The sequence below is a fragment of the Amycolatopsis sp. NPDC114503 genome, assembly GCF_055633655.1.
On record NZ_JBVKDT010000011.1, the window covers coordinates 111,605 to 166,068 of the forward strand.

A 54,464-nucleotide genomic window follows, 5' to 3' on the forward strand; every position below is an offset into this window, starting at 1 on the left:
GAATTCGGCTTCGTGGCCTTTGACGATCCCGTCGAGGTGGCGTTGCAGGCTGTCCTGGCCGAGGCCGTGGCCGGCCAGTTCGGTGAGGTACGCGAGCACGGTGTCGCGCGAGGCCGGCACTTTCTCGCGCTGGTTGCGGTCGCACCACTCCCCGAACACATGCCAGCCCTGGCGCATCTGCCGACGTTCCTTGAACCGGTTGATCGGCCCGAATTCCGCGGTGTAGGCGTCGTAGACGGTGTTGAGCTGCTCGCGCAGCCCCTTGATCTGCGGGGTGTCGTCGACCGAGTCCTGTTCCGCGCGGATCAAGGCCATCGCCGCGTCGCGCACGCCGAGCAGGGCGCGCAGTTCGGCGGCTTCTTCCTTCTTCTTCGGAGGGGCGAAGGGGCTGTCCTCGGATCCGACGCGGCGGGTGAAGGTGCCGTCCGGGTGTGCGGTGAGGAATCCTTGGAATGCGGCGGCTTCGGGGTCGACGACGCTGACCGCGGCCGCCGGCCGAGGGGAGGTGTCGCTGCGCGGGGTCATCGCGAGGCCGCGTCCGACGGCGTCCTCGGCGATGCGGGCGACCGCGGCCGCGAACGCTTCCGGCAGGGCGTCGAGATCGCCGCGGACTTTCAGGTCTTCGGCGTCGTACATGCCGTGGGACAGGGAGAACTCGCCGAGCACGTTCTCCGGATGGTCCAGGAAGTACCGGTTGATCTCGACTTGTTCGCCGTTGTCGCCGAGGACGGCGGGCAGGGCTTTTTCCCAGGCCGAGAACGGCATGGCCGGGTCGGAAGCGGCGTCGTCGGCGCGGCGGCGCAGGATCAGCAGGTCGGTGACCGCTTCGGTCCCGGCGGCGCGGCGGTGCGCGCCGGTGGGCAGCCGGACCGCGCCGACCAGGTCGGCCAGCAGAGCCATTTCCGCGCGTGCGGCGGGGTTGCGCGCGTCCATGGTGTAGCGGGAGGTCAGCACCGCCACGATGCCGCCGGGCCGGGTCAGTCGCAGGGATTTGAGAATGAAGTGGTTGTGGATGGAGTGCTGGCGGCCGGGATTGTGCTTGTCGTCGCGCAGTTTCACCTTGGCGAAAGGCACGTTCCCGACCGTCAGGTCGAACGCGCCCTCGTCGGCGTCGATGTCGGCGAACGACCCGACGGTGATGTCGGCCTGCGGGTACAGGCGGGCCGCGATGGCGGCGCTGACCGGTTCCCGTTCGACGCCGTGCATGTGCGCGGAATCCGGTGCCAGGCCGATGAAATGCCCGGCGCCGCAGCCGGGTTCGAGGACCTCTCCCCCGGCGAAGCCCAGGCGCGCCAAGCCGTCCCAGATCGCCGAGACCAGCGCGGCGTCGGTGTAGTGGGCGTTCTGGGTGCTGCGCCTCGCGGCCGCGTATTCCTCGTCGGTGAGCAGCCGCTGCAGTTCGGCGCGCTGCGCGGCGAAGTCGTCGCTGTCGAACAGCTGCGGGACCGCGCCCCACCCGGACCAGCGTGCCAGAGTCGCGCGGACCTCGTCGGGCGACTGGCCCGCGGGCTCGTCGTCGGCGACGAGGTCCGAGTCCTCCGGGCGCAGGACGCGCAGCGCGGCGAGGTTCGCCGCGATCCGCGCTTTCTGCCCCGAGGGCGCGAAGTCCTGCTGCCCCCGGGGCCGGAACGGTTCTAGATCAGGCTGCCCGGCTCGGTGAACGCCATCTCGCGCATCACCTCGTCCTCCACCGTCATCGAGACGTTGTTCAGACTCGCCAGATTCGCCATGAAGTCCAGGCTCTGGCCCGCCTGCTGCTGTTGTTCCGCTTCGTTCGTCCGGCGCTCGATCTCCGCGGCGATCCTCTCGCCCTTGTCCGTGAAGAACGCCGTCGGGTCCTCGATCCGGGCGTACTCCGCCGCCCGGTGCTTCCTCCAGTGCTCCCGGGTCTGTGCCCCGTAGTGATTCATCGTCACGATCTCCAGTATGGCCTAGGTTTTCGGTTTCCTTCACGTCGTCCCCCCGGACTTTTCGTTCTGGCTGCGCGGTGGGCGCGGGTCAGCAGCGCGCCGGCGCGGTGGTCATCGGGTCCTTCTGGAGCCGGGATGGTCGGCACTGCCGTGGCGGGACGCGGCGGTGCCGGGCCGGGCACGGCGCGACCGCGCGGCCTGTTCTTCCCGGACCGGAGGCGGTTCGGCGTCGTCGCGGGGCGCATCGGCCTGCTCGCCGGGCCGGGCTGGCGCTGCGTTCTCGTCGTGTCCGAAGACCGGTTGCGGATCCTTGTCGCCGGACAGTCCGGCGAGAAACGCGTCGGCCTGGGCTGTGGTCTCCGGATCCGGTGCGCGGAGCTCGAAACGCGCGGGGGCGTCCAGGCCGACCGTGCGCGGGCCGAGCGCGGCCGGCTGCCCGTCGTGGGCGATCACCAGGTCGTTGTCGTTCCTCTTCTGCAGGTCGCTGTCGCGGCGTTGCCACCTCCACGAGGTGTCGTCCCCGGTCAGCACCGGGTGCGGGATCGCGCGGGCGAGGTCCAGCGCTTCGTCCCGGTCGAGGAGGTAGCTGCCCGTGTCGTCGGCGTGCCGGTAGCCCCAGTCGGAGTCGAACTGTCCGGTGTCGACGTTGTAGACGTCCCCGCCGGAGCCGATCTGCTGGACGAACCAGCGGTCGTCGCGTGCGCGCGAGACGTGCAGCACGAGGTCGCCGCGGCGACCTCGGTCGTCGGTCGCGGGTTCGTTGCGGTCCACGGTGAACCGGCTCGCCAGCGCCAGCAGGTCCTCGGCGCTGCGGTCGTTCCCGGGCGGGGGAAGCGGCGCGGGCCCCTCGGGGCGGTGTTCGCGGGCGGCCGACTCCGGCAGCAGGGCGTGCACTAATCGCGCGTGCTTGGCGGAGAGGCTGGCGAGCAGGTGGGGATTCCGGGCGTGGAGGGCGGCGACCCGGGCTGCGCTGCGAGCGTTGTCGGCGTAGCTGGTGGACGGAGGAGGGAAGGGCCTGTCTTCCTGCGCGATGAACTGGTCGATCGCGGCGGCCAGCTCTGCCAGGCGAGCGCGATCCTGTGTTTCCTGTTGCAGGATGCTGTCTTTCTCTGCCAGCGCCGGCGGCAACTGCACGCCGGTCTTGTCCGACAGAGCACGGGCGAGGCCTTCGAATTCGTCGGCGGCGGCCAGCATGTCGGCGGCGGAAAACTCGGCGGCGGGGTCGCCGAACCGGCGGTCGCCCTCTTCCTCCGGCCCGGCGAACCTGGCCTCTTCGAACGCGCGTGCGAGGTCGTCGTCCCGCAGGATCTCCGCTTTCTGGGCGAGGCGGTCGAGGAAGGCGAAGGTGTAGACGCCGATGCCGTTGCTGGGACCGGATCCGGCGAGATCGTTGCGGTAGACGAACGTGGGATCGGGGTCGTACCGCGCAACCTCCTCGTCCAGGTCGAACGACCGGAGCCCCGGCAGCCTCCGCGCCCTGACCATCTGGTCCGCAGCTCTGTCGGCGTGAGCGATGCCGACGTTGAGGAAGAAGGCGTCGGGATCGTCGACGGTGTGCTCGAACGGGTCGATGTCGTTGCCCCAGCCGTTGGGCACGGGAACGGGCCAGCCGGCGAATCCGAGGAACGCGGGTTTCTCAGCGGGCTCTGTCACGGGTTTCTCCCCTCGTGCGGTCGGCGTGGTCGTCATCGGGCCCGGCCGGGATCGGCCGATTGCGCGGGTCCGCCGTGGCGGCGTGCGGCGGTGCCCGCCCGCGCGGCGCGCGCTCGCTTGGCAGGTTCCTGCCGGGCTTGCGCCTGTTCGGCGGCGGCGGGCGGACCGGCCTCCCGCGCGTCGGTGTGGGCGGGATCCGTGCGCGGGCGCCCGAGTTCGCGGTGCCTTTCGTCGACCAGGTGCCAGGGGAAATCAGGGAATTCGGGGAACTGGCGCGGCACGGGCGGCGGCCAGTCGCAGCGGTGCTCCCGGGAGGCCGCCTCCGGCACCAGGCTGTGCACGATTCCCGCGTCGTCGGGCAGGAGGCCGGCCAGCAGGTGGGGGTGGCGGGCGTCGAGGGAGGCGATGCGTGCTGCCCGGCGGCCGGATTCTGCGAGTTGCTCGGCATGGTCGGGCGAGTGGAGGAAGGGAGAGGCCAGGTGCAGCCTGTAGCGGCCGATCGCGGCGGACAGTTCGCGCAGCCTGGCGCGATCGGCCAATTGCGGCGGCAACCGCACACCGGTCTTGTGCGACAAGGCGCGGGCGAGGTCGTCGAGTTCGTCGGCGACGGCGTGCACGTCTGCGGCCGGAAGCCCGGCGGCGCTGTCGCGGGTCTGCCGCGCTCTGGCCGGCGCCAGGTTCTCGGCGAGGTCGAACGCCGGCGCTGGCCGGCCGAGGTGCAGGTCGCGCAGCAGGTCCGCGTTGCGGGCGAGGCGATCGAGGAAGGCGGAGGTGTAGGCGCCGACGTTGTCCTCGCCTTCGATGTCCGCCACGTACTTGGGTTCGGGGTGGTATCGCGCGATCTCGGCGTCCGGATCGAACGGCCGGAATCCCGCCCCGTCCCGCGTCGTGACCAGCTGCTCGGTCGCCATGTCGGCGTGCTGGGCGCCGATGAGGCGGAAGTAGTCGTCGATGTCGGAGGTCCAGCTCGCAAACGGCGGGTCGTCGAGCACCCAGAGCGGGGGCGCGGGAACGGGCCAGCCGGCGAATCCCCGGAACAGCACAGGATCTTCGGCGGGTTGGGTCATGGACGTCCCTTCCGGGATGGCGGGCGTGGTCGTCATCGCGCCCTGCCCGGGCCGGGCGGTTGCGCGGATCCGCCGTGGCGGCTCGCGGCGGTGCCCGGACGCACGGCTTGGGCGGGGCGCGGGCGCTGGTCCGGGGTCTGTTCTTGTTGTGCTGCGCGCATTTCGGCGGTGCGCGGGGCGCGGTCTTCCTGCTTCCGGACTGTGCGGATGCCGCGGACGAGACCGGCCTGCATCGGGGGCAGTGCGTGCACCAGTTCCGGATGTTCCCGGTGCAGCGCGGCGATCCGGTCGGCGAGCATTTCGACGCGCTCCCGGCTGCGGTCGGCGTCCTGAATCGAGAGGGCGAGCTGCTGGTTACGCGGGAGCGTGGCGGCCGCTTCGCTGCGCAGGAACATCTCGACCACCTCGTCGGCCAGGAGGTGGACGGCCAGCTCGTCGGCGTCATCGCTCAGCGCGCGCACCAGCGCCTCGTCCGCGGCCGGGGCTGCTCGCAGGGGTTGCGTGCCGTCGCGGCGATCGTCCCGGACGGCCCTCTCCGGGACGATCGCGCGCACGACCAGGGCGCGGGCGAGGGTGAGGCCTGCCCGCAGGTGCGGGTTCCCGGCGTCGAGGACCGCGATCCGGACCGCGAGGCGGTCACGTTCGGCGGCCCGCTCGGCGTCGTCGGCCGAATGCAGGAACGGCATGGCCCTGTGCAGGCTGTATTCGTCGATCGCGGCGGCCAGGTCGTCCGTCCCGGCGCGGTCCTGGGCTTCCTGCTCCCGGCGGAGGTCTTCGCCGGTCGGCGGGGACGGCTGCGCGAGGCCGGTCTTCGCCGCCAGCGCCTGTGCGAGGCTGCCGAGTTTGTCGGCGACGGCCAGCAGGTCGGAGGCCGGAAGCTCGCTGACGGAGTAGCGGAACCGTCGGGCCATCCCCGGGTCCATGTCCGCGAGGTCGTCGGGTGCGGGCACGCCGCCGTCTCGCTGCATGTCGCGCAGCAGTTCTGCCTTGTGCACCAGGCGATCGAGGAACGCGCGGGTGTAGGCCCCGGCGTTGTCGGCGGACCCGGCGTCGTACGCGCGCCCCGGATCGGGGTCGTAGCGCTCGACCCCGGCGACCAGGTCGAGCGCCCGGGCGTTCGGAAAGCGCCGCTCTCTGAGCAGCGCCTCCACCACGCCGTCGGCGTGGCGGACGCCGGTGCCACGAAAGTGCCCCGCGACCTCGCTGGGCTCGTGCTGTGCCGCGGACGCGCCGGGGCCGAGAGTCCATCGCCAGGGCGGGGGAACATACCATCCTGCGAATCCGAGGAACGCGGGTTCTGCGGCGGGCTGGGTCACCTGGTCCTCCCCCGTGCGGTCGTCGTGGTCGTCATCGCGCCCTGCTCGAGCCCGGCGGTTGCGCGGATCCGCCGTGGCGGCTCGCGGCGGTGCCCGGACGCGCGACGCGCGAATGGCCGACCGGTCCTTGCTCACGGCGGGTCTGGGGCGCGGCTCCGGCTTCTGGAACGGGCAGGTGCTGCTCCCCGGTTCGGCCGGGCCCAACACCGCCCAACCGCATGAGTTGTTGCGGCGGCAGCCGCTTGTTGTTCTCCTGCCCCTCGCCCCGGGCATCGCGGGCGGACGGGGGCAGAGGGCGGTTCTTCCACTGCACCGTGCCGTCCGGCAGCATCTCCGGATAGGACCCTGGCGTGGCGTAGGTCCGAGTCCACCGATCGAAGCGGGTCTCTTCCTGGTGCGGCCGCGAGGACTGTTCTTGCTGCGCCGCGCGTGGTTCGGTGACGGACTCGCCGTCGACGATCTGGTCGAGGGTCGGGATTCCCCGTTCGCGCGGCCCCTGGCGAATCGTGTCGAGGAGGGCGTCGATTCGGGCCATCTGGTCGCGATGCTCGTCAAGCCGGGGGTCGTGCACGACCCGGGCGGCCGACGGTCCGCCTTCTGGTGCGCTGCTGGGCTCCGGGCGCTCGGTCGGGATTCCCCGTTCTCGCAGCCCCTGCCGAATCGTGTCGAGGAGGGCCTTTATTCGGGCCGAACTGGCGGGATCCAGCGGGCGGGCGGCACCCTCGCGAGGGGCGATCGCGGCGGCCGGCTCGCCCAGCCTGGCACGCTCCGATGTCTCCTGCCTGCGGCGGTGGATTCGCTCGGCCAGCCGCGTCGGCAACGGTGCGCCGGTCTTGAGCGACACCATGCGGGCGAGGAGCTCTAATTCCTCGGCTGCAACCGAGACAGCGGTGGCAGGGAGGTCGCCGACGAGGTCGCTCAGCCGGGCCATGTCGGCCCGCAGATCCACGTCGTCGGTCAGGGACGGGTTGTCCTCGCCCGGTCGCAGTGCCCGCAGCATCTGCGCGGTCTGCATCAAGCGGTCGAGGAAACCGAGGGTGTAGGAACCGGCGTTGTCGGCCAATTCGTTGCCGTAGAGGGCTTTCGGCTGGGGGTCGTACCGGCGGGCTTCGGCGTCCAGGTCGAACTCCCGGACGTTCGGATCGCGCCACGAGCGGATCTGCTGCTCTGCCACGAGGTCCGCGTGGTCGATGCCGACGTCGCGGAAAAAGTCGTCGGTCTCGGCGAACTCGCCTGCCGCCGGGTCGTACACGAGCATGTCTCGCGGAGGCACGGGAACGGGCTGGCCGGCGAACCCCAGGAACGCCGGTTCCTCGTCGGGCTGGGTCATGCGGTTCTCCCCCTTCAGGGCGGTCGGTGCGGTCGTCATCGCGCCCGTCCTGGCGGTTGCGCGGGTCCGCCGTGGCGGCTCGCGGGGGTCCCCGGCCGCGCCGGTCCCGGTCGCTCGGCCTGGTGCGGCTGCGTGTCGGCCTTCTCTCCCGGCGGGGCGGGTGCCGTGCTCGCGTCCCGCCCGAAGACCTGACGGGGGTCCTTGGCGGCGGCAGGGGCGGCGAGAAACGCCTCGGCCCGGGCCTTGCTCTCCAGGAGCGGCGCGTCGATCACCCACCGCTCCGGGGCGCCGCCGGGCCGATCGACGCGCGACTGCACCCGGCTCCATTCCATCCGGGTCCGGCCGGTGCCGACTTCGACGCGGTAAGGCCCGCTGCGAAGGCCGTGCATGGCTATCTCGAATTCGTTCGGCCGGCGCGATTGCGGAAGGGGCGGAGGCCAGTCGGGACGGTGCCACCGGGACGACGACTCCGGCACCAGCGCGTGCAGGACCCGGGCGCGGCCGGGATCGAGGCTGGCCAGCAGGTGCGGGTTCTGCGTGTCGAGGACGGCGACGCGGGCCGCGAGGCGGCCGAGCCCGGCGCGTTGCTCGGCGCCGCTCGCCGTGCTCGGCGACGGCATGGCCTGTTGCTCGCTGTACCGGTCGATCGCCGTGGACAGCTCGATCAGCCGGGCGCGGTCCGCATATTCCTGGTTCGTGCGGCGGTCTTTCTCGGCCAGCAGCGGCGGCAACTGGGCGCCGGTCTTGCGCGTCAGGGCTCGGGCGAGGGACTCGAGTCCGTCGGCGACGGCGTGCACGTCTGCGGCGGGGAACTCGGCGACGAACTCGCGAAGGCGGCGGGCCTTCTCCGGCCCGTGCATCTCTCCGTCTTCGGCCGCGAGCGCGGTGTCGTCGCCTCGGGTGCAGGTCCCGCAGAACCTCCGCTCTCCAGGCCAGGCGGCCGACGAAGGCTCCGGTGTAGATGCCGATGCTGTCCCCGGGTTCGTCGCCGTAGAGGTTCTCGGTCTCGGGGTTGTACCGCTGGACCTCGGCGTCCGGGTTGAACGGCCGGAATCCCGGTATCCGCCGCGCCCTCATCAGCTGGTCCGCCGCGGCGTCGGCGTGGTCGACGCCGACGCCGCGGAAGAAATCGTCGGGATCGGCCGGGGACTCGAACGGGTCGTAGTCGCGTCCCCAGCCCGGGGGCTCGGGAACGGGCCAGCCGGCGAACCCCTGGAACGCCGGTTCCTTGTCTGGCTGGGTCATGCGGTCCTCCCCTGGATCGCGGTCGGCGTGGTCGTCATCGCGGCCGGCCCGCGTTCGGCGGGTGCGCGGGTCCGGTGTGGCGGCTGGCGGCGGTGCCGGGCCGCGCGACGCGCGCGGGTTTGGCCGGTTCCTGCGGGACCTGGGCCGGTCCGGCGGCATCCGCAGCGGCGGCGTCCTGGGCGCCGGCTCGGTCGGGAGGGAGGCTGCGCAGGAGCGCTTTGAGCAGGCGGTCGTTGCCGAGCGCGTCCTCGCGCAGAGCAGCGCGGGCGCGCTCGGCAAGGGGCTGCCTCGTCCACCGCAACGTTCCGTCCGGGCGCGTCTCCGCGACGCGGCCGGAAACGGCGTCGAGGGCGGCATCGACCCGGCGTTCCGTATCGGCGCCGGGCGTCACCGGGGCGGGCTGGTCGTTCTCGCCCTTCGCGCGATCCTGCGTCTCCTGCTCCCGGCCGCGGTCCTTCTCGGACAGGGCCCGCGGCAGCCGCACGCCGGTCTTGTGCGAGAGGGCGCGGGCGAGGACGTCGAGTTCGTCGGCGACGGCCTGCACGTCCGCGGCCGGGAGCACGGCGGCGTGCTCGCGGATCCGCTCGGCCCGGTCGGGAGCCTCCAGCTCCTCGGCGACGTCGAGTGCGGGGCTGGGGCGGCCCTGTTGCACGTCGCGCAGCAGCTCGGCCTTCTGGGCAAGGCGGTCGATAAAGGCCGAGGTGTAGTGGGCGAGGTCGTACTCGGCTTCTGTGCCCTGCGCGTGTCTGGGTTCGGGGTTGTACCGCTGGACCTCGGCCTGCGGGTCGAACGGCCGCCAATCCGGGAACTCTCGCATCCTCAGCATTTGCTCGGTCGCGAAGTCGGCGTGCCAGGTCCCGTTGAGACGGAAGTAGTAGTCGTCGATGCCGGAGTCGGCAAACTCCGCGTGGCTGCGCAGCCAGGCCGTGTACTCAAAAACAGGCCAGCCGGCGAATCCCTCGAACGCCACCTCGTAGGCGGGCTGGGTCATGTGGTCCTCCCCTTCAGGGCCGTCGGTGCGGTCGTCATCGCGCCCGCGTCGTGCCGGGCGGTTGCGCGGGTCCGCCGTGGCGGCTCGCGGCGGTGCCCGGCCGCGCGCCGCGCGCGGGCTTGACCGGTGCTCGCGGGGCGTGCGTCGGGTCGGCGGCGTCGCGCGAACCGCCGTGCGGCCCGACGAAGCGGACGGGGTCAGCGCCGTCGCCGCGCAGGAATTCCTGTGCCCCAGTGCTTTCCGCCGCTGCCTCGCGCTGGTCGGGAGGCAGGGGCGGCAGCGTCTCCGGGAAGGTTCCGAAGAAGGCATCGAGGGCGGCATCGCCGCGGCGCGGCTGCTCGTCGGGCCGCGCGGCCTGGTCGCGTTCGGGCGCGGGTTGGGGAACGGGGGCGGCGGACTGGTCGTTCTCGCTCCGCGCGCGGGCCTGGACGATGTGGACGTTGCGGACCAGGCCCGCCTGCAGCGGCGGCAGTTCGCGCACCAGCGCGGGTTCGTACCGGATCAGTTCGGCGAGCCGGTCGGCCAGCGGCCCGACGGTCGCGGCGTTGGCGCGCGCGGCTGGGTGCAGGAGCGCGGTGAGCAGTTCGTCGGCGGCGGCTCGCAGCTGCCGGAACACGAGGTTGTCGGGAGCCGGCGGGTCCGGGAGCGACGTTACGGCGTAGAGGTTCCAGCGGGTCGAGGAGTCCGGCACCAGCTGTTGCACGACCTGTGCGCGGTCGGCGGTGAGGTATTCCACCAACACGTGGTTCTGGGCGTCGAGGGCGGCGACGCGGGCGGTGCGGCGGTCGCGTTCGGCGCTCTGCTCGGCGGGGTTGTCCGAATGCAGGAAGGGCAGCGCGCGGTGCAGGCTGTACTCGTCGATCGCGGCGGTCAGGTTTTCCATCGCCGTGTGGTCGCGCATGGCCCACTCCCGGCGCCGGTCGTCCTCTGCCAGCCGCCACGGCAGTGGCCGTCCGGTGTTCTCCGCGATTTTTCGGACGACGTCGTCGAAGGTGTCGGCGAGCTCCATCGGGGCGGAGAGGTCGCGGGTCTGCTCGCGCAGCCGGGCCAGTTCCGGCGCGTGCTGGGCGGGGTCGAGGAACGGGGACTGTTCGCTGTCGTCCCGGTGCAGTTCGCGCAGCAGGTCCGCGCGGTGCGCGAGGCGGCCCATCAGCGCGGAGGTGTAGAGCCAGGTGTGGTCTTCGGGCTCGATGCCGGTGGACCAGGTCTGCTGGGGGTCGTACCTCTTGGTCTCGGCGTCCAGGTCGAACGGCCGGTAGCTCAGGTCGCCGTGCATTCGGATCATCTGGTCGGCCAGGAAGTCGCCGTCGGTGTTCCCGATGTCGCGGAAGTGTGTCTTGACAGCGTCGGGCTTGCCCGGTGCCGGGTCGTAGTCGTGGGCGTAGGTCTCCGGCGGAGGCGGGGGGACGGGCCGTCCGGCGAATCCCAGGAACGCCGTCGGCTGTTCGGGTTCGGTCATGCTGTCCTCCCGGTGGCGGGATCGGCGCCCGGTTGCGGTGCCGGGTCGTGGCCGAGTTCGGCGACGGTGGCGGAGTGCCGGTTCGGGGTGCAGGCGTGGAAGGGCCCGTAGGGGCTGGTGAGCGTGGCCAGGTGCGGGTCCAGGTGGTCGCGCAGGTAGACCGAGAGCCAGGACGGTTCGTCGGCCTCGCTCAGTTCGCCGAAGGCCAGGTACAGGGCGGTGAACCGTTCGACGGCGTCGTGGTGCAGCCACCACTGGCGGCACCAGCGGATGCCGCCGCCCTCGCCGGTCGTGGTGGTCTTGCGGACCATCGGTGCGATGTGGACGGTCACCCAGGCGTGCAGGACGCCGGGCGTGGGCCGCGCGACGGCGGCGGGGCCCGCGCCGTCCGTGCCTCCGCCGCCGGTTTCCGGTGCGGGCGCGGCGGGTCCGGCGTCGGCCGCGGCGGGGGCGGCCGGCGACGCGGTCGCCACGGCCTGCATCTGCGCGTAGAGGTTGGAGAACTGGTAGCTCATGTCGGCCAGGCCGTCTTCGAGGTTGTCCAGGCCGTTGTTGGCCATCTCGACGGCGTTGCGCATCAGGACGACTTCGCCGCTGACCTGGAACTGCTCGGTCTCCAGCGAGCGCAGCCACCGCCGGACGCGCTCTTCCAGCTCGGCCAGGTCCGCGAGGGTCGCCGGTTCGGTGTCGTCGGCGGGCCAGGCGGGTTCGTCCGGGGAGTCCGGGCCCGGACCGTCGGGCGGGGCGGTCACGGCCGTGTCCCCGTCGGTGCGGCGGCGTCCGGGGGCCGCAGCGACTTCGCGACCGGGTTGTCCGGGCCGAGGTAGTCGATGGCCGACTGCTGGATCTGCGCGGTGGCCTCTTTGGACAGTTCGACGAGCTGGCGTTTCTCCTCGCCGTCGGGTTCGGCGTACCAGGGCCGCAGCCGCAGCATGCCGGGGCGGCGCCCGGAGGTGATGAGCAGGGCGTTGGTGCGCGGCATCGCGGCGATGTCGGCGGCGGTGAGGATCCGTTCGGTGTGCAGGCTGCGCGAGGTCGACGGGCCGCCGCTGGAGTAGCTGTTGGAGGTCTCCTCGACCTTGTGGTCGCCGACCAGGCGGCTGAGGTCCTCCGCGAAATCCGGGTCCGCGATCCCGGCCCCGATCGTCTTGATCGTGGCCGCAGACCACAGCGCGTCGAAGCCCTCTTTGCCCCACACCGATCGCCCTTGCTCGCGGGACTGCAGGACGGTGGTGACCATGATCGATTGCGACCCGAACCACGAATACCAGCCGGGCAATTCTGGGATCCTGACGATGTTCGCGGCTTCATCGAGCTGCAAAGTCATCGGAGGGTCCAGGCGGCCGCCGTTGGCGGCCGCCGCGCGGAATGCGACGTTGCACAATTCCCCGACCATGGCCGCGACGATCGGCCGGCCCGAGCCCTGTCCTTCGCGGGTGAGCAGGTACAGCGTCGGGTGCGCGTCGCCGGGCTGGGTGATCAGGTCCCAGAGGTTCAATTCCCTGATCAGGCCAGGGTCTTTGGGTATTTCCTGCCAGGACAGCGGCGGCGTGACCCAGCGCAGCAGCGCTTCGGAGTCCAGACAGGAAATGGCGGTGGCGACGCCTTCGTACACGCCGCCGCGTGTTTCCGGCGGCAATTCCAGGGTGGCGCGCAGCGAATCGCCCTGCCCGCCGAAACCGTGCCGGTCCAATTGCACCGCCGGTTCGTCGGAACGGGTCGCGACCCAGTGCACGACGTCGCGCAGCGAATGCCCGGACACCGCCGCGGCGAGCAGGATCTGCCGCAGCGTCTTCTCGGCGGCGGGGGTGAAGAACGGGTCGGCGCGGTCGGTGCCGCCGCCCGCGCCGCCGCCGACCTCGCGCATGAAATACGCGGCCATCCGCGACGCGGATTCCACATCGGACACTCCGGCGAGCGGGTCCCACCAGAACGTCTGCGGCTGGTAGGTGATGTGGTTGCAGTCGAAGAGATAGATCTCGCCGACGAGGGCGCGCAAGCCCTGGGTCAGCGCCCACACGTCGCCCTTGTTGGACGTGGCCACCACCGTGCCGGGCGCGCTGAGGATCTCCGGGACGACCTTCGCGCTCGTTTTGTTGCTGCGGGGCCCGCAGATCACCAGCTCGACGTCCTCGTGGCTCTTGTAGACGGTCCGGCCGCCGATGTCGCCCAGCGCCGCGCCGATCTGGCGGGGGGCGAGGTCGCGCGGGCGGGCGTCGGCGAGCGAGGCCCGCAGGCCTTGGGCGCGTTTGGCCATGGCCGGCTGCTGCAGTTCCCGGAATTCCCTGGCGGAGTTCATCGCCCGGTGCCCGTCGCGCGGCCGTCCCCGTTTCGCGATCAGCACCGCGATCGTGATCGCGGCCGCGAGCAGCACCGCGCCCTGCGCGCCGAACACGATCCAGAACCAGACCTCGGATCCGCCGGGGCCGATGAGGCCGGTCAGCCCGGGACGGCGCAGCGCGGTGGGGATGGACCCGGGCGAGGGCACGGGAAATCCGGGAGCGGCACCGGCCTGCGCGGCGACCCAGACCATGCCGCCGAGCAGGAACACCGAGCCGATCAGCCCGACGATCACCCATGGCAGCACCGGCGTGGCGCCGGAGGCGTGGCGGCGTGAGGTGGGCGAGGTCATCACGCCACCGCCGAACGGGGCGCGGCGTCGAACGCCGAATCCGTGTTGTAGAGCTCGAGTTCGCGCGGGGTGAGGTTCATCCGCACCGGCAGCCCGGCGCGCTCGCCGGCCTTGACGAGGTAGAGCCCGCGTCCGGGATGGCGCTGCCCGGGAACCCAGGTGCCGGCCGACTGCCAGGAGGAGAGCATGTCGGCTTCGCGCGAGGACAGCGACACCGTCAGGCTGCGCAGTTCCGAGGCCGGGAGCCCGCCGTAGACGTGGATGGCGCAGCGGGCGGCGATGCCGCGCGCCTTGGCGCGGTCCTCTTCGGACGGCAGCGCTTCCAGGTCGTCCATGGAGTGCGTCAAATAGACGCTGGCGACGCCTTTGTGGCGGTTGAGCCGGGTCAGCCGGTCGGACTTCTCCACCAGCCCGGAGCCGGTGCGCAGCGCCCGCCACGCCTCGTCCTGGATCCAGAGGATGTTGCGGCCGTGTCCGGTCTGGCGGGCCTCGATCATGCTCGCGCCCCAGGCCCAGGAGCACAGCATCGCCGCCGCCACGACTTCGTCGGTTTCCTCGTCCAGCACGGAGATGTCCAGCGACGTCGCCGGGGAGGCGGGGTCCAGGCGCGCGGTCGAGCGCCGGTCGAACAGGCCGCGCAGCGGTCCTTCCACCAGCAGGTCGAAACTGGACAGGACGTCGCGGACCAGGTCGAAGTAGCGTTCCAGCGAGCCGTCGATCCGCGCGGCGGACAGCAGGTGCTGCGGCGCCTGGTCGAGCACCGCGCGGACTTCCGGGATGGTGGGCTGGTTGTCGGGGGCGGCGTCGGTGGCCAGGTCGATCGCCCGGGAGACCAGGTTGCGCTCGGTCGGCGTGGGGTGGCGGTCCAGCTCCAGCAGCAGCAGGCCTTCCAGCAGCGAGGTCTGCCGGGCGCGGATCGATTCGCGCAGGGCGTCGCGTTCGCGGCCGCTGGTGGTCGCGAGCAGCGCGGCCAGCGGGCCGGGGTCGAGCGGGTTGATCGCGTCGTGCCCGCGGCCGATCTTGATCACGGTGCCGCCGAGGCGGCGGATCAGAGCGGTGTATTCCCCTTTCACGTCCGCCGGGCAGAAGATCATCCAGCCGAACGCGCACAGCCCGGTCCCGAGCCTTTTCGCGAACGCGCTCTTGCCGACCCCCGGCTGCGCTTGAACCCACAGCCCCGTGTTGGAAATGAGACCCGTTTTCAACCAGTCTCCGGGGTGGAGGCCGATGGGTTCGTGGGTGTGCAGGTCGTGTCCGATCGGGACGCCGCGCACCCGCGCGCCGGATCCGCCGACGAACGGGAACAATCCGGCCAGCTGCGTGGTGGTGCCCTGCCACAGCGCGGCCGAGCCGACGTGGTGGTCGCGCCCGCCCGAGGGCACCGCCCATCCGCGCGCGGGCGGGACGGGCAGTGCGCGCAGCTCGGCCAGCGGGTCGCTGCGTTCGGGCTGATGGCGCAGCGTGGCGTCGGCGACGGTCTGCGGAACGACGAGACCGCCGTCGGCGTGGTCGGGATCGGTGACGGCGCTTCGGGTGCGCCGGCCGAACAGATTCATCGCGTTCCCCCTGATCGCGTGAACTGCTGGTCCAGCAACGGAATGTGAGATGGCGGCATCCGGTCCGACCCCCAGCCGGGCCGGATGCCGCCGGTGTGCGTGCGAGTCCCCGCGTGCCACCGGGTGCGGGCGGAACTCGCAGCACGGCCTGTGGTTCCGCGCGCAGCGGCGCTGCTGCGGAACTGCCGCGCGTCAGTGCGCGATCGGGCGAGCGGGCGGCGCCTGCGGTGCGGGCGCGATCGGCCGGCGCCCGCACCGCGTGTCCGGCGGCGGGTCGGGATTCCCGCGCCGAGGCTGTGTCGCGGCCATGTTTCCCCCATGGTGTTCGCGTTGCCGTGCTTGGTTTTTCCGCGCATCGCGCTGCTGCTGTCCGGGACTGCCCGGCGGCGCGCGCCCGGCGCGCCCGGCGCGGCGGGTGCGGCCGACGCACCGCCCGCGGTAGGGGTGGACGCGGCGGCGCGCCGTCGCGGGCAGCGCCGTCGGTTTCGTCGGCGGCACGGCCCGGAATCGCTTGCGCCGCAGGAATTCGGCGGTGTTCATCGGGCCATCCGCCCGCGCCGCGCCAGCTCCGGCGGGTAGATCCCGACGCCGAGGGAGGCGGCGAACCCGGCGCCCTGCCAGCCCCAGCACCGGCGCAGCCGCAGTTTCGCGTTGCGGGCCCGGCTCTCGACGTCGGCGATCGCGTCCGGCAGCCGCCGTGGGTCCTCGACGGTGGTCGTGACGTACATGCCCCACAGCCCGACGCCCGCGCCCCGGGCCTCTTCCTCGGCGGCCTGGCGGGCCCGGACCTCGTCGGTGCGGTCGCGGGCGGTGTCGTCGATGCCGCGCCGGCGGCGCACTTCGCGCCGGAACGCCGAGCCGGTGGCCTCGCGCGCCACCACGTCCCCGGCCTGATCCGCCGGATAGGGCTGATAGGTGACGTTGACCCGGCGGTGGTAGCGGCCCGGCGTCACCAGCGGCGCGAGGACGTTGCTGGTCACCAGCTGGTTGGGCAGGCCCGCCAGGGCCCAGGTGCAGCTCCACCCGGAGTCGTGCCAGTAGTGGTCGGCCAGCGCGTGCGCCTTGACCGGCCCGGCGTCGGCCCACGCGAGCAGGTGCTTCTGCTCGGCCAGGCGGGCGAGTTCGCCGCGGGCGTGCGGGTCGTAGGCCGAGCGCAGCCAGTGGGTCATGTCGGCTGCGGTGGCGCGGCCGAGCATCGCGACCCCGCACAGCGGGAGGTCGCCTTCCAGCCCGGACAGCGCGCGGGAGACCTCGGCGACGCGTTCGGCGTCGTCGCGCGGCTGCGGCCGCGCCCGCTGCGGCTGGAACGTCAGCGACACCCGGACGGAAATGTCCGCTGTGGACCCGCGGTGCGCCTCGGCGACCTCGCGCATCGTCTCGCGCGCGACCGCCGGCGCGGCCGGGTCGAGCCGGTCGCTGACGTAGTCGGCGAGTTCGGTTCCGGTGCTGGGGGCCGATTCCACGGTGATCGAGGCCCATTCCACGGTCGGCTCGTACCCGAGCGACGCCTGCCACGCCGCGAAGGACCCGATCCACAGGTCCTGCCGGTCCTGATCGGCCAGGACGGTGCCCACCGGCGCGACCCGCAGCGACGCGGTCAGCCGCCCGGTGCGCCGGTCCCACAACAGGCCGAACGGGTTCCCGAGTCCGTCCTTTGTGGACAGAGGCATGAGCGGCGCGAGGACGCCGGGCAGTTCTTTTCCGCGCGGGTGCCGGGTGAAGACCCCGGATTCCCATTCCGACCAGCCTTTGCGGTTCGCGGTGGCGCTGCGCGCGGAGATGATGAGCGACCCGCCCAGCGACACCCCGCGCGAGCGGTGCGGCACCAGCGCCAGGACGCCGGTGACCAGCGACGCCAGCAGCGCGATGCCCATCACCAGCAGCGGAAGCCCGGTGCTGGCGACCAGGACCCAGGTCCCCAGCGGGACCATGACGCAGCCCGCCATGACCGCGGTCTGCGCTTCGGACAGCTTCCCGACGCCGAAACCCCGGCGAGCTCTCCATCCCCCGTACGTGCGCGTGTCACTCATCGCCGGACCCCTCGGTCATCGTGTCGCTGACTGCTCCCTTGGTCGCGTTTCCGGCTTCCAGAGCCGCACCGGCCACCGCCCCGACACCGGCCCCGGCAGCTCCGGCCCCGGCCCCGGCGGCTCCGGCTCCGGCTGTCCCCGTTTCCGTTCCCGTGCCTGCCGTTCCCGCTTCCGTTCCCGTGCCTGCCGTTCCCGCTTCCGTTCCCGTGCCTGCCGCGGCTTCGGGTCCGTGCTCGGCGTCGCCGCCGCTTCCGCCGCCGGGCGCTCCGCCGCCGTGGCCGGTGTCCGGAGCGCCTCCGGGCCTGTCCCCGGCTCCCCCGCCCGGCCCGTCGCCGTTGTTGGCCGGGGCCACCGGCGGCGCTCCGGCGCCTTGGTCGCCGCCGCCGTCTCCGGCGGGGCCGGAGCGGTCCATGAATTTGCTGAAGCCGCTGGCGCCCGCGCCGCCGATCATGCTGGCTGCGGCACCGGCCGCCATCGCGCCGCCGCCTCCTCCCCCGGCGGAGACGAACCGCTGTCCTCCCCAGTCGAAGAACCGCAGCATCGTGGGCATCGCGATCACCGCCATGGCGAGCACGGCCATGCCGGTGAGGATCGTGCCGATGTCGGTGCCCTCGCCCAGCAGCAGGAACCCGATCGCGTAGACGATCGCCGCGATCGGCTGGTAGAGGATCAGGCTCAGCGCCCAGCTCAAGAGTTTGCGCAGCCACGGTTTGGTGGCCTCGTTGATCTGCCCGGCGGCGGCGGTCGGGATCAGCGCCAGGATGATCACCAGCGCGCCCATCCGGAAGAACCCCAGGATCCACTGGATCCCGGAGAGGAAGAACATGATGAGCGCCAGGAAGAAGATCGCGGCCGTCGACGCGGCGACGTTGGCCTGCATGGCGTTGGTCATGGTGTTGCTGAACTTCTGGATCGAGGCGCTGAGCACCTGGTCCGACAGCGCGAGCCCGCCCTGGTAGAGCAGGACCGCGGCCGCGGTGCCCATGGTCGACCAGCCCGCGAACGACATCAGCCCCATGCCGGTGTTGACCAGCGGCTCGGCCTTGCGCTTCCAGATCATGAGGGTGCCCTGCCAGACAACGGATCCGACCAGCAGCACGAGCCCGACGTAGAGCAGCAGGCTCTGGATCTCGGTGATCGAGGGGCCCTGCAGCATCGACGAGCGGTCGCTTTTGGTCCAGTACGTCATGGCCTCGGCGAGCAACTCGACCGCGCCCTTGGCGATGGAATTGGCGAGGTCGGTGAACCAGTTGTGGACTCCCGACCCGATCTGGCAGCCGACGTCGAGCGTGCCGCAGTCGTCGGCCAGCACGATGGTCGCGGGCATCAGCGGCCTCCCCCCGCAACGGCTCCGAGCGAGGCGTAGCCGTCCACTGAGGACTTCGCGGTGGCGCGCGGACGCGGGAGCTGGACCCGCCAGTCGCCGGAGACCCATTGCAGCGTCACGGAAAGGTGTGCGAAGGACTTGCTGGCCGACGTCTGCGGGGTCGCCGCCGCGAGCTCGACCACGACCAGCTCGCCGCCCGGGTCGCCGGCGCTGATCCGCCACCACCACTGGGTCGGCCGGGTGTCCCCGGCGTGCGCGTCGCTCTGCTCCTGCGCCAGCTGCGAGAGCGCCGACTGCGCGTCGCCGACCGTCTGCTCGGCATACGTCGGCCGGTACACCGCGGCGCCCGAGGCGGCCGACAGCCGCACCGTGAGGTTGATCGCCGCGAACACCGCGCCGTCGCGGTCGTGGGCGAAGCCGCGTGCGCGGCCGCCGCTCGTGTCGCGGGGTCCGGCGCAGTCGCTGACCGGCGCCGGGTCTCCGCTGGGCGCGGCTTCCCACCGCGTGAGGCACCGCGGCTGCTGCCTGCTCGGCGGCGGGCCCTCGGCGGAGCGGGCCGGGGGCGCGGCGGTCTGCTGCGGGTGCGCGGTCGCGGTGCCGGAACTGCTGCTGCTGATCAGCCATCCGACGAGGCCGGTGGCGACGATCGCGGCGACGATCGCGACGATCCACCAGCGACGTCGCGTCCGCTGGCGGGCGGCCATCAGATGAGCCACCCCACGATGGAGGTCGCGCCGAGGATCAGCGCGAGGCCGCCCACGACCCACGGCAAGGCCATCGCGCCCTCGACGGCCATGTTGTTCCTGTTGCGGCGGCCGACGGCCATCATGATCCCGGCCGCGACCAGGGCGGCGACCGCGCCGACCAGGCCGCCCCATTTCATCCAGGCGACCATGGTGGACGCTGCCTCGGAAAGCTTGCCCGGCGGCGCATGCGGCTTCGGGTCGTCGAAGCCCGGAATGCCGGGCTCCTGCATGAGCCACACGTTGACCGCGGCGAGTGCCTTGCTGAACACGATCTTTCCCCCGTCTATCCCCCGGTGACGCGCCCCAGCCCCCCTGGCTGCGGCGCGGAATACTGAGGCGGCCCGGCTGGCCGGCCGCCGGCCGGGAACGCGGGCCCCGCGCGCGGCGGGAACGACCGGGGCCGGGGCGGCACGACGGCGCGGCCGGGCGGCACGACGGCGGACGGGGGGTGCGCCGGGCGCGCGGGCGCGGAGTACATCAGCCGCACCGCGTCGGGCAGCCGGCGGACCAGGTCCGCGACCGGTTTGGGAATCGTCTTGCCCGGCGGTGCTTCCAGCTCGGTCCACTGACGCTGGTGGAACACGGTGAACGTGGCGGCGAGGTGCGGTTCGGCGCTGCGCAGGTGCGACTTGGACGCGCGGCTGAGGCCGCCGGGGACGGTGTGCATCACGATCAGCACCGGCGGGCGCGGGCACGCGGCGAGCGCGCGGCCCAGCTGCGCCGTCGCCGCGGCGGTGTTGCTGGTGATCAGCAGGTGGACCAGGCCCCCGCGGTACACGCCCAGGTCCTGCACCGCGATTTTCATTTCCGCGAGCAGCACGCGGGCGAACGCCGTGGTCCCGACGCCCCCCGCGACGCCGCCCAGCACCAACCGCGGCCTCTGCCCATCCGTCACGTGTCCCCCTGAACACCGTGTGCCCGCGCGGTGCGCTGGGCTGTTGCTGCCGCCCGGATGGGCCACGACGGCAGAATTCGTTTACTTGTCCGGATCGCGGGGATCGCGGTCGCCGAGACGCGGGCGGCGATCTCCCCCGATCACCGTCCGCCGCGAACCCGGCGGCTGGTCCTCGTCCGGCTGGTGCTCCCGGCCCGGGACCCGGGGCCGCCGGGCTACGGCCCCCCTCGTTGCGCGGTCACCCGGAAGGCGCAGTGCGCCTGTGACGGAGCGAGGCGGCCGGGTGCGTCGCGACTCGTTCGACGCACCGCACCGGGCTCCCGACCGCCGACCACGCTCAGTGCCCGAACGACGCTCGGACGATCAACATGGTCCGCGTCCACCTGGTCGACCGCACACCACTCGGTCCCCCTGAAGCCAACCAGGCAACTACTCCGAGTTACCACTTCCTCCATTTCTGGAGGTAATCAACATCTACCCGGTCGCAGAGCGTCACACCAGCGGCCCGGCTAACTATAGTTAATCTATCACCCGTTCAGCCTAGCCGCTACGTGCTTCCTGTGACTTTGAGTGACTTTCTTGGTATGCAGGAGTCTGATCGCGGCGGCGAGGCCGCCGTGACGACGGGGCGCGACCGCGGAGGCCGAGGGGGATGTGCATGTCCGCACGGGCGTACGGGCGCCAGCTGCTGTTCCTGTCCGAGGCCGCCGACCTGCTCCCCCGCGAGGAACGTGCCCGGGTGGCGCCGCTGCTCGTCCCGGCGCGCCGTCCGGAGGTGGCGGGCCTGCGGTTCCGGCGACGCGACCTCGAGGGCTGCGCCAGCGACGGCGGCGCAGAGACCGGCGTGGCCGGCCGCCTGCTCGGCTACTACTGCGGACTGGAGACCGGCCGGCTCGTCGTGCTCGGCGAACCGGGATCCGGGAAGACGGGCGCTGCTCTCGATCTTGCGTCCACGCTTCTCGGCTCCCTGGACCGTCAGCGACGACCGCGCCGGATTCCCCTGACGCTGGACCTGAGAGGCTTCGACCCGCTGCGCAAAAGCCTCTGGCGCAAGGAAAACAGCGACACGCTGACCGGGCCGCTCGGGCTGTCGCACCGCTTCGACGACTGGCTGACGGCACAGGTCGCCGCGCGGCTGCCCCGGCGCAGGGATCGGCGCCCGGTCGCGCGGCTGCTGGTGTCGCTGCGGCGCGTGCTGCCGGTGCTGGACGGAATCGACGACATGGACGATCCGGGCGGCCCGCCGTTGAGGGCGCTCGCGACGCTGCACGCGCTGACCCCCGATGCGCGCAGCCGGCCGTTCGTCCTGGCCTGCCGCACTCGCACCTTCGACCAGGCGAACAGGCACAGCCTCGGGACCTATGGCTACCAGGTCCTGCAACAGGTCACCGCGATCACCCTCGCACCGCCCGCGCACGCGCCCGAACGTTCCCAGCACGCAGGGCGGATGCCGTGAACGGAGGAGGAAACATGCAGAAGTCCCCGACGGTGATCAGCCTGGCCGCGCTCGTCATCGCGGTGGCGGCGCTGATCGTCCCGCCCGGCACCCACATCGACGAGCATGTCGTTGCGGCGCTGGAGGAGTTGGGACAGCAGCCCTGGATCTGGACGGCGATCTGGGCTGCCGTCGGGATTCTTGTCCTGCTGGGGCTCGCGATGGCCGTCCTGGCCGTCCTGGCCCGGTCTGCGCCGCGAACCGTTCCGCGCCAGCGAGGATCGCGAAAGTGACCGTGGCGAAAGGACATCGCGGCGCGTCGGACCACGACGGCGCCCGGCCTCCAGGCGACGGTCGAGGCCGGACCGACGATGTCGTTCCCGGCGACGATGCGGCCGGTGCGTGGTCAGCGGGGCGGGATCTCGTCCGGGCCGACCTCGACCCGGACGGTTTTCGCCCGCGCGAAGACCCCGCCGGGAATGCTGAACTCGACCACGGCGGACGACGCGAGTCCGGCGGGCTTGACGACGGTCCCGCCGGTTCCGGCGGGCACGTGCGGTCGCGTGATGCCGCCGATGTCGCGGGCGGCGGTCACTTCGTCGCCCGCGTTCATGCCGGTCGCCGTGCGCTCGCGGCACGCATGATCAGCACGTCGCCGAGTCGGGCGTCGGGGGCTGGGATCGCGGCGCGCACCGCTCGTGCCGCGACGCCGGAGGACGATCGCGGTCAGCCTCGTCGGCGAACTCGGCGAGCAGGCGCCGGGCTTCGGACTTGGTCGCTTCGTCGTAGTCGCTGCTCAGCATCGCGGTCAGAATGGGGACGGCGGAGTCGCGGAACTGGGGATCTCGTCGCCAGACTTCGGCCAGCGAAACCAGGCCCAAATGAGTCGTTCGACGCCTTCCCAGCAGATCGACGGCCGCGGTGTAGGCCGCGGTCAATTCCAGGGAATGCGTGTCCGCCATGCGGCCGATCGTACCTGCCCGGGGCACTCCCGGTCCCGGCCTCGCCACGCTGGCTTTCCCTGTGCGGGGCCTGTTCCTGTCGCACGAGGGCGCGCGTTCCACAGGCCCGAATTGCAGCCGGAATCGCGTGGCAATCCCTCGTTCGTCTCGCCGCAGCGCCCCCGCGTACGCCCGTTTCCGCACCCTGGTACCAGGGTGACCCGCGCTCGCCGTCCGAGCGAGCCGCTTCGCTGTCCGACTCAGAAGGAGTCCGCGCATGCAGCTAGAACTTCCCGCCGATCTGATGAGGCTGATCCGTGTTTATGCGGGCCTTGCCGGAGAGACACCGGAGGAATGGGCGGCCGAACTCGTCCGCCGCCACGTCGACACCGAACCGCTGCCCCGGGGCCCGCTGCTCATCGAAAGCCCGGCGCGGCCCGCGGCCGAGGTCGAGGCCGCGCACGACAGCGAACCCGGTTCTCCTGCGGCCGACGAAACCGAACACGCCGCGCAGGACGAACCGGAGACCCCGGACGACGCCGCGCTAGTCCTCGACGTCGCTGCCGGATCCACGCTGCTCAACGGGAAAAGCCACGTGAGGGCGACGGATCTGCTCGGCCTCATGGGAAAGCGCCACGGCTGGCCGCGCGGACCGAAGGGCCACCGCCGGCTTTCCGATGCGCTCAGCCAGGTCGGCGTGCGCAAGGTGTCCGCGACCATCGACGGCAAGCAGGTGAAGGCGTACCAGACCGCAGCGTTGAAGGAAGCCGTCGACAAACAAGACTGACGCCGCCGGGTGCGCGGCTTCACGTCCTGCTGCAGGTGTCCCGCGCGGCCGCGCGACACCCGAGCGGCGTGGCGGATGCCGGCTTGCGGGAGCAGGGACGCCTTGCGCGGCGAACGGTGAGCATTCTGTTCGCTGCGCAAGGAGACTTCGAAAGGCAGGCGCCACGGGCGATGAGCGGCAGCGGATGGTTTCCGAGGGTCGGCGACCTGGTCGAATATTCGACCGAGGGCGGGCACGACGCAGTGGGCACGGTGGACGCGGTCGCCCCCGCCGCGTCGGGCCGCCCTCGAGCGCAGATCCGGGAAACCGGGCAGTGGCACGAGTCGAGCAGCCTCGCTCCCGCCCCCGATCCCCGCACGTCGGTCGACGACGCCACCCGGGCGCGACTGGCCGACTGGCTGCGCATGAACGTCCGCTACGAGGGCAGCGTCTTCTCGGCGCTGCGCGAGACCCACCCGCGCGATCTGCGGGCGATGATGGAATGGGACGCGGTCGTGGAGGACGCCGACGGCAACGCCCGCGTCCGCCCGGCGTTCTACGCGGGGCTGCTGCACGCGGCGGACCTCATCGAGATCAGCGCTCGCGGGCCCCGGATCATGGCCGAAGCCGACCCGCCCGACAGCGGCGTGCTCTACGGGTGCGGCCATCCGATCAGCGGCTACCCCCTGCCCCGGGACTGAACCAGTCGCACGGGTCGGCGTTTCGTGTCGGATCCGCGGTCGGCGTGCGCACTCGGCATCGCCGATCGACGACAGGGCGAAGGGAAACCGGTCCGGACTTGGCACGGTCCGCGACCGGGCCGGTCGGCGTTGTGCTGTCAGGGTTTCTTCGCCACGCCTGCCGCGAGGATCCGTTGCGCGGGCGAGAGTTTTCCCGGGGGGCCGTCCGGCCACCATCGGGCTGCCTGCACGACCTCGGGGGGCTGGCCCGGCCCCGGCGGGATCAGTTCGGTGTCGTGGAACAGTTCCTTGATCTCGGGGAGGGTCCGTGCCGTGACGTTCTTCATGCTGCTGCTGTCGACGGCGTCGAGCACGTTCTTCACCGTCTGGTCGTCGTCGCTGCCGTCGTGGGGGTCGATCAGGTGGGAGATGGCGACGTACGACCCGGGCGGGAGCGCGTCGATGAGCGGCTGCGTGACCGCGGCCGCGATCGCGCGGTCGGCGGGGTCGTCGCAGTAGTGGTGGTGCAGGACCGCCATGTACAGCAAGGCGATCGGCTCGTTCCAGTTGAGGTGGTCTTGCACCGTGGGGTTCTGCAGGATGCTCTGCGGGTCGAAGGCATCGGCCAGGACGAATTCGGTGTCGTCGTTCTCGGCGAGGATGGCGCGCCCGTGGGCGGCCACCACCGGGTCGTAGTCGACGTAGAGCACCCTCGCGGTGGGATCCGCGCGCTGCACGATCTGGTGCACGTTCTCCGCGGTCGGCAGGCCGGATCCGATGTCGAGGAACTGCCGGACGCCGGTCTGGCTGAGGAACCGGCAGACGCGGGTGAGCAGGTTCCGGTTCACCCACGCGAGTTCCTTCGCGTCCGGCAGTTCCCGCAGGATCTTGTTGACAGCTTCCAGGTCTTTCTCGTACCAGCAGTTCCCGCCGAGGAAGTAGTCGTAGACCCGCGCGATGCTCGCCTTGTTCGGGTCGACCCCAGGCGGCGCGTATTTTGCGTCGGCCACGACGCGTACCTCCCCGCGTGCTGACACTGTGATCCCAGCCGCACTGAGAGTAGCGGTCCGGCAGTCTCGACGCGAAGCGCCCTGCCAATAAGCGACCGCTATTCGCGACCGAGCCAGACCTGAGAACGTTGCTCGCGGACCTCGGCGACGCCCGACCTGTGGACGGAAACCGGCGGAATCTCCGACCGGGCGCGAAGCCGAAGGCGCGATTGCCGGGAAGGCAAGCTCTCTGCGTCCGGTTGCTAGGACGCAATCGGGTCGAGGTAATCGGTCAGCACGACGTACCCGTGGTAAGCGGGGTCGTCGGTCGTGTCGACGACGACCTGGCAGCCGTGTCCGATGGACGCGAGGAAGCTGCGCAGGAGCATCACCGCGGGCCAGTTGTCGCCCGTCCAGTACGCCTGCTCCCAGTGGTATTCGACCGTGTCGGCCCCGACGGGCTCGAACTGTCCGGCGTGGTCGTGCCATCCCGCGCCGGACCAGGCTGTGTGCACGGTCCACAGTTGCCGGAAGTCGGATTCGTCCATCGTGATCGTGATTGACGGCATCGGCGTCTCAAGACTCTCTTCCATGACGACGGGGTGACCCGGGTTCGCCATGCTCGCACACCACCGGCCCGGCCCCCGCGCATGCCGAGTCGCGGAGCGCGCGGTGCCCCGCGCCGTCGGTTCAGGCGTGGATCGCTGGCTGTTCGGCGGCCGACCGGTCGCTCCGCGTGGTGGAATGGAGCGTCGGGATCGTGAGGAAGAGGGGGCGGTCGGCCGGTGGAACCCAATCCTGTGCGGCGAGCCGGGTGGCGCGAGGCCCTTCGGCGGACGCTGCGCGACGTCCGGTACCTGGCGCCCGCCGCCGTCGCCTACTGGGCCGTCACCGGTGCCACCGCGGGTTCGGCGATGTGGGCCGCGGGCTGGTTCGTCCTCGCCGCGGCCGCCTGTTTCGGGCTCAACCGGCAGTACGCGCATCGGCGGAGGGCCGCGCAGGCCGCGACGGTGCGGCGGCGCCCTCGGCTGCGCGCGAGGACTGTCGCGGGAACGCCGCCGCGCGGCCGCGGCCAGTTGGGCGGTTCCTGACAAGCAGTGCCGGAAAGCACCGCGCTGCGCGACAGACGACCGGGCCCCGAGACCGGTGCGGTCTCGGGGCCCGGTTCGCGTCACCTGTCGGGTCGGTGCGTCACTGCGGGACGGGCGTCCGCTCTGCGGGCTGGTTGCCTGCTGCGCGAGCCTGGTCCTGCGGTGCGGGCGGGCAGGGCAGCTGGTCGCCGGCGTCGGGGACGAGCATGGCCAGCGCGACGACCTGGTTGCGTCCGTTGCGTTTGGCGACCTCGAGGGCTTGGTCGGCGTACCTTTCCAGCGCGGTGATGGTGGCGCCCTGCTCCGGAGATGCGGCGATCCCGATGGAGATCGTGCACGGCGGAAGGGGGTCGTGCCCGAGCCGGAGCGTGTTGCCGCCGGCGGGGTTGACGACTTCGGTTTCGAGGTCCTGGACCGAGCGGCGGATGCGCTCGGCGACGTCGAGGGCGGTGGTCCAGTCGGTTCCGGGGAGCACTACCGCCATTTCCTCTCCGCCGGTCCTGGCCAGGATGTCGCCGGTGCGGGTGTCGCGCCGCAGCACGTCCGCGACGGCCGCGAGGACTTTGTCGCCGCCGGGATGGCCGATGACGCTGTTCCATCGCTTGAAGCGGTCGATGTCGATCTCCAGCATGGCGGTGGGCTGCCCGTTGGCGTGGTCGATCTCCACCGCGGCGCCCGCGAGCGCGTCGAAGCCGCGCCGGTTGAGCAGCCCGGTCCTGGCATCGGTGATGGCAGCCGTCTTGTGACGCTCGCTTTCGGTTTCCAGCGCCGCGATGCGGCCGACGTTGCGGGTGTCGAACACGGCGATCGCCAGCATCCCGAGCAGCGCGGGCGGCGGCAGCACGACGGCCACGAGCGCGACGGCCATCCCGAGCAGCAGGGTGTGCAGGATCAGCTTGTTGTCGTCCCGGCTGCCGATCGTGTCGGCCAGGCTCCATTTGCCCCAGCGGATGCCCCGGTAGATCCCGATCGGCACCGCCTCGGCGAGGAAGTACACGACGACCGCGCCGGACATCACCGCCAGTGCCCGCAGCCCGGCTCCGGTGTCGAAGACGACGGGCGTCTGGCCGAGCCAGGTCGCGGCGTCGAGCAGGTCCCGCACGGAGCCGGCGGCGGCGACCGCGAGCACGACCGTGGCGGTGGTGCTCGTCCACAGCCCGAGAGGCTTGCGGGCGGTGAAGAACCGGCGGCTGCGCACGATCAGGACGAGCGCGATCGCCATGGTAGTCGGCAGCACCAGCGCTGCCGCCGCGGACCAGATTCCGTTCTGGTCCACGTATTCGACGAGTGCGCGCTCCTGGCGGACGGCGCGCCGGCGCTCCTCCGAGGGGCGGGTGAGCGCCATGTGGGCGAGCGCGAGAGCGGTGAGCAGCGCGAACAGCACCCAGTGGTGCAGCCGGGGCGTGTCGGACCGGAACCACGCCCACGCCACGGCGCCCAGTCCGGCGAGATCGATCAGCAGGACCGAGGCGACGGTCGCCCCGCTCAGCGACCGCAGCGCGTCTTTTGACCGGTATTTGTCATAGACCCGAGCTTCCTTCGGCTTCCGGGCTCGTGACACCCTTACTACCGCCATCACAATCCCCCCTGATGTGCGACAGGCGCAGCCACCCACGACCTGCCGCTCTCACCTCGCGCTTCGGGGCCGACGAGCAGCGGAGGTGCGCTTTGTGCTGCTTCGCGACCTCCGCGAGCCGATGCCAGGCCGCCTTCTGCCGCGAACGCGCCTGCCTGGCTCCGATTCGTCCTCTCCGCGCTCGTCGCGCCTCCGTCGCGGGATCCCACCCGAGAGGAGGCCCTGATATGCGCCGCGACCGCGACATGTGAACGAGCAAATACAGCCTGCAACTGTCACTCCCCTTGACAACAGGTCCATTCGAGTCGGTTTTTCCGGCCCCTCGTTAACTCAGAGGAGGCAGAGCAATGCGCGACCGCGACATGTGACCCCCTTTCCGCCATGCGAGCACCCGGGGCGGATCGGGGTGGTGACCGCCTCCGGGGAATGACCGGCACCGCAGAGACCGCTGCGGCCGTGCCTGCGGCCGCGACCGTCTGCCGGTGCCGGACGAGATGTGGCGTCCGGCGATCAGCGCGCCGGCGCTGGGGGCTTTGCTTCCGGCCCGCGACGTTCTCCGTCGCGGGCCGGACCCGGCCGCGAACAGGAAGCCCGACGGGCGCGCGAGCGCGGCCCGGCTCCGCCGGTCCTGCACGCAGAGTTCGCGCAGCGCGCCGCCGCGTGCGCGCGGAGCAGAGCGCGCGAAAATGCTGCCGAAGTCGGCAGCACGATGTATCCCCCTCACGATGGTCCCCCCGGGCCAGCGCAATTAACGATAGTTAGCCGTGCTCGCCACTGTAGGGCAGGGCGAGGACGGGCAACCCGTCCCGCAGGCAGACCACCCGTATGGACTAACCGTGTAACGTAGGGTAACGATACTGGGGAAGATCGGCGGACTTCGAGTACCGTTGATGTTCCTTGTGGCACCCACCTACCGGTTTCGGCGCGACCGACGCCGGTAGCCACACCAAAGGGGATGAAGGCATGCTCAAAACTGGGGAGATGTCGCCGCCGACCGGCAGAACGCTCGCACGCTACCGCGCCGATCCGGCAACGACCGAGAAGATCAACAAACTGTTCCGCGTCATCCGGCCCGGCGGCGGGTTCACCGAGTACACCGACAACCAGGTGGCCGCCGCGATCGGGGTCCCGCCCGCCTGCATCGCCGACCTGCGGAACGGAGAGCCCGTCGAACTCCCGGTCTGGATCGCCCGGGCCCTCGAGAAGTTCTTCGGCGCCAAGACCGGGTATCTCGATCCCGACGCGTACCCGGGGCTCGTCGACGATGTCGACGGCCACCTGTCGATGGTCGCGAAGCTCAACAGGCTGTTCCACACCGTCCGGCCGGACGGCGGGGACATCGAGTACACCAACAAGCAGATCGCCGACAAGGTCGGGATCTCCGACACCTACATGGGCTACCTGAGGCGCGGAAAGCGTCGCTTTCCCTCGATCCAGATCATCCGGCGGATCGAGGAGGCCTTCGACGCCGAACACGGCTACCTCGACCCGGACGCGGCCCCGGCGACCGCAGCGAACGTCGAACGTCAGCTGACCATCATGGAGTGGCTTCGCAAGCAGGGAAAGTTGGAGGGCGTCCTGAAAGAGATCCAGGCCCAGGTGCTCCGGCTGGAAACGCGCTACGCCGACGACGGCCCGCACTAGGTCTGAGCACCTTCTCGTGCCGCTGTCGCGGTCGCCCCGGGCGACCGCGACAGCGCCGCATACGGTGGTCGGATGGCGATCATCGACCGGGTCTGTCCCCGGTGCGCGGCAGCGGCCAACGGCGAATGCACCGGCCGCGACGGCAGGCGCCGCCGGGCGCATCTGGTCCGGGCGGTGGCCGCGGCCGTCGTCGCGCTCGTCGCCGCTGCGGGCCGCTGGCTTCCCGCAGCGGAACGGGACGGCGTGGCCCTCGCTCTGCTCGGCACTGCTTCCGACGCCGACACCGGCTTCGGCGACGACGAGGAGGACCAGGACGACGAGGAGGAGCAGGAGCCGCCGTGGCTGCTCGTGTGGACCCGGCTGCTTCTCGTGCACGACCTGCTTTCCCGCTCCGCAGCCTTGTTGCGCGACCCCGGTCTGCGCCTGGACCTGTCCGCCCCGGCCGCCGAGGCTTCGCACCTGGCGGGGGCGATCGACGACATTCATTCCATGACCTGCACGGCCCGTCGCGACGGCATCGCAGTGCGCCCCTGGGAGTCCCCAGAAGGGCTCCGCCGCGCGATCGATCTTCACCGGGCGGCGATCGTGGACGCCGAACTCGCCGCCGCCGACCCTCCGACGGACGCCGGAAGTCCTGTGTGGACAGTGGAGTACCGCGACCACGGAGGGTTCCTGGCTCATGCCGGACCCGGCGTCGGCCCGGCGGGCCCGGCCCGGATGTGGGGGTACGCCCCGACGCCGCGTTCGGCGGCCGCGGCCGTGCGACGCTACTTCCAGCCGCGGCCGCCGGCGGTCGTGTTCGATCCCGCGGTCCCGGAAACCACGGCGTGGGCGCGGTTCGACCGTCTCCGCTCGGACATTTCCCTCGAAGGCCCGTCGATCCGCGAGGTCCTGCCGGAGCGGGGGGCGTGCTATGCCGAGCACATCGACGCCTGCGTTGCCGCGCAACGGATTCTGCGCTCGGTCGACATCCGGCGTTTCCTCGCCGAGCAGGCCGCTCGCCTGAACGCGACCGAGCCGCAGGTGAGCGACGAACACGCCCTCGGCATTGTCGGCAGGCCCGCGAACAACGACCACGGCGGCTTCCTCAACGCCGTCGAATGGGTCCCGGCGCGGCTCGTGATCTCGACAGTCCACCGCAGATGGGGCGCGTTCCGGGGCCACCGGCCCCGCGTCCCGCTGGAGATCGCCCGCGGCCTCTCCGACGCCGATGACCTGGACGCCTTCACCGAGGAACTCTTCGGCGACCGGATGAACCTGATCCGCGTTCCCGCCTGGGCCGGACCGGTCTACCGGGTCGGGGCGAACGGCAACCACCGCGTGCACGCCGCCAGGTTTCTCGCTTTGCCGAACATTCTGAGCACCGTGAGCTACAGCGCAGAGGCACCGGCCTGGGACGTGGCGGCCATGCTCCGGGACGAGCCCTCCCTCGCCCGTCGCCCCGCGAAGAACCGGATCGACGCGCGGGCGGAGCTCGTCGCCGGGTTGATCCGCCGCGGCGTGATCGACGGGGAGCTGGTCACCCCGGCGCCGGGCCGGTGGCCGCAGCTGCGGTGCCGACGGCTGCCCGCGCCGTGGCTGCTGCGCGCCGCGGGCGTGGCCGCCGAGGCCAACCGCGCTTACGAGCGCTGCTACCCCGGCGCGCTGGAGAAGATCGGGATCCCGGCGGAGGCCTGCGCGGACGCGGAGTCCTGGACCCGCTGGCTCGCCTTCCGGTAGAAGGGCTCCTGCTCCAGCCAGCTGTCTCCGGATCGAGTGGCCGGCGGGGTGTTTCCCGGTGCGCACCCCGCCTCATCGCCGCGACCCTCAACAATAGTGTATGGCTTGCACAGTTGCATGCTCGCCCGCGGCGGTCCGCCGAGGTCCGTGCCCGCGGCCGGGTTCTTCGTCTCGCGGTGCTGTGGCGAAGTCACCGCTCCGACGTCGGCGGCGAAGGCCACCAGACCGGCGGGCGGCCTTCGCCGGAGGGCCCCCGCCGTTGTTCCGGCCGGCCGCGGGTGACGATCAGGAGGTGTTCCGGGCCGCCTTCGCGGTAGACCTGCATGAGGAACCGCAGGCGCAGGGCGTACGCCGCCAATCCGGCGAGGGCGGCGATCGTGGCGAGGGCGATCATTGCGGGCAGAGGCATTGCGCGTCCTTCCTGTGGCGTGGCGCCCCGGCGGGGGCCCGTTGCCACAAGGTTCCGGCGCGGCCCGTCCCCGGTGATGCGAATGGGTGCGGAACGGACTGATTCTGGCCACAATGGTCCGATCTGAGCCGACGGGCAGACAGGGGACGGGCTGTGCCGAAGCTGGCGAAACCGCGTCTCGGCGAGGGCCAGGCGTCGTTGAAGAAGCTCAACGACGCGTTGCACGAGCTGCACTCCCGAGCGCATGTTCCGAGCGCCATGGATATCGCCAGGGCAGTGACGGCCGCCGACCCGGCACGGCCGCTGGGCAAGCAGACGGTGCTGAGGACCTTCAGCAGCCCGACCGTCCCCGTGCAGGCCAATGTGCTGCGCATCGTCGCGTTCCTGGCCGAACGGGCGAACGCAGTGCCGACCGGACGCGCGCACGGCGTGGATGTCGACGAGACGCTGGACCGCTTCGACGCGCTCCTGCAAGTCGCCGAAGCGGAAAAGGCCTCGGCCGCCGAGCGGGCGCGCGAGGACCCGGCTCCGCCCGAGCTTCCGGCGAGCGGTCCGCAGCAGGAGCTCGCGGCCGTGCTGGTGGAGGCGCTCGTGCGCGAATACGGGGCCGAAGGACTGGAAGAGTGGATCGCTCCCGACTCCCCGGACGTAGCGACCGAGCTGTCGGAACTGGTCGTAGACGCGATGGCCGACGCCGGCGACGTCGCCGGCCTGCGGGCGAGAACCCAGGACGCCGACGCCTACGCGGGCCAGCGCCTTGCCGAGCAGTATGCCGAGCACGGCGACCAGGAGGCGCTGCAGGAACTGGCAGGAGACGACTTCTCGGTTGCCCAGCCCTACGCGAAATACCAGCTTCAGTACTGGCTGTGGGGCGAGCATCCGCACTGGGGCCCGGAGCCGTCCGAACCCCTCGACGAACGAGTCCGTCGGCGGCAAGAACGCGAATGCGGAGCCGACGACGGGCACGGATGAGGCTCGGGGCGATCTGGAGGTCGCCACGTCGTCGCGACGATGGCGCCCGCGCCGGGATCCGCTCCTCCGTCGGTGCCTCGACCGAGCTGTTTCCTGTGCATTCCGTGCACGGTTGATGGTGTCCGGTCGTCGCGGCGGGGGGAAGCGCGCCGGACGGCGCAGGCCTGGCGGCCCGACGCCAAGCTCGGCCCGGTGGCGCACGAATTGGTGCGCGGACCGCCCGAGCCTGTTGATCTCGGGCATGCATCCCGGAAGCGTTGGGCAACTGGATGTTGGTGAGGTCGTTGTCCGGGTTGCCTGTACTCGTGTTCGGTGAGCGCGAAGGGCAGCATTCGATCAGGGGCCGTCAGCCGGTCGCCCCGTTGGTTCTCCGCCCGATTGCCGGATGGCTTCCCGTCGCGCCCGCGCCAAGTACCGGTCGGCGACGTCGGCGTAAGAGGTCCCCCATTCATTGAGGGGCACGTGGAAATCCCCGAAGCCCAGGCCGACCTGCTCCCGCGCCGCCCCGTGCAGGGCGGCCCGGCGCACCCAGTCGTAGGTGACGCCAGGCTGCTGCCACTCGTGACCGGCCGGGCATTGCAGCCAGGCGCGATGCTCGGCGGTGCCGACCGCGGCGACCGTCAGTCCGGCGTCAAGGGCGCACTCCGGACAGGCCACGGCCGCGGTGCTGCCCGGCATCACCAGCTTCCCGCCGAGCCGCACCGTCCACCGCGGTGACGGCTCGCCGGAACCGCGCAGCTTCTGCTCGTCGTCGTGCGCTGCGGCTTCGCGTTTGGCTGCCTCCCAGGCGTACATGAAGTCCAGGTCGGGAATCCGGTCTTCCGCGGCCGCCCTGGAGCTCTCCGCCTGGAATACCGCCAACACGGTCTCGACTTCGTCCAGCCTCATCTCGGCCACTCCCCGCGATCACTCTTCGTCCGTGCGCGTCATTCAAGCAGGTGAGCGCGGTGCGGGCAGGGCCGCGTTTCCCGTCCGCGGGACCTGCTCCCACGCAGTCCGACGGCGTGCGGCTTCCCGCCGCCACGGCGAGCTGACGTTGCCGGCCACCCGAGGTTCATCCGGAGGTTCGGGTGCGGATGGCGCGGACGCGTTCGGCGGCGTACCAGAGTGCGTGCGCGCAGGGAGTCTGGTCGGCGAGTTCGCGACGGAGCCCTGCGACGAGGGTTCGGTGTACGGGGTCGGCGGGGTCGGTGCGGGCGAGTTCCTCGAGCAACTGTCGCGCGGCCGACGCAGTGGCCCCGTCCCGGCCATGGCAGGAAACCAGGTGCCGCACCAGTTCCCACAGATCGCGGTCGACGTGTTCGCGGACGATGAACTCCGGCAGGTCCCTCGTCCGGCAGCGCTTGCCACGGATCGGCGGCAGCGTCGCGGCTGCGACGGTGAGGACCGCCGACCCCGCCGCGATCTTCCAGCTGCCGAACGCGAAGAACACGAGGAGGCCGACCACGCCCGCGAAGCCCGCGAACGCCGTCGCCGGATGCAGCCGGGCGAGCCGTTCGCGGCGAAGGTCTGCGGCGGCTTGCTCGTGCCGGGGCCCGAGCGCCGCCTGCTGCACATCCGGCAGGGTGACCACCAGCGCCCACGGATCCCGGCGGACCAGCCGCACCCAGTGGTTCGCGAACCGGCGGGCGTTGTCCCACGGCTGCATCGTTGTGTTTTTCACGACGGCAATCCCCTCCGCCGGTTGTGCCTGTCGGACGGCGGCCGCCTCGTCCCGGCCTTCGGCGAGCCGTTCTGCCAGGCGGGATTGTGGAGGCGGCCGCGTCGGGCGCGTGGCCTTCGGCGGATCCGCGCGCAACCGCCCGCCGGTGACGCGAGCGTCGACAGCGATGTGATTCCGTTGAAGCGTCGGCGTTCTTGGCAGCGAGCGTGATGTCATCGACCGGATCCGGCAGGCCCAATGCGCGGCATCCTGGGACGTGCGGCCGGGCGCAGCGAGGCGCGGCCTGCCCGAAGCCTGTGGAACTCGGGCAGGCCGCGCGGGCCAGGCGGTCGGCTCAGCCGGTGACCGGCTGGTGGCCCGGTTTGGGCTGAGGCTTGGGCGCGATCTTGGGCGTGGGCTTGGCCGTGCTGCCGGGCTTCGCTCCCGGGTTGCCGCCGATGCCGGGCTTGCCCGGAGCGTGCGTGCCGCCGGTCGGCTTGCCCGGTCCCGGCTGGCCCGGATCCGGACGGCCGGGGCCCGGGTCGTGGGTCGGCGGGTTGGTGGGCGGGTTCGTCGGCGGGTTGGTGGGCGGGTTGGGCGCCTTGGCGCCGCAGGACACGACCGCGACGAGGACGGTTTCGGACCCGACCCCCGCGCCGATGAGCTTGACCGTCGCGCCGGTCGCTTTGCCGCCGGAGACGGTGCCGTAGGTGACCGTCAGGGTGTCCGACAGTTTCACGGTGCCGTGGCGGTTGGCCGAGGCTTTGCCGTCGGTGCAGGTCGTCGAGACCGCTCCGATGGACTTGCCGCCCACGGTCACGTCGGCGACGGTGGCCGAGGCGGTGCCCGCTCCGGCTTTCACGCTCAGCCCGCTGGCCTTGACGACGCCGGTCTGGGAGCGGACCGACCCGAGCGAGCCGGACTTGACCTCTCCGGACGAGCTGACGTACGGCTGGGGCTTGAGGTTGTCGGTGTCGCTGGCGGACACGCCGTAGGCGGTGGAGGCTTCGGCGGCCGAGGCCTGCCCGGCGCTGGCGACCCAGATTCCGGTGGCGCCCGCGGCGAGCACCGAGCCGCCCGCGAGCGCCGCGAGCATCGCGCGCGGCTTGATGGTGGTGGTGCGGACCATTTCTCCCCCTTGCTGTTCGGCCGCCCCTTCGCGGGCCGGGCCGGTGTGTTGCGGACTCACTTGATCAGCACCGGGGTGCCGAGCGGCACTTCGCTGCTGATGGTGTTCAGGGCGTCGGACGGGACGCGGATGCAGCCGTCGGACGAGGATTTGCCGTAGACCCCGTCGGTGGGCCAGGTGTGGACGGCGACGGTTCCGGGGCCGCCGCCGTAGGTGGTGTAGGTGTCGGAGTGCACCGACAGCGGCAGCACGATCGGGCTGAACGTGGGCTTGGTGTCGCGGATGGAGGCGAGGACGAACGCGCGCCCGGCGGGCGTCGGGGACACGGGTTTGCCGACGCCGACCGTCCAGGTCCGCGCGACCGCGCCGTCCTTGACCAGTTCCAGCCGGTAGGCGGTCCGGTCGACGCGCAGGAGGTAGGGCGTGCGGGCTTCCTCGATGCGCGGGTCGTCGCGGTAGAGCCAGGCGGCGGATCCGTTGGGGCGGCCCGGAACCAGCACCATCGCCCAGCCGGGCTGTTCGTCGATCACCGGGACCCAGGTGTCGGAGCCCAGCTGCGTCGGCGGCAGGGCGGCGATCGCTTTCTCGCCGGGCTTCGGGAAAAGCGGCACGACGCTCCTCGGGTGCAGGACCAGGCCGCCGGGCTGCTGGTCCGGATGCGGATCGCGCGGTGCCGTCGGCAGGTCGGCGAACGTCGACTCCTGCGGCAGCACCGCCAGTTCGGCGTCGCCGACCCGGACCGGCGGGACGACCTGCTCGGCGTCCCCGGCCGTGTCCGGCGCACCGGCGGCAGCCGCGTTCGGCGTGTCCGGGGCCGCGGTGTCGGCGCGGGAGGCGGCGGTGACCGCGGTCAGCGCCGCCGCCGCGGCGAGCACGGCGAGGGCGAGGAGCAGGACCCGTCCCCGCCCGGCCGGGCGGCGCGGCGGCTGCTCGGATGCGCGGCCGTCGATGTCGTCGCGATCGGCGCTGCTGTCGCGGGCCGGGTTCTGGTGCTCGCCCGGTTCGGGCGCGCGGTGCTTCCCCACTTGCTCCCCCAGAGTGTGCGGATGGTCGGGCGGGTCGAGGGCGGTGCGGCGGTTCGGGGCCTGCCGCACCGCCCTCGACACGGGTGCGGTTACTTGGCGAAGGCGGCGGTGAAGCCGTCTGCCGGGGTGCCGAGACCGCCGACGTAGTCGAAGCCCGGCGCGGACTGGATCGACTGGGGCTTGTCGTCGACGTCGATCAGCACGTCGCGGCCCGAGGCGTCGCGGCTCCAGATCCCGGCCTTCTGCGGGGTCACGTCGGCGATCGCCGCCTTGTTGCCGGCGAGCTTGTAGAGCGCGCCGTTCATGAAGCCGAGACGGGTCACGCCGCGGGCCTGCTGGGCGTTGGCGAAGATCCCGGCCATGATCGGCGAGCCGAGCGAGGTGCCGCCCATCGGGCCTTCCTTCCCGCGCATGACGACGTTCATGCCGGTGTAGGGATCCGACAGCGCGGAGATGTCGGGGATCGCGCGCTTGCCGTTCGCCGAGGCGGGCACCACGCCCTTCTGCCAGTCGGGCGCGTCGTAGACGGCGGAGACCCCGCCGCCCGCGCCGCCGGCGAAGCGGCCGCCGGCACCGGTCTTGGGAACCCACTGGCCGCCGCTGAGGGTGTTCGCGGCGGATTCCCAGCCGCTGGTGAAGGCGACCTTGTTGTCCTTGCCCAGCGCGACGGTGGTGCCGCCGACCGAGGTGACCCAGGGCGAGGCCACCGGGAACGCGACGCCGGGCCCGCGACCGCCCGCCGAATCGTCGCCCGCGTCGCCGGAGGAGAACAGGATCGCCTGGCCCTGCACCGCGGCCTGGACCGCCACGTCCTCGAACTGCTCCCGGGTGGACTGGGAGATCTCGTTGTCGCGCGCGGTCGAGGACCACGAGTTGGTGATGATGCTCGCCTTGTTGTCCGCGACCGCGCGGTTGAGCCCGTCGTAGGCGGAGCAGTCCTTGGACGCGTACCAGATGAACTTCGCGGCCGGGGCGGTCGCCTTGACCGCTTCGGCGTCCATGGTCTCTTCCCGGTTCCAGCCTTCTTCGCCGTCGCCGCCCTGGCAGTTGGCCGGCAGGCCGCCGGAGGCGTCGGTCGTGTACTGGCCGGGCGCGGGCGGGGTGCTGCCCGCGCGGGTCGCCCACTGGGCGACGTCGGCGGCGAGCGTCTTGGACGCGAACACGCCGGTGGCGGCGACGGTCTGCCCGGCGCCGGTGTCACCGGCGGTCAGCCCGTACATCGCGCGGACCTGGCCGGCGTTGTAGCCGCAGATCTGGTTGCTCTGGCGTCCGGCCGGGTATTTCTGCGGGACGTCGGTGTTGTTCTGCTCGGCCCAGTAGCGCGAGCAGTACTGGTTCGCGGCGGCTGCCGCCGGTGCGGCCGGGGACGCTCCGGGCTTGCGGTGCCGGGACGCGGTGACGGCGCGGTCGCCGTCGTCCAGCCCGAGCACGGCGGTGACCGCCGGGCGCACGGCCTGCGGCAGCGTGACCTCGCCTTCGGGCGCGGCCAACGTCAGGCCGCCCTTGCGGTAGTTGGCGAGGCGGACGCCGAAGGCGTTCTGCAGCTGCTCGACCGAGCCGCGCGCGGCGACGAAGTGCCGGTTCGCCGACACCTCGCCGACCTGGAGGCCTTCGGCGCGCAGCCAGTCCTGGACCTGGCGCACGGTCTCGGCGGTCGGCCCGAACCGGTCGAGGAACTGCTGCGGGCTCAGGAACTTGCCGTGCTGGGCGGATCCCGGCGTGGTGACCGCCTCGGCCAGCCGCTGCGCGCCGGCCTCATCGCGCAGGCCGAGCGCGATCCGGACTTCGCGCTGCTGGGCGCCGTCGACGTCGGCGACCTTCGCCCGCGGCGTGGCCCACGCCGGATGGCTGCCCGCCACCGCGGTCCGGTCGGATTCCCCCGGGTGGCTGCCGAGCGCCTGCGCCGAGACCGGCGCCGCGGCCACCCCGGCCAGCACCGCCGCCCCCGCCATCACGCCCGCCAAGCGGGCTGATCGCACTGCCATACGTATTTCCCCCGTGTTCTCGTCTAGCATTCGTGGCAACACCGGATGACGCGAATGAGCGACAGCGACAGCGGTTCAGGAAAGCGAAAAAACGACGGCGGAAACAGTTCTCTTCCGCCGGGCGATCCCCCTGATAACTCTTTCCCTCATCCCCCGGTGCGGACCGAACTCTCCTGCCGGTCCGTCTGAACTGGCCTTATGGCGCTGTTCGTTGCAGAGCTTCGCAGTCTGCAGGGGCGCAGTCAACACTTTCCCGCGAAATTGTGCACCACATTTTCCCTGAATTGAAAGGCGCTTTTCCGGGTATGCCGAAAGCCGGTTCGAAGGGTCTCGAACCGGTTTATCGGCGGTCTGCGGAATGGCGGTCAGCGCACGGGAAGAGCCTCCGTGAGCACGAATGCGCGGTAGGAGCCGCAGGCGGTGGTGTCCTGCGCGGTGTCGACGTACCCGCGCACCCGCAGCCGCTGCTGGACAGGGCGCTCGCCGCGCTCGGCCTGCGCGCGCAGAACCTGCGCGGGCGGACCGGTGAGCCGGAAGATCTGGGTGCGCCCGCCCGGCGCGGGGGCCTCCATCCTCATGCAGCCGGGACGGGGGTCGGCCCAGCGGACCTCGACGACGGTCTCGACCACGGGGCCGCGCGCGTCCGGGGGTGGCATTGAGACGGGGCCGGCGCCCGGATTCGCCGGGGACGAGGACGAACCGCAGCCGCCGAGGGCGGCCGCGGCGGCGGCCAGCGCGCACAGCGCCGCGCCGCGCCGGAGTCGAGGTGGGGCCACGTTCACCAGGAATGCCTTTCTGTGCGGGCAAAGCAGCCGGTTCCGCCGCGTCGGGTCCGCGTGGGCGACGCGGCGGAACCGGCACGGCCGGGCGGGTGCTGCGCTGGGGTCGCAGTCGCCGCCCGCGGCCGGTCTCTCTCCCGGACCCCCAGCCCGGGAGAAAACTCGGCAAAAATCCGGTGCGGGCCGGTCTCGCCGCGTCCCGGGATGCCCATCCGGCGGGACACGGCGAGACCGGTTCGGCTGCTTCGTCGCCGCGACTGGGGAGGGCGGCCCCTGAGGTGCGGGTCGCGAAGGGTGCCGCGGCAGCAGCCGGTCCGGATTCCCCCGGGGAACGTCGGGCTTCCCCGGGGAACCGTCAATTCGCGGGCGCGCGGCCGCGCGAGCCGACGTCCGGGCGTCCGATGCGGACGGTCCCGGACTGTCGTGCACGAGCTGCCAGGCAACGCGGTCGCGGGCAGAGCATCCGCCCGCGAATTGACGGAAGAGCGTTCATGCGGCCGATCGGGCTCCCGGCCCGAATTCGGCGGGCACCAGGTGCGCGTCGTCGGGCGGGCCGACGAGCGGGTACTCCCACCACGTGTGCTCCCAGTCGCCGACCCGCCAGCCCAGCGGAGTCACCGGCGCCGGCAGTTTCCTCTTTCCCCGCGAGGTCGCCGGGCGGGCCGGGCGCACGGGCCGCCCGGCGTCGGGGGGCGGCTCGGTGACGGAGGAGGAGTTCGTGGTCAGGATGCCCGCGACCGCGGCCCACGCCCGGTCGGTGAGGCGGCCCACGACCCCGGCCCCGTAGACCACCAGGGCCAGGTCGCCGTCGAACTCCTCGATCTGGACGTCCAGGCAGAGGTGGTAGCCCAGTCCGGCGAGCCGGTGCTTGGCGTCCCACAGCTCCCCGACCGCCGGCGCGCCGTACTGCTGGCGACGCTCGAACAGGCCGGGCTCGGCATGGTGCAGGGACTCGTAGTCGACGTGCTCGCACACGGTGCGCGCCACCGGCGAGATCGCCCACGGCGACACCGACGGGCGGACGTGGAAGTCCAGCTGCTGCGCGAGACCGTCCGGAACCAGGGCCTGGCCGGGATCGAGACGTCCCCCGCAGGCCCCCGGCTCGGCCAGGAAGACCAGCGGTGCCCCTCCGGGACCTGCGGGCGGTCGCGCCCCCTCCGGTCCTGTGGTCGTGCTCAAGGATCCCCCCTCCTTGGGACCGCGGAGCGACCCCGGCGACCGGCCGGGAAGCGACGGCGAACACGTACCGTGACGCCGGTTCCCGGTAGCCGGGACAGGCCCCGAATGTGTCCTCCGCGGTGGAGCGGATCCCCCGATCCGTCCTCGCCCCGCTGGACGTCAGCTAACCACAATGATGACCCAACGTCACGATCACGGGAAAAAACCCACCTTGATTAGTCTGAAAGGGTGAAAAATGGTTACGGAGGGCGCTTAACCATAGTTAATCGGGTATTCAGTCAACGCCCGGCACCCAGGTCGCGAGGCGTTCCGGGCAGCTGTCGCGGCGCTCGCGGACGGGCCGGGAGGGGCTGGTTCGAAACGCCCGTGATCGCGTAGCGTCACCAGCGGGACAGGGGAGGGAAATGATCTGGGGGTGGATCGCGGCCGGGGTCCTGTACGCGGCCGGCATCGCTTGCGTCGCCCGCGGCGCGCACCAGCTTCTCCGGCGCCGCCGGGCACGGCGGCGCGCGCACGACGGCGGCCGGGATGAGTGAACCCGGCGGCCGCGCGCACGAGGAGCGGACCCGCCGGTCCGCGACGCGCCGCGCGTTGCGCGCCGTCGAACGCGAAGCCCGCATCCTCCGCCGCCGCGGCTGGGCCGCTCGCGACCACCCGCGCGTGGTCCCGGCACTGCTGGAGCACGCGTGCCGCACGCACCGGCAGCTGCTCGCCGCCGCCGACGACCTCGCCGCCGCCTGGCTGGAAGGCCGATCCGTCCCGAGGGCGGCCCTCGCCCGCTACGGCGAACTCGTGGCGTGCTCCCGCTCGGTCCGCCCGTTCCTCGTGACCGGCAGCGCGCAGGTCTGGCACCTGCTCTACCGGGCCGGCCGCCTGGTCCGGCGCGAGCCGGCATGGGCCCGTCCCGACGGCGCAGACGCTTGCCCGGAACGGCCGCGCCGGCGTCCCCCACACGGGCGAGCCGCCGTGGTCAGACCGCAACACGCCGGTGAAAGGCCACGGTGCTTGATCGCACCCGACTTTTGTACAAAAGTCTCCGCCATGCCGAAGCATCGTGGTGCGAAACAGCGTGCGAACGGGCTGAACCATTTGATGTGGCGTCCGAGCATCGACGCCCGTCTTCACGTGGCCATCAAGGTCGCGGGCCGACAGCACCGCGAGGCGGGCACGCTCGCCTACGAGCGGATCCTGCGCGCCGGTCTCCGGGCCGTCGGCCTGGGCCGTGTCCTCGCGCGCGCACTCGCGTTCGGCGACGTGGTGACCAATGAGGACATGGCACGGCTCGAACGCGCCCTGTTCGCCGAGTTCGGCTTGTCCCCGGGGACGGCCAAACAGCGCCCGCTCGGACTGGCTATCCGCCTGGAGCGCCCAAGCGTGGACGCGCGCCTGCACGCGGCGATGAAGGTCGCCGCCGTGCAGCGGGGCGAAGCGGGCACGCTGGCCTACGAACGCATCGTGACAGCGGGCCTGCAGACCATGCGCCTGGGAGATCTCGCCGACTACGCGTTCGCGTTCGGCACCGTCAAGACCAAAGACGACATGGAAAAGCTCGAACTCGCGCTGCTCTCCATGATCGGCCTGCCCGAGGAGGAACAGATGGCGTCCTAAACGAGCCGAGGCGGCCTCCCCGACAGGGATGCCGCCTCGAAGCCTGGTAGCAACTGTCCGCCGACCTGGCAGTCAATGCGGCTAGTTGCACCTCACACCCCTGGTGCCACCCGGGGGCCCACACTCTTTCGCCCGACCTCGCAAGAAGGGCTCTGTCGTGCCTACGGTACCTGGTGCCGGAGGCATTTTCCAGCACTCGCGTGCTCTCGTGTCTCCGCGCGCCCTCTTCACGCTGCCCGTTTCCCCAGGTCAGCAGATCTGTGTTGGGCAGATCACCGCCACGACCCGCATGTCGACCGCGGGTCCGGCCACACCGCCACCGCGGTTTAGCGACGCCGTTCGGCGTCGACCCGCGCGGGCGTTGCCCGCGCGCCGCGAGCGATTCCGCTCCCGCCCGCGCGCCCGTCGGCGTGCCGCGAACCGGGCGGTCGCGCGGTGACCGCCTCCCCCGCCGAACCCGCCGACCGCCAGCCGCGGCCGGCGCGGCCGCCCCGGATCGACGCGGTCGCGCACTGGCGGCTCGCGGCCGCGATCACCCCGCGCTCCGGGCTGCGCACCGACACCTGGGACGACGCCGCCTCGACGTGGCTGCACCAGTACGACCACCAGCCATGGCCCGACGCGCCCCCGCCCGGCCCGTACGCGCTGTACCTCGCCGACGACACCGGCCAGTTCCGGCTGCTGTGCTTCGACCTCGACGCCGCCCGCGGCGACGTGGAAGCCGATCTCGTCCGACTGGCCGACCTGCTCGACACCGTCGGCGCGCGCTACGCGGTCGCCGCGTCCGGACCCGGCGGCGGCCGCCACGTGTGGCTCTCGCTCGGCCCGGACGGCGCCGCCCCGCTGGCCGTGCGCCGCCTGGCGAAGCTGCTCGCCCGGGAGCTGCCGACGCTCGACCACGGGATGCTGTGCAACCCGCGCACCGGTGCCGCCCGGCCGCCCGGCGCCCCGCACCGCGGCGGCGGCCACTCCGTCCTGCTGCACCCCGCCGATCCCGGCACCGCGACGGCGGCGCTGACCGCGGCGAACGACGGAGTCGTGGAGCGGCTCACCGACCAGCTGCTCGCAACCACCACGACCCCGGACGAGCGCGCCGCCCCCTCGCCCACCGCACGCCAGGTCGTCGACCGCGGAGGCGCACCGGCGCTGGCCGGGCTCCGCAGGGAACCGTCCCCGAGCACCCGCGCGGCCCTCGACACCGTCCCCCGCGACGGCGAGGCCAACGCCCTGCTCGCCTCCGTCCTGGTCGGACTCGCGCTCGCGCGCTGGTCGTGGCCGGAGGTGCACGCGCTGCTCGATCACGCACCGGGACTCGAACACGCGCGCAGCCGGTCGAACCCGCGCTCCGGAGCACCCCGCATCCCCCGCGGCGACGGCGCGGCCCGGAAACTCCTGCTGCGCCAATGGCGGCGCAGCGTCGAATACGCCGCCCGCATCCCGGCCGCAGCGTCCGACGACGACACCAGCAGAGGAGAAGAAACCGCCCGGCTCGTCGCCGCCGTCCAGTCCGCCGCCGACGACGACCCCGAACGGTGGGCCCGCCCGTCCGGCCCCGCCGACCGCGGCGTCCTCGACGCACTGTGCCTGGTCGCCCTGAACGCCTGCAGCGTCGAGGTCGACCTCGACATCCGGCGCACCGCGGCGATGGCGGGCATCAGCAAGTCCGCCGCCGCCCGCGCCTTCGACCGCCTCGGCAAGGACGGAGTCCTCCTCCGCACGATCGACGCGTCCGGACCGCGCGCCGCCACCTGGAAGCTGCTGCCCCCCGCAACCTCCCCTGAACAGCAACAGCAGGGTGGGACACAAGGACCCCGCCCCCCGTCCGGGGAGCGGGAAGATCTCCGTCACCGCCTCGCAAGCACCCTCGGCGTCCGCAGCGCGGACGCCTTCGCTCCTCGAAACATCGGAGGTCTGGGCCGTCACTGCGCCCGAATCGCCGCCGGGCTCCTGGAACCTCGGGACGCTGCCGAGCTGAGCCGTATATGCGGTTATACGGTCGGGACGTGTCGGCGGCACCTGGCGACGATGAAGTCGCTCGGGCTCCTCCGACGCAGCAGAGCGGGGCGGGCCGTGCTGAACGTCGCGAAGCTGACCGCGGCCGCGAAACGGCTGGGAACCCACGGGCACCGGGCGCGGCAAGCCCGCTGGACGACGGTGGACCGAGCCGTCTACGCCTGGTGGCGGGAGGAAGAACAGTGGATGCGGGCGCCGAAACGAGCGCGACGGCCGTCGGCGGGCGAACGGAGCCTGCAGCTGTGGGGATCCGGACGCCGCGAACCGTTCCCCCGGACAGGGAAACGAGCCGACTTCGCCGAAGCCCGCCGCCTGACCGCGCAACGCCACGGCCTGCTCCCCGCTTCGCGGCTCTCGACCGACGACGTCGTGAAGCTCCTCGTCGACCAGCTCGGCGCCGTCGCGCTCGAGCCGAGCGGCCGGCAGGAACACCTCGGCGCGTGAGACGAGACCAGATCGCCTGCTCGCCGGATGCCGGCCTCGGTCGCGTAGCGGGTCTCCCGGCTCCGACTGTCGGCCGGACCGGAGGCGGCACACCGGAGCCGCCGGGACGCCGCGCACCGGCCCGGCAGGGTCAGCTCCCCCGAATCCCGTGCGACACAATGGGAATCGCTTCGGACAGGCGCGCGGCGAGCGTCAGTCCGCGACGGCGGCCGGGTGTCCCCCCTCGGCGCCGAACGGCCCGGTCAGGGTGATGAATCCGTCCGCACTGACGTCCAGTTCCCGGAAGTCCCGCAGGGCCGCGGCCCGCGAATGCGCGTCCGGCAGGCCGACCCGGTTGCCGTAGAAGGCCGTGACGTACGCCAGCTTGCCGGCCAGATCGGCCACGTGCCTGGCGACCGCCCACGGGTGCTTGCAGGCGATCGTGTCCAGCGCGCAGCGAGACCGTGCCATGACGTCGTGCAGCGCCGCGCTCTCGGCAGCGAGGCGGCGGTGCACTTCGGGCAACGGGAACGGGTCGCGGTCTACCGGGTGCTCGACCAGGACCTGCCGGACGCGCCACGCGATCGAGAAGATCTCGGCTGCGAGCCGCTCAGCTGCGTCGGTTTCTCCTGTCATCGGGCAAGAGTATTCGGCGGATGGAACACCCGATTGGAGGCCAGGGCCAAGGACTGGACCCGTCGGCCTCCCACCGGCATCCTTTGCCCGGGGCGTCGACGGGAGCGTCGTTGCCGGGCGGATGTTGGCCCGACAGCATTTTGGGCTGACCACGGCGATCCGGGGTCGCGCCATGCGCACGAGACGGGTTACCGTGTCTACGCGCGGTTCGCACGCGCCCCGAGTCGCGGATGACGCCCACGCCGTCCCATATCGACTTTGGTGAAAGGTCCTCGGTGGATCGCGGATCAGTTGTCCAGGGTGGTGTTGTTGCTGTGCCGCGACTGAGGGGCGCAGGGCGTGGGGCTGTGCCGGAGAGTGCAGGCAAGCGATGACGGCCAACGCCGGTGTGAAGAAACTGATCCGCAACCGCATGGCGCATGCGAAGGAGACGTACTCGAAAGCCGCCGAAAAGGTCGAGATCATCCGGGAAGTCATGGCGGAGATGGATCTCGGTTTCGAGGATGCGCAGGACTACGTCGACGACCCCGCCAACCAGGTGATGTGCCGGACGTGCGGGTGGACGCACGGGATGGTTTGCCCCGAGTGCGTCCCCGGCTGCGGCTGCAACCCGCACGGGTGCACCGGCTACCGGCACGACGGCGGGGGCAATGATTTCGAGGACGACCCGTACGACGAGGACTGCGACTGCGGCGGCAGCCTCCCCTACGACTGCGTGTGCCAGTGATGGCCGCCCAGCACGGTCTCCCTGACCCCGGTCTCGCGGCGGAGCGCGGCCTGGCGGTGTTCCCCCTCCCCGCCGGGAGCAAGAAGGCCGAACCCGGCTGGCCGGACACGATCGTCACCGGCACCCCCGGCCAGGTGCGCGCCGACTGGCCGTTCGGGGCGAACGTCGGCGTTTCCTGCCGCGCATCGAAGCTCGCCGCCCTCGACCTCGACGGCCCGGACGGCATCGCCCGGTTCGAGGCGCTGTGCGCACGGTGGGGCCAGCAACCGCCGACGACGTTGACGATCCGGACTCCGCGCACCGGGCGGCACGTGCTGCTGCGGATGCCGCCGCGGCTGGTCGTGCGTTCCGCGTCGGGCGAGAAGTCGCGGCTCGGGCCGGGCATCGACATCCGCGGCCCCGGCGTGCGGGTCGGCGGATATCTCGCCGGACTCGGCTCGGTCACCGAGGACGGGGTGTACGAGGTCGAGACGGACGCGCCGATCGCGCCCATGCCCGCGTGGCTCGCCGCGCTGATCGGACGGAGGGTCCGGTGACCGCGACCAGCAGCGCAGCACCCAGCTCGAACGACGACGCCCGGCCCGAGAAGGCGAAGTCGCTGCTTCAGCAGAAGGCCGAGGACGCGTGGGCGAAGCTGAACCAACGTCAGCAGGCGTGGCTGCGGGTCATATACGGCGCCGACCAGGACGAAGAGAAGCACCAGAAGGGCGCGTACCTGCGCGGCGACACGGTGGTCCCGGCGTCGGTGTGGCGGTGGCAGGAGTACGAGGCGACCCGCAAACCCCGACGCGGGGAGACCGCCAAGCGCGGCCTGCTCCAGGAGCGGCTGGACGACCTGGAGGTCCGCGACCCCGGCGCCGGGTCCACGATCAAGGTGCTGGAGGACGCCGGCCTGATCGAGGTCCGGTACCGCTCCGACGACCCGTCCGCCAACCGGATGGGCATCCGGTTGACCAGGCACGGGCGGGCCACCGCCCGCGTCGGCGGGGTCGACGACACCCGCGCCGCGCGCAGCACCAAGGAACAGCCGCTGTCGGAGGGCCGATGGCGGTTGTTCTCCACGGTCGCCGCCGACCCCGAGGGTCGGTGGTGCCGGTGGGGCTACGTGCACGAAGCGTGGGAATGGTTCAAGGACAAGGGACTGGTGCACGTCGTCGCGGACGGTCCGCACTCGCGGATCCGGTTCACCGACGACGGCCTGGCGCACTACCGCGAGCAGTGGTCCGCCTACGTGCGGATGTACCCGGCGGTGGCCGCGCCGCACCCGGACGGCGACCCGGTCTGGCCGGTCGAGGTCGACCGCGCTCTCGCGCCGCTGAAACGCGCGTGCCGGAACCTCGCATCGGAAGCCGACGACCTGGCCGAGAAGGCGGCGGCGAAACCGCCCGAACTGGAACAGACCGACCGGTCCTCGCCGCCGGAAATCCGGCTGATGGTCCAGATGCGGAACAAACGGATCAAGGCCGAGCAACGTCGCCATGCCCTGCTGGAGCCGCACCGGGACGAGGTTCTGCGGTTGCGACGCGTGGTCGTCAACCGGTACCTCGCGCTCGCCGGCGCCGTGGTCACCGCCGTCGCCGAGGGCACCGACCCGGTCAACGCCGTGAACACGGTGCTGCGCGCCACCCCGCCGGTGCTGGGCGACGTGGCCGATCTCCCGTACCCGCGGACCGGGCTGGACGGCGTGGACAAGAACATCACCACCGCCCGCCCGGGGACGTCGCACCGGCGCGGGAAACGGGCACCCGCCGTCCCGACCGGGCCGGTCTCGACCGACGACGCCCTGGCGTACGCGGAGTTCCTGCACGACCTCGTGAAAGGCGGTCTGCTCGCCCGGCTGCTGCTGCGCCGCGAACCGCCCGAGCAGAACGGAGCGGCACGGTGAGCGGAACGGGTTCGCCGACGCCGGCCTGCCGCCGGACCTGATCGTCGGCGGGATGTACGTGGTCGTCGGCGCGGCCTGGCCGGTGTCGTGGCCGTACGGATGGTGGGCTGTCTGGCATGACGACGGCGCTCCGCTCGACCCCGACGGAGACCCGGACTAGTCGCAAGGGGGCGGGGGGCGTCGCCTGGTGAGAACTCGACTTCATCGCAGAACGCTGGGTAAACTAGGGCAAAACGTTCTATGATGAAGTTTTGCCGAGCGGGACCTGCTGGGAGGTCGAGGAGCCCCGTCGCAACGACGACCGAGACAACCTGGGAACCGGCGACACAGCTGATGCCGACGTGCTGCCCGTCGCAGTCCAAGAGCGGTTCCCCCTGGACAGCGCCCGAGAAGCGACAGCAAAGACGCGTCGCACGGGCAGCCTGTCGAACATGGACCGGGCCGCTCGGATCGCCTAGACTCGCAGCAAAACACGTTTCACCCGAGTTAAAATGGAGATACGGTGGCGACGACACAGCTGCGGGCGCGTACGACCCGGCCGGACGGGACTCCGGTCGTACGAACGGACGTGCCGTACCGGCTGACGCTGGTCAAAGCGGCGACGCTGCTCGCGCTCGTGTTCGCGCACCAACCCATGCAGAGCCGGGTCACGACCGTCACCGACGGGATCATCCGAGGAGTGCGGGAACGCCGGCTGGGCGCGCTGTGCGACCCGGTCGACGAGGACGAGCCGCTGCCCGACGCCGACGAGTACCGGCAGGCCGAGGATGCGGCGCTCGCCGAACTGGACGCCGATCCGGCCGCGGTGGAGGCGTACCGGCGGATGCTGGTCGAACTGGACATGTTCCCCTCCCCCGAGCGTCGGGAAGAGATGCTGGGCATCCTGCGCACGGCGCAGACAGAGGCCAAGGCCGTCGAGGACGCGAAGGAGAAGGCGAAGATCCTGCGGCGGGCGCAGCGGACGCTACCGCGCATGTGGGCGATCCACCAGAACCCGGTCACCGCCGAGGCCGAGATCGGGCCTGAGGCCACGCACTACTTCGACATCGGGGAGGCCGCGACGGCGTGCGCGTGGTTGTACGGCAACGAGCCGCGCCGGATTGGGGAGATGACGGTGCGGCGCGCGCTGCACCAGGCCGCGCGGAAGCGCCTGTTCGACGACCCGGACGGCCGGGTCCAGCCGCCCGAGGTGGTGCAGGGCTACCGGCAGAAGATCGAGAGCCTGGGCATCTTCGAGCTGAAACAGCCCAAGCGGGCCTCGGCCCGGCGCGGCACCGCCCGCAGGAACTGACCGGGAGACCGCAGACCAGTCCAGGAGGGCCGTCCGGCGTGGTTCGGACGGCCCTCCTCTGCACCCTTAACTAGGGCAAAAGGTGCTAGGATGAAGTTGTAAGCCAGTTCACTGTCGAGAAAACGAGAAGAAAGGAGGTGACCGGTGACCGCGTCGCTCGCCCCCACCACCTCATCGATCAGCACCGCGCCGCGCGTTCCGTGCACCGGTCGTCCCGTGAGAACCGACCGGCCCCCGCAGGGATCGCCCATCGTCGCGCAACTGTTTCGCCCGGCCCCGGACGTCGTCCGGCTGGCCTTCGCCGACGCCAGCGTGCCGTTCGGCTGCCCGGCCTGCGGCCAACCGGCCGTCGCCTGGCATACGGCCGACGGGCTGATCGCGCACGCCGACTCGCGCCTGCCGCACTGCGACATGCGGCGCGGGACCTGACGAGAAGAAACCGGAGGAAAGACCTGATGAGACCTCGACACACCGCGCTGCTCGCGGCGGTGGCCGCCGGGCTGCTGCTGGGCGGATGCCACCAGAAGCCGACCGGCCCGGCCAACGACGCACCGGCCGTCGCGGCGACCGCGACTCCTGCGGCCGCGCCGGAGACGACCGCCGTGGAGACCCTGGTCGCCGTGGCGGGCGTGCCCGCCGACGCGGGCACGGCGGCCGCGATGGTCGACAAGCTGGTCGTCGCCCCGCCGGGGCCGATGGCCGGCTACTCGCGGGACCAGTTCGGGAAGGGCTGGGCCAGGCAACCGGACGGCTGCGCCACCCGTGACGACGTGCTCGCCGCCCAGGGCCAGGGCGTCGTGAAGGAAGGGCGCTGCAAGGTCGTGTCCGGGCACTGGACCAGCCTGTACGACGGGGTCCCGATGACCTCGCCCAAGGGCGTCGACATCGACCATTTCGTGCCGCTGGCCGAAAGCTGGCGGACCGGCGCGGCGAAATGGACCCCGGAGCAGCGGAAGGCGTTCGCCAACGACGTCCAGCTGGAGCTGGTCGCCGTCACCGCGCACTCGAACAGGTCCAAAGGGGACGACCCGCCGCCGGACTACACGCCGACGAGCAAGTCCCAGCTCTGCCCGTATGCGAAGCGCTGGACCGCGGTGAAGACGAAGTACCGGCTGTCCGCGACCGAGCGGGAAAAGAACGCGCTGCGGCAGATGCTCGACACCTGCCTCGCATAGAACGCCCCAGAGAACGAGAAACCCCCACCACCTCACGGGAACCGAGAGAAACGAGAACAAGCATGAGCATCGAGTTCGCACTGCTGCACGAGAACGGGACGCTGGAGTTCGTCACCGCCGACGGAGACCTGTGCGACCGCATCTACGGGCTGGTGCCCGACGCCACCCCGCGCGAGATCGGGCGGGTCACGATGTGGGACGCCGACGAGTACCTGCCGACCATGGGCTACAACCGGCTCACCGAAGCCGTCATCGGCCGGGGCATCGGCTACCGGCCCGGTCACCCCTGGGCCGGTCCGTGCGCGGTGACGATGCCCGAGGACCGAGAGACCGGCAAGATACCGACGCTCACGGCGGAGATGCGCGAACAGATCGCCCGCTGGGCCGAGCCGGTCACCGGCGGCCGCGCATGAGCGACGACCAACCCGCCGACGAGCCCCGGGGCGAGGACGAGTTCGCGCTCCTCACGTCCGGAGCGACTTCCCCGGACGACGAGGTTCTGCGGCTGCCGGTCGAGGACGGCGTGCTGACCCGGGTCCCCTGCCACAACCCGCACCGCGGCGCGAGGAACTGGGCCGCGACGCTCATCAGCTTCAACCCGGACGGACCCGGCGGCACCAGTCGCGCGTACTGGAAGCACGCGACGGGCAAAGACCGCTACTACGTGGTCCCGGGCCAGGCGAGGCCCGGGACGCCGCTCGAGTTCGCCGCCGACCAGATGATGGACAAAAAGAACCGGCGGAAGCACCGGTGGTTCGGCTACGTCGTCGAGCGCACCGACACGACCCTGGCGGTCAAGGCCTGCGAAACCGGCGCGGCCGCGATCGTCCAGGGAGAGGCGTGGGCGTCCGTCTTCCCGGTCGCCGAGCGGGACAAGGTCGACGACGTGCTCGACGAGGCCCTGGAACAGCTCAACGCGGTGCCGATGCCGCCCGACCAGCGCTGGTACCTCGTCCGCGGGCGGCTGGGCGGACCCAGTCGGCAGGCCGGGCGGATCGAGACCGTCACGTTCCGGCTCCTCACCGACAAGGCCGCCAAGAGGCTCAAGCAGCCCAGGAACGGGGTCTGGAAGTGAACGAGGACGACAGGCTCGACGCGCTGGAAAACGAGATCGAGTCGGCGTATCTGCGGCATGCGAAACGCCAGTTCGCGAAGACGCTGTTCATAGCGGCGATCGCGCTGGTGGCGCTCGCGACGCGGCCGTTCGGGGTGATCGCGCTCTGGCACGTAGCGATCTGGGCGGTGCCGTTGGTGGCGTTGCTGCTCGTGCTCGACGCCGTCCGGCTGACGCGGACGGTGCTGCGGGTCGTCCGGCAGTGGAGCCGGAACGCGGCCGCCGAGAAGACGATGACCGCGGGCCAGCGGCAGACGAAGCAGTTCGAGGAGATACGCGAGATGCGCGACGGCCTCGGATCCTGGCCGCGGGCGTTCCGGCGCGCGCTCTTCTGGCTCGCCCAGGCCATGTCCCTGGCGTACGTGGTGTGCGTGACGGTCGTGGTGAACGACTGGTGGGGGAACGTGCCCGCCGCCGTAGTCGGGATCGGGTGCGTGGCGTTGACCGTCGCGCAGCCGTTCGTCGTTCACCGGACAGCGAGGAACCTCGGCGACACCATGCTGTTCCTCGACCCGAGCGCCCCGAAGAACACGCCCGAAATCTAGCCGGACGCCCGCACCGGCCCCAGGGCTGGTGCGGGCGTCCCGCTCTCCGCGGGGCGGCCGATCGAGACCGACCGGCTGTACGCGGTGCTGGACGAGTCGGAGGCGGCGGCCTGACACCCGACGACCGCCACACCGGGATCCGGCTCCCGCCCCCGCTTTGCCCGCTAGCCGCCTCGTGTACGGGGTCCGACCGAACCCGGACCCTCGTCCACGTTTCATCGTTCGACTCACCGAGACAGGAGCACGAATGCAGGACACCGCCGGGAAGAACCGGCTCGACAAGCTGGACGATCGATGCCGCAAGAAGGTGACCGAGGAGCTGGCGCGCTCGGTTCGCGGGTTCGACGCCGCCGTCGACTACTGGCAAAGCGTGGGCGACCAGATGCACGCGATCGCCGAATGCGGACTGACAACTCACTGGCCCGACGATTTCCACCGCGAGGCCCCGGACGGCTGGGTGGTGCCCGGCGACCTGAACGCCTGGTTCAACGTCGAGACCGGATCGAAGATTGACGCCGTGAAGATCGGGCCGATGCAACGGATCGAGATGCACGACTGGCTCACCCGCGCCGGGAACCTGTCGTACGTGTACGCGGGGATGCTCCGGTCCCGCCGCGCGACTCTCGTCGGAAGAGTTCGGACCGGGTTGGAAAGTCCTGATCGGACTGCCTTAACAGCCGAAAGGCGGGCTTCTCCCGAGTTGTCCTCCGTTCGCGCAGGCCAATGCGGGCGGGGGACGCCTCGTTAATGCGACACTGGGGACATGTCATCCGCCGCCGTCGCCCTTGCACCCGCCGCCGCGGCCGTTCGCGCCCGGCCGATGAAGCTGCCCGCGGTGCGTTGCATGGCGATCTCGGCCCTGGACCGGTTCTTCGACCGGACCGTAGAGGTGACCGGCCCGCGTCTGGCGGGCCAGGTGCGATGGCTGGAAGAGCGGATCCCCCGGATAGCGGACGCCAACCTGCGACGAGACCTGGCGGTCGAGGAGCTGCGGCTGCGGACTTTCCGGGCGCATTGGCCGCATTCGCCGAACACAAGCGATTCGCGGTATCTAGCGTACGCGGACGACCTCACGGTCATGCTGCGTGACGATCTACCCCGACTGCGTCGAGCCCTGACGGCCGGAACGGCAAGTGCGAAAACGGCACGTCGCCAGGGCGACGCGGATTGAGAAAAGGCGAGGACCCGGACGGTAGTCTCGTCCGGGTCCTCGCTTATGTGATGTTACTGCGGGTCAGCCAGCTTGCGTCTTCGTCAGGCCAGTTCGCCGCTGGACAGCGCCGCCAGGAAACGGGCGTTCGCGGCCCTGCTGACCAACAAAATCGGTCGCTCGTCCGCAGGCATCTGTCGCTGCTTCGTGTCGCGGTAGCCGATCACGTCGCCGGCTGATCCAACGTCCACGCAGCCTTCGTTGGGCTGTGACCGATTCGCCTTGCGCCAGTTGCTGATGGCGAGGTGGTAGGGCTGGCTTTTCATTGTGTTCGCATCTCCTCCGCGAGTTCGGACATGATCCTCCGCGATTCTTGCTCGCTCTCCGCGATCTCGTGCAGCTGGCCTAGCGAACGACCGGCGTTTTCGAGCGCGTCCGGGGTGGCGTAGTAGTGCGCCGAGTGGAACGTGGGCGCGAATGTCGTCCGCCAGTTGCCAGGCAACGTCATCAGAGTCACCGGGTGGTACGCGGGGATGTCCTCGTACTCGACCTCATCGGAGATCACGCGGACCTGGATATGAGGATGCGCCTCAGTGATCGCGACGAGCCGTTCGAGTTGCTCGGCTCGAACCTCCCGACCGCCAGGACCGCGCTTCAGCGTGTCCACTTCGACGAACATGCGCATCGACACGGGTTTAAGCGCGAGGCCTCCGGAGGTCACTGTCTCGGTCCGGTAGAGCACCTGCTGCCGGTCTAGCCGTTGTTTGGTCTCGGAAGCCGCGTCATAGCCCGGCGTTCGCGTTGCGTGCGCCGTGAGAAGGGCTCTGATCGTCCGTTCAGTCTGCAACAGACCGTTGACTACGCGCGGGTCAAACGTCTCGATCGTTTCTGCTAGGAATTCCAGTCCGTACAGCAGTTCGATGCCGCTGGCGGTGCCCACGGACACCGCGCCACGCCGCGTTGACTTCTTTTGCGCGGCGACGTCACGGACCTCCCGCAGAAGCGGGAAGTGCTCCGACTGGCCGAGAAGCTGAAGCCACAGTTCAAGGTGAGCCTGACCGGGGATGGTGTAGCCGTTCTCAATCCCAGCGATCGTGGGCTGGGTCAGCCCGACCCTCTTGGCGACGTCGGCCTGCGTGTAGGGCACCAACGTGTCATTCGGCCCTGGCTTCCGGGACATCTCGCGGTAGCGGATCAGCACGAACCTCAGCAGCTCAGCGGCTGAGTCCGGACCGAAAGTGACTTGCACAGGTCTGATCTCCTCATCCTCTTCCCCCTCGTGTTCGGTGTCGACACTGCCAGTACGGCGGCGCACGGGCCCAATTCATCCGTTCGGTCCACTGGCGACCAATCACCCCGCCGTCTAATATATTGGTCTATCCGGGACATCGGTATAGCCCGGTAGTGGTCAGGAGTCGCACCGTCCAGTCCCCGACATGGACGGGCCGCACTCCAGGCCCTTTGGATAGGCGGCCCCGGCCTGCCCGCCCTCTTTGTTGGCGAGCGACCGTTACCCCACCACCTCGATGGCCGGGGCCGCCCCGCCCTCTGTGAGGTGATCGGCGAATGGGTGGCGTGTTTTGGCTGTACGGCGACGCCGGCGTGGACCACGCGGTGCGGGTCGATCCGGCCACCGTCCCGGTCGGCGACGTCGTGGGGGCTCTCTGCGGCGAGACCGTGATCGCCCATCGCGACTGGCCCGGGATCCAGTGCGCCGAGTGCCGCGCCGAATACGCGCGGCAGCGCAGCGCCGAGCTGGACCAGGCGCTCGCCGCGCTG

At 71.6% G+C, this 54,464-nt stretch carries 58 protein-coding genes (2 of these 58 running past the window's edge); 24 read left to right on the top strand and 34 right to left on the bottom strand.

The features are described 5' to 3' along the window. On the bottom strand, window positions 1-1,296 hold the 5' end (the start) of the coding sequence (locus tag ACZ7OI_RS37200; RefSeq protein ID WP_470268788.1) for a DEAD/DEAH box helicase family protein. It extends 20,460 nt beyond the left edge of the window; only the first 1,296 of its 21,756 coding nucleotides appear in the window; the start codon lies at window positions 1,294-1,296; its stop codon lies beyond the left edge, outside the window. A gap of 39 nt (window positions 1,297-1,335) precedes the next feature. On the opposite strand from ACZ7OI_RS37200, the gene ACZ7OI_RS37205 reads away from it, so the two are divergent. After that, window positions 1,336-1,638 (top strand): hypothetical protein, encoded by a 303-nt coding sequence (locus ACZ7OI_RS37205; RefSeq protein WP_470268789.1) that lies wholly within the window; start codon window positions 1,336-1,338, stop codon window positions 1,636-1,638. Here the strand turns inward: ACZ7OI_RS37205 and ACZ7OI_RS37210 are convergent. The 17 genes from ACZ7OI_RS37210 to ACZ7OI_RS37290 all read right to left on the bottom strand — a co-directional run bounded on the left by ACZ7OI_RS37210 (window position 1,635) and on the right by ACZ7OI_RS37290 (window position 20,157). Further along, window positions 1,635-1,916, bottom strand: coding sequence for a hypothetical protein (locus ACZ7OI_RS37210; protein ID WP_470268790.1), 282 nt, complete (start codon window positions 1,914-1,916; stop codon window positions 1,635-1,637). The two genes, ACZ7OI_RS37205 and ACZ7OI_RS37210, sit on opposite strands and share 4 nt — an antisense overlap. Before the next feature lie 105 nt (window positions 1,917-2,021). Continuing rightward, complete coding sequence (locus tag ACZ7OI_RS37215) at window positions 2,022-3,563, bottom strand: hypothetical protein (RefSeq protein WP_470268791.1); 1,542 nt, start codon at window positions 3,561-3,563, stop codon at window positions 2,022-2,024. A 32-nt stretch (window positions 3,564-3,595) separates the two neighbouring features. Continuing rightward, entirely contained in the window at window positions 3,596-4,630 is a 1,035-nt protein-coding gene (locus ACZ7OI_RS37220) for a hypothetical protein (RefSeq protein ID WP_470268792.1), read from the bottom strand. 32 nt (window positions 4,631-4,662) lie between these two features. Further along, window positions 4,663-5,946: a hypothetical protein gene (locus ACZ7OI_RS37225; protein WP_470268793.1), complete on the bottom strand. Its 1,284-nt coding sequence runs from the start codon at window positions 5,944-5,946 to the stop codon at window positions 4,663-4,665. Window positions 5,947-5,977: 31 nt separating this feature from the next. Next, a complete protein-coding gene (locus ACZ7OI_RS37230; protein WP_470268794.1) occupies window positions 5,978-7,276 on the bottom strand; it encodes a hypothetical protein in 1,299 nt (432 codons plus the stop codon). 35 nt (window positions 7,277-7,311) lie between these two features. Further along, on the bottom strand, window positions 7,312-8,136 hold the full coding sequence (locus ACZ7OI_RS37235) for a hypothetical protein (protein WP_470268795.1): 825 nt from the start codon (window positions 8,134-8,136) through the stop codon (window positions 7,312-7,314). 419 nt (window positions 8,137-8,555) lie between these two features. Beyond that, window positions 8,556-9,512, bottom strand: a complete 957-nt coding sequence (locus tag ACZ7OI_RS37240; protein ID WP_470268796.1) for a hypothetical protein — start codon at window positions 9,510-9,512, stop codon at window positions 8,556-8,558. A 34-nt stretch (window positions 9,513-9,546) separates the two neighbouring features. Beyond that, window positions 9,547-10,971, bottom strand: a complete 1,425-nt coding sequence (locus ACZ7OI_RS37245; RefSeq protein ID WP_470268797.1) for a hypothetical protein — start codon at window positions 10,969-10,971, stop codon at window positions 9,547-9,549. Further along, a complete protein-coding gene (locus ACZ7OI_RS37250) occupies window positions 10,968-11,723 on the bottom strand; it encodes a DUF4913 domain-containing protein (RefSeq protein ID WP_470268798.1) in 756 nt (251 codons plus the stop codon). The genes ACZ7OI_RS37245 and ACZ7OI_RS37250 overlap by 4 nt, the downstream gene beginning before the upstream one ends. Beyond that, complete coding sequence (locus ACZ7OI_RS37255; protein ID WP_470268799.1) at window positions 11,720-13,603, bottom strand: type IV secretory system conjugative DNA transfer family protein; 1,884 nt, start codon at window positions 13,601-13,603, stop codon at window positions 11,720-11,722. The genes ACZ7OI_RS37250 and ACZ7OI_RS37255 overlap by 4 nt, the downstream gene beginning before the upstream one ends. Further along, window positions 13,603-15,159 (bottom strand): hypothetical protein, encoded by a 1,557-nt coding sequence (locus ACZ7OI_RS37260; RefSeq protein WP_470268800.1) that lies wholly within the window; start codon window positions 15,157-15,159, stop codon window positions 13,603-13,605. The genes ACZ7OI_RS37255 and ACZ7OI_RS37260 overlap by 1 nt, the downstream gene beginning before the upstream one ends. Before the next feature lie 192 nt (window positions 15,160-15,351). After that, a complete protein-coding gene (locus ACZ7OI_RS37265; protein ID WP_470268801.1) occupies window positions 15,352-15,699 on the bottom strand; it encodes a hypothetical protein in 348 nt (115 codons plus the stop codon). Beyond that, window positions 15,696-17,189 carry an SCO6880 family protein gene (locus ACZ7OI_RS37270; RefSeq protein ID WP_470268802.1) on the bottom strand — a complete coding sequence of 498 codons (1,494 nt, stop codon included), beginning with the start codon at window positions 17,187-17,189 and terminating at the stop codon, window positions 15,696-15,698. The genes ACZ7OI_RS37265 and ACZ7OI_RS37270 overlap by 4 nt, the downstream gene beginning before the upstream one ends. Next, entirely contained in the window at window positions 17,182-18,516 is a 1,335-nt protein-coding gene (locus tag ACZ7OI_RS37275) for a hypothetical protein (RefSeq protein WP_470268803.1), read from the bottom strand. The genes ACZ7OI_RS37270 and ACZ7OI_RS37275 overlap by 8 nt, the downstream gene beginning before the upstream one ends. Then, window positions 18,516-19,220 carry a DUF8175 domain-containg protein gene (locus ACZ7OI_RS37280; protein WP_470268804.1) on the bottom strand — a complete coding sequence of 235 codons (705 nt, stop codon included), beginning with the start codon at window positions 19,218-19,220 and terminating at the stop codon, window positions 18,516-18,518. The genes ACZ7OI_RS37275 and ACZ7OI_RS37280 overlap by 1 nt, the downstream gene beginning before the upstream one ends. Continuing rightward, window positions 19,220-19,531, bottom strand: a complete 312-nt coding sequence (locus ACZ7OI_RS37285) for a hypothetical protein (RefSeq protein WP_470268805.1) — start codon at window positions 19,529-19,531, stop codon at window positions 19,220-19,222. Before ACZ7OI_RS37285 ends, ACZ7OI_RS37280 begins: the two co-directional genes overlap by 1 nt. A 14-nt stretch (window positions 19,532-19,545) precedes the next feature. Next, window positions 19,546-20,157, bottom strand: a complete 612-nt coding sequence (locus tag ACZ7OI_RS37290; RefSeq protein WP_470268806.1) for a hypothetical protein — start codon at window positions 20,155-20,157, stop codon at window positions 19,546-19,548. Window positions 20,158-20,815: 658 nt separating this feature from the next. Between ACZ7OI_RS37290 and ACZ7OI_RS37295 the strand changes: the two genes are divergently transcribed. Both ACZ7OI_RS37295 and ACZ7OI_RS37300 read left to right on the top strand, forming a co-directional pair. Continuing rightward, window positions 20,816-21,613 carry a hypothetical protein gene (locus tag ACZ7OI_RS37295; RefSeq protein WP_470268807.1) on the top strand — a complete coding sequence of 266 codons (798 nt, stop codon included), beginning with the start codon at window positions 20,816-20,818 and terminating at the stop codon, window positions 21,611-21,613. A 14-nt stretch (window positions 21,614-21,627) separates the two neighbouring features. Next, window positions 21,628-21,885 carry a hypothetical protein gene (locus ACZ7OI_RS37300; protein WP_470268808.1) on the top strand — a complete coding sequence of 86 codons (258 nt, stop codon included), beginning with the start codon at window positions 21,628-21,630 and terminating at the stop codon, window positions 21,883-21,885. Between the two features lie 113 nt (window positions 21,886-21,998). Here ACZ7OI_RS37300 and ACZ7OI_RS37305 read toward each other — a convergent pair whose 3' ends face one another. Both ACZ7OI_RS37305 and ACZ7OI_RS37310 read right to left on the bottom strand, forming a co-directional pair. Further along, window positions 21,999-22,205, bottom strand: coding sequence for a hypothetical protein (locus ACZ7OI_RS37305; RefSeq protein WP_470268809.1), 207 nt, complete (start codon window positions 22,203-22,205; stop codon window positions 21,999-22,001). Window positions 22,206-22,236: 31 nt separating this feature from the next. Then, a complete protein-coding gene (locus ACZ7OI_RS37310; RefSeq protein WP_470268810.1) occupies window positions 22,237-22,554 on the bottom strand; it encodes a hypothetical protein in 318 nt (105 codons plus the stop codon). A gap of 256 nt (window positions 22,555-22,810) precedes the next feature. On the opposite strand from ACZ7OI_RS37310, the gene ACZ7OI_RS37315 reads away from it, so the two are divergent. Then, on the top strand, window positions 22,811-23,320 hold the full coding sequence (locus ACZ7OI_RS37315) for a hypothetical protein (RefSeq protein WP_470268811.1): 510 nt from the start codon (window positions 22,811-22,813) through the stop codon (window positions 23,318-23,320). Window positions 23,321-23,490: 170 nt separating this feature from the next. Then, on the top strand, window positions 23,491-24,000 hold the full coding sequence (locus ACZ7OI_RS37320) for a hypothetical protein (RefSeq protein ID WP_470268812.1): 510 nt from the start codon (window positions 23,491-23,493) through the stop codon (window positions 23,998-24,000). 137 nt (window positions 24,001-24,137) lie between these two features. Here the strand turns inward: ACZ7OI_RS37320 and ACZ7OI_RS37325 are convergent, their stop codons facing one another. Together ACZ7OI_RS37325 and ACZ7OI_RS37330 are read right to left on the bottom strand one after the other, a co-directional pair. After that, window positions 24,138-24,989, bottom strand: coding sequence for an SAM-dependent methyltransferase (locus ACZ7OI_RS37325; RefSeq protein ID WP_470268813.1), 852 nt, complete (start codon window positions 24,987-24,989; stop codon window positions 24,138-24,140). Between the two features lie 242 nt (window positions 24,990-25,231). Next, window positions 25,232-25,588 carry a hypothetical protein gene (locus ACZ7OI_RS37330; protein ID WP_470268814.1) on the bottom strand — a complete coding sequence of 119 codons (357 nt, stop codon included), beginning with the start codon at window positions 25,586-25,588 and terminating at the stop codon, window positions 25,232-25,234. A 165-nt stretch (window positions 25,589-25,753) separates the two neighbouring features. On the opposite strand from ACZ7OI_RS37330, the gene ACZ7OI_RS37335 reads away from it, so the two are divergent. Next, window positions 25,754-26,059, top strand: a complete 306-nt coding sequence (locus ACZ7OI_RS37335; RefSeq protein ID WP_470268815.1) for a hypothetical protein — start codon at window positions 25,754-25,756, stop codon at window positions 26,057-26,059. A gap of 100 nt (window positions 26,060-26,159) precedes the next feature. Here the strand turns inward: ACZ7OI_RS37335 and ACZ7OI_RS37340 are convergent, their stop codons facing one another. Continuing rightward, window positions 26,160-27,635 carry a GGDEF domain-containing protein gene (locus ACZ7OI_RS37340; RefSeq protein WP_470268816.1) on the bottom strand — a complete coding sequence of 492 codons (1,476 nt, stop codon included), beginning with the start codon at window positions 27,633-27,635 and terminating at the stop codon, window positions 26,160-26,162. A 963-nt stretch (window positions 27,636-28,598) separates the two neighbouring features. Here ACZ7OI_RS37340 and ACZ7OI_RS37345 point away from each other — a divergent pair. Both ACZ7OI_RS37345 and ACZ7OI_RS37350 read left to right on the top strand, forming a co-directional pair. Beyond that, window positions 28,599-29,279, top strand: coding sequence for a helix-turn-helix domain-containing protein (locus ACZ7OI_RS37345; RefSeq protein ID WP_470268817.1), 681 nt, complete (start codon window positions 28,599-28,601; stop codon window positions 29,277-29,279). A 72-nt stretch (window positions 29,280-29,351) separates the two neighbouring features. Beyond that, window positions 29,352-30,998, top strand: a complete 1,647-nt coding sequence (locus tag ACZ7OI_RS37350; protein WP_470268818.1) for a hypothetical protein — start codon at window positions 29,352-29,354, stop codon at window positions 30,996-30,998. 190 nt (window positions 30,999-31,188) lie between these two features. On the opposite strand, the gene ACZ7OI_RS37355 is transcribed toward ACZ7OI_RS37350, so the two are convergent. Then, window positions 31,189-31,407 carry a hypothetical protein gene (locus tag ACZ7OI_RS37355; protein ID WP_470268819.1) on the bottom strand — a complete coding sequence of 73 codons (219 nt, stop codon included), beginning with the start codon at window positions 31,405-31,407 and terminating at the stop codon, window positions 31,189-31,191. 153 nt (window positions 31,408-31,560) lie between these two features. Here ACZ7OI_RS37355 and ACZ7OI_RS37360 point away from each other — a divergent pair, with 153 nt between their 5' ends. Then, window positions 31,561-32,379 (top strand): hypothetical protein, encoded by an 819-nt coding sequence (locus ACZ7OI_RS37360; protein WP_470268820.1) that lies wholly within the window; start codon window positions 31,561-31,563, stop codon window positions 32,377-32,379. A gap of 336 nt (window positions 32,380-32,715) precedes the next feature. On the opposite strand, the gene ACZ7OI_RS37365 is transcribed toward ACZ7OI_RS37360, so the two are convergent. The 7 genes from ACZ7OI_RS37365 to ACZ7OI_RS37395 form a co-directional block, all read right to left on the bottom strand. Further along, window positions 32,716-33,267: a hypothetical protein gene (locus ACZ7OI_RS37365; protein ID WP_470268821.1), complete on the bottom strand. Its 552-nt coding sequence runs from the start codon at window positions 33,265-33,267 to the stop codon at window positions 32,716-32,718. A 166-nt stretch (window positions 33,268-33,433) separates the two neighbouring features. Then, a complete protein-coding gene (locus ACZ7OI_RS37370) occupies window positions 33,434-34,042 on the bottom strand; it encodes a hypothetical protein (protein WP_470268822.1) in 609 nt (202 codons plus the stop codon). A 334-nt stretch (window positions 34,043-34,376) separates the two neighbouring features. After that, window positions 34,377-35,150 (bottom strand): hypothetical protein, encoded by a 774-nt coding sequence (locus tag ACZ7OI_RS37375; protein ID WP_470268823.1) that lies wholly within the window; start codon window positions 35,148-35,150, stop codon window positions 34,377-34,379. A 56-nt stretch (window positions 35,151-35,206) separates the two neighbouring features. After that, window positions 35,207-36,256: a L,D-transpeptidase gene (locus ACZ7OI_RS37380; protein ID WP_470268824.1), complete on the bottom strand. Its 1,050-nt coding sequence runs from the start codon at window positions 36,254-36,256 to the stop codon at window positions 35,207-35,209. A gap of 8 nt (window positions 36,257-36,264) precedes the next feature. Further along, window positions 36,265-38,160, bottom strand: a complete 1,896-nt coding sequence (locus ACZ7OI_RS37385; RefSeq protein WP_470268825.1) for a S53 family peptidase — start codon at window positions 38,158-38,160, stop codon at window positions 36,265-36,267. A gap of 365 nt (window positions 38,161-38,525) precedes the next feature. Continuing rightward, entirely contained in the window at window positions 38,526-38,942 is a 417-nt protein-coding gene (locus tag ACZ7OI_RS37390) for a hypothetical protein (RefSeq protein ID WP_470268826.1), read from the bottom strand. 486 nt (window positions 38,943-39,428) lie between these two features. Beyond that, entirely contained in the window at window positions 39,429-40,118 is a 690-nt protein-coding gene (locus ACZ7OI_RS37395) for a hypothetical protein (RefSeq protein WP_470268827.1), read from the bottom strand. 404 nt (window positions 40,119-40,522) lie between these two features. Here ACZ7OI_RS37395 and ACZ7OI_RS37400 point away from each other — a divergent pair, with 404 nt between their 5' ends. From ACZ7OI_RS37400 to ACZ7OI_RS37410, 3 genes are all read left to right on the top strand, one after another. Further along, the gene (locus ACZ7OI_RS37400; protein ID WP_470268828.1) at window positions 40,523-40,654 is read left to right on the top strand and encodes a hypothetical protein; all 132 of its coding nucleotides are present in this window, start codon (window positions 40,523-40,525) and stop codon (window positions 40,652-40,654) included. Beyond that, window positions 40,647-41,726: a hypothetical protein gene (locus tag ACZ7OI_RS37405; RefSeq protein ID WP_470268829.1), complete on the top strand. Its 1,080-nt coding sequence runs from the start codon at window positions 40,647-40,649 to the stop codon at window positions 41,724-41,726. Before ACZ7OI_RS37400 ends, ACZ7OI_RS37405 begins: the two co-directional genes overlap by 8 nt. Window positions 41,727-42,161: 435 nt before the next feature. Beyond that, entirely contained in the window at window positions 42,162-44,183 is a 2,022-nt protein-coding gene (locus ACZ7OI_RS37410) for a hypothetical protein (RefSeq protein WP_470268830.1), read from the top strand. Window positions 44,184-44,375: 192 nt separating this feature from the next. Here the strand turns inward: ACZ7OI_RS37410 and ACZ7OI_RS37415 are convergent, their stop codons facing one another. Continuing rightward, a complete protein-coding gene (locus tag ACZ7OI_RS37415; RefSeq protein WP_470268831.1) occupies window positions 44,376-44,798 on the bottom strand; it encodes a hypothetical protein in 423 nt (140 codons plus the stop codon). Window positions 44,799-45,168: 370 nt separating this feature from the next. Between ACZ7OI_RS37415 and ACZ7OI_RS37420 the strand changes: the two genes are divergently transcribed. The 11 genes from ACZ7OI_RS37420 (at window position 45,169) to ACZ7OI_RS37470 (ending at window position 52,706) form a co-directional block, all read left to right on the top strand. Next, the gene (locus tag ACZ7OI_RS37420; RefSeq protein ID WP_470268832.1) at window positions 45,169-45,525 is read left to right on the top strand and encodes a hypothetical protein; all 357 of its coding nucleotides are present in this window, start codon (window positions 45,169-45,171) and stop codon (window positions 45,523-45,525) included. Then, window positions 45,525-46,061: a bifunctional DNA primase/polymerase gene (locus tag ACZ7OI_RS37425; protein ID WP_470268833.1), complete on the top strand. Its 537-nt coding sequence runs from the start codon at window positions 45,525-45,527 to the stop codon at window positions 46,059-46,061. Before ACZ7OI_RS37420 ends, ACZ7OI_RS37425 begins: the two co-directional genes overlap by 1 nt. Further along, window positions 46,058-47,410, top strand: coding sequence for a hypothetical protein (locus tag ACZ7OI_RS37430; RefSeq protein ID WP_470268834.1), 1,353 nt, complete (start codon window positions 46,058-46,060; stop codon window positions 47,408-47,410). Before ACZ7OI_RS37425 ends, ACZ7OI_RS37430 begins: the two co-directional genes overlap by 4 nt. A 502-nt stretch (window positions 47,411-47,912) precedes the next feature. Continuing rightward, on the top strand, window positions 47,913-48,701 hold the full coding sequence (locus ACZ7OI_RS37435; protein ID WP_470268835.1) for a hypothetical protein: 789 nt from the start codon (window positions 47,913-47,915) through the stop codon (window positions 48,699-48,701). Between the two features lie 144 nt (window positions 48,702-48,845). Next, complete coding sequence (locus ACZ7OI_RS37440; RefSeq protein ID WP_470268836.1) at window positions 48,846-49,130, top strand: hypothetical protein; 285 nt, start codon at window positions 48,846-48,848, stop codon at window positions 49,128-49,130. 26 nt (window positions 49,131-49,156) lie between these two features. Beyond that, window positions 49,157-49,876, top strand: coding sequence for an HNH endonuclease family protein (locus tag ACZ7OI_RS37445; RefSeq protein ID WP_470268837.1), 720 nt, complete (start codon window positions 49,157-49,159; stop codon window positions 49,874-49,876). 62 nt (window positions 49,877-49,938) lie between these two features. Further along, window positions 49,939-50,289 carry a hypothetical protein gene (locus ACZ7OI_RS37450; protein WP_470268838.1) on the top strand — a complete coding sequence of 117 codons (351 nt, stop codon included), beginning with the start codon at window positions 49,939-49,941 and terminating at the stop codon, window positions 50,287-50,289. Further along, entirely contained in the window at window positions 50,286-50,951 is a 666-nt protein-coding gene (locus ACZ7OI_RS37455) for a hypothetical protein (RefSeq protein WP_470268839.1), read from the top strand. The genes ACZ7OI_RS37450 and ACZ7OI_RS37455 overlap by 4 nt, the downstream gene beginning before the upstream one ends. Further along, a complete protein-coding gene (locus tag ACZ7OI_RS37460; protein ID WP_470268840.1) occupies window positions 50,948-51,535 on the top strand; it encodes a hypothetical protein in 588 nt (195 codons plus the stop codon). The genes ACZ7OI_RS37455 and ACZ7OI_RS37460 overlap by 4 nt, the downstream gene beginning before the upstream one ends. A gap of 247 nt (window positions 51,536-51,782) precedes the next feature. Next, window positions 51,783-52,283 (top strand): hypothetical protein, encoded by a 501-nt coding sequence (locus tag ACZ7OI_RS37465; RefSeq protein WP_470268841.1) that lies wholly within the window; start codon window positions 51,783-51,785, stop codon window positions 52,281-52,283. 15 nt (window positions 52,284-52,298) lie between these two features. Then, window positions 52,299-52,706 carry a hypothetical protein gene (locus ACZ7OI_RS37470; protein WP_470268842.1) on the top strand — a complete coding sequence of 136 codons (408 nt, stop codon included), beginning with the start codon at window positions 52,299-52,301 and terminating at the stop codon, window positions 52,704-52,706. An 83-nt stretch (window positions 52,707-52,789) separates the two neighbouring features. Here the strand turns inward: ACZ7OI_RS37470 and ACZ7OI_RS37475 are convergent, their stop codons facing one another. Beyond that, the gene (locus ACZ7OI_RS37475; protein WP_470268844.1) at window positions 52,790-53,011 is read right to left on the bottom strand and encodes a DUF397 domain-containing protein; all 222 of its coding nucleotides are present in this window, start codon (window positions 53,009-53,011) and stop codon (window positions 52,790-52,792) included. Then, window positions 53,008-53,886 (bottom strand): Scr1 family TA system antitoxin-like transcriptional regulator, encoded by an 879-nt coding sequence (locus ACZ7OI_RS37480; RefSeq protein WP_470268845.1) that lies wholly within the window; start codon window positions 53,884-53,886, stop codon window positions 53,008-53,010. Before ACZ7OI_RS37480 ends, ACZ7OI_RS37475 begins: the two co-directional genes overlap by 4 nt. 365 nt (window positions 53,887-54,251) lie before the next feature. On the opposite strand from ACZ7OI_RS37480, the gene ACZ7OI_RS37485 reads away from it, so the two are divergent. Continuing rightward, window positions 54,252-54,464: the 5' portion of a hypothetical protein gene (locus ACZ7OI_RS37485; RefSeq protein WP_470268846.1), read on the top strand. 18 nt of this gene lie beyond the right edge of the window; the window shows 213 of its 231 coding nt (coding positions 1-213); its start codon is at window positions 54,252-54,254; the stop codon falls past the right edge of the window.

Coding starts and splice junctions, on each gene's coding strand:
- ACZ7OI_RS37260 (WP_470268800.1), bottom strand. CDS start 15,159: ATGAATCTGTTCGGCCGGCGCACCCGAAGCGCCGTCACCGATCCCGAC.
- ACZ7OI_RS37345 (WP_470268817.1), top strand. CDS start 28,599: ATGCTCAAAACTGGGGAGATGTCGCCGCCGACCGGCAGAACGCTCGCA.
- ACZ7OI_RS37305 (WP_470268809.1), bottom strand. CDS start 22,205: ATGAACGCGGGCGACGAAGTGACCGCCGCCCGCGACATCGGCGGCATC.
- ACZ7OI_RS37375 (WP_470268823.1), bottom strand. CDS start 35,150: ATGGTCCGCACCACCACCATCAAGCCGCGCGCGATGCTCGCGGCGCTC.
- ACZ7OI_RS37270 (WP_470268802.1), bottom strand. CDS start 17,189: ATGAGTGACACGCGCACGTACGGGGGATGGAGAGCTCGCCGGGGTTTC.
- ACZ7OI_RS37420 (WP_470268832.1), top strand. CDS start 45,169: ATGACGGCCAACGCCGGTGTGAAGAAACTGATCCGCAACCGCATGGCG.
- ACZ7OI_RS37275 (WP_470268803.1), bottom strand. CDS start 18,516: ATGCCCGCGACCATCGTGCTGGCCGACGACTGCGGCACGCTCGACGTC.
- ACZ7OI_RS37355 (WP_470268819.1), bottom strand. CDS start 31,407: ATGCCTCTGCCCGCAATGATCGCCCTCGCCACGATCGCCGCCCTCGCC.
- ACZ7OI_RS37310 (WP_470268810.1), bottom strand. CDS start 22,554: ATGGCGGACACGCATTCCCTGGAATTGACCGCGGCCTACACCGCGGCC.
- ACZ7OI_RS37365 (WP_470268821.1), bottom strand. CDS start 33,267: ATGAGGCTGGACGAAGTCGAGACCGTGTTGGCGGTATTCCAGGCGGAG.
- ACZ7OI_RS37255 (WP_470268799.1), bottom strand. CDS start 13,603: ATGACCTCGCCCACCTCACGCCGCCACGCCTCCGGCGCCACGCCGGTG.
- ACZ7OI_RS37265 (WP_470268801.1), bottom strand. CDS start 15,699: ATGAACACCGCCGAATTCCTGCGGCGCAAGCGATTCCGGGCCGTGCCG.
- ACZ7OI_RS37230 (WP_470268794.1), bottom strand. CDS start 7,276: ATGACCCAGCCCGACGAGGAACCGGCGTTCCTGGGGTTCGCCGGCCAG.
- ACZ7OI_RS37400 (WP_470268828.1), top strand. CDS start 40,523: ATGATCTGGGGGTGGATCGCGGCCGGGGTCCTGTACGCGGCCGGCATC.
- ACZ7OI_RS37455 (WP_470268839.1), top strand. CDS start 50,286: ATGAGCGACGACCAACCCGCCGACGAGCCCCGGGGCGAGGACGAGTTC.
- ACZ7OI_RS37385 (WP_470268825.1), bottom strand. CDS start 38,160: ATGGCAGTGCGATCAGCCCGCTTGGCGGGCGTGATGGCGGGGGCGGCG.
- ACZ7OI_RS37465 (WP_470268841.1), top strand. CDS start 51,783: ATGCAGGACACCGCCGGGAAGAACCGGCTCGACAAGCTGGACGATCGA.
- ACZ7OI_RS37280 (WP_470268804.1), bottom strand. CDS start 19,220: ATGGCCGCCCGCCAGCGGACGCGACGTCGCTGGTGGATCGTCGCGATC.
- ACZ7OI_RS37415 (WP_470268831.1), bottom strand. CDS start 44,798: ATGACAGGAGAAACCGACGCAGCTGAGCGGCTCGCAGCCGAGATCTTC.
- ACZ7OI_RS37425 (WP_470268833.1), top strand. CDS start 45,525: ATGGCCGCCCAGCACGGTCTCCCTGACCCCGGTCTCGCGGCGGAGCGC.
- ACZ7OI_RS37330 (WP_470268814.1), bottom strand. CDS start 25,588: ATGGCGAACCCGGGTCACCCCGTCGTCATGGAAGAGAGTCTTGAGACG.
- ACZ7OI_RS37450 (WP_470268838.1), top strand. CDS start 49,939: ATGAGCATCGAGTTCGCACTGCTGCACGAGAACGGGACGCTGGAGTTC.
- ACZ7OI_RS37445 (WP_470268837.1), top strand. CDS start 49,157: ATGAGACCTCGACACACCGCGCTGCTCGCGGCGGTGGCCGCCGGGCTG.
- ACZ7OI_RS37405 (WP_470268829.1), top strand. CDS start 40,647: ATGAGTGAACCCGGCGGCCGCGCGCACGAGGAGCGGACCCGCCGGTCC.
- ACZ7OI_RS37245 (WP_470268797.1), bottom strand. CDS start 10,971: ATGACCGAACCCGAACAGCCGACGGCGTTCCTGGGATTCGCCGGACGG.
- ACZ7OI_RS37295 (WP_470268807.1), top strand. CDS start 20,816: ATGTCCGCACGGGCGTACGGGCGCCAGCTGCTGTTCCTGTCCGAGGCC.
- ACZ7OI_RS37315 (WP_470268811.1), top strand. CDS start 22,811: ATGCAGCTAGAACTTCCCGCCGATCTGATGAGGCTGATCCGTGTTTAT.
- ACZ7OI_RS37470 (WP_470268842.1), top strand. CDS start 52,299: ATGTCATCCGCCGCCGTCGCCCTTGCACCCGCCGCCGCGGCCGTTCGC.
- ACZ7OI_RS37235 (WP_470268795.1), bottom strand. CDS start 8,136: ATGCACGGGCCGGAGAAGGCCCGCCGCCTTCGCGAGTTCGTCGCCGAG.
- ACZ7OI_RS37340 (WP_470268816.1), bottom strand. CDS start 27,635: ATGGCGGTAGTAAGGGTGTCACGAGCCCGGAAGCCGAAGGAAGCTCGG.
- ACZ7OI_RS37240 (WP_470268796.1), bottom strand. CDS start 9,512: ATGACCCAGCCCGCCTACGAGGTGGCGTTCGAGGGATTCGCCGGCTGG.
- ACZ7OI_RS37220 (WP_470268792.1), bottom strand. CDS start 4,630: ATGACCCAACCCGCCGAAGATCCTGTGCTGTTCCGGGGATTCGCCGGC.
- ACZ7OI_RS37320 (WP_470268812.1), top strand. CDS start 23,491: ATGAGCGGCAGCGGATGGTTTCCGAGGGTCGGCGACCTGGTCGAATAT.
- ACZ7OI_RS37475 (WP_470268844.1), bottom strand. CDS start 53,011: ATGAAAAGCCAGCCCTACCACCTCGCCATCAGCAACTGGCGCAAGGCG.
- ACZ7OI_RS37350 (WP_470268818.1), top strand. CDS start 29,352: ATGGCGATCATCGACCGGGTCTGTCCCCGGTGCGCGGCAGCGGCCAAC.
- ACZ7OI_RS37300 (WP_470268808.1), top strand. CDS start 21,628: ATGCAGAAGTCCCCGACGGTGATCAGCCTGGCCGCGCTCGTCATCGCG.